Genomic DNA, 57671 nt, shown 5'->3' on the forward strand with positions numbered 1-57671 from the left:
GCGCTCTTTGCGCTGGTGGTGTTCCTGTTCCTGATCATGGGCGTGCTGGATTGGGCGCGCGGGCGGATGATGGCGCGGCTGGGCGCGCGGCTCCAGAGCCGCCTTGAGGCGCGCGTCTTCGAGGCGGCGCTGACGCGCAACGGCCAGGCGCCGGGCGACCCGGCTGCGGCGGCGGCGCTGCGCGATCTGGAAGCGGTGCAGAAATTCATGGGTGCGCCGGTGGCCACCGCGCTGTTCGATCTGCCCTGGGCGCCGTTCTTCCTGCTGGCGGTCTTCATCTTTCACCCCTGGCTGGGCTGGGTGGCCACGGCCGGGGGGGCGGTCCTGCTGGCAACGACCTTTCTCAACCAGGCGCTGACGCGCGCCCCGCTGCACAAGGCGACGGCGGCGTCGCTGGCGGCCGAGCGCATGTCCGACAGCCTGCGCGACGAATCCGAGCTGATCGCGGCGCTGGGTATGCGCGGGGCCAGCCTTGCGCGCTGGCGCAAGGTGCGCGGCCAGGCGTTGCGCGCGGCGATCGCGGCCACCGATGTCGGCGGCGGGCTGACCGTCTTCACCCGCAGCTTCCGGCTGTTCCTGCAATCGGCCATCCTGGCGATGGGCGCGCTTCTGGTGCTGCGCGGCGAGGTGACGGCGGGCGCGATGATCGCCTCGTCGATCCTGATGGGGCGCGCGCTGGCTCCGGTCGAGCAGACCATCGCCGGCTGGCCGCTGGTGCAGCGGGCCCAGGAAGGCTGGGCGCGGCTGGCGGTGCTGCTGTCGGCGGTGCCCGCGCCCCAGCCGCGCACCGCGCTGCCACGCCCGCGCGCGCTGATCGAGGCGGCCCAGCTTTCGGTGGTGCCGCCGGGGCAGGGCACGGCAACGCTGCGCATGGTGGGCTTTCGCGTCGACCCCGGTCAGGCGATGGGGGTCATCGGGCCCTCGGGGTCGGGCAAGTCGACGCTGGCGCGCGCCATCTGCGGCGTCTGGCGCCCGGCGGGCGGCTGGATCCGGCTCGATGGCGCCGCGCTCGATCAATACGACCCCGACGTGCTGGGCGGGCTGATCGGCTATCTTCCGCAGAACGTCACCCTCTTCGACGGCACCATCGCCGAGAACATCGCCCGGCTGGCCACGCCCGATCCGCAAAAGGTGGTCGAGGCCGCGCAGAAGGCCGCCGCGCATCGCATGATCCTGGATCTTCCGCAGGGCTATGACACGCCGGTGATGCAGGCGGGCGGGCGCCTGTCGGGCGGGCAGATCCAGCGCATCGGGCTGGCGCGCGCGCTTTATGGCGACCCGGTGATGGTGGTGCTCGACGAGCCCAACGCCAATCTCGACAACGAGGGCAGCCAGGCGCTGAACCTGGCGATCCGGTCGCTCAAGGCGGCGGGGCGGTCGGTGGTGATCATGGCGCACCGTCCCGCCGCGATCGCCGAATGCGATACGCTGATGGTGCTGGAAGGCGGTCTGCGCCGCGCCTTCGGCCCGCGCGACGAGGTGCTGAAATCCATGGTCCAGAACGCCGCAGAGATCTCGCGCTCGGGCGGTGCGGGCGGAGGTGTGACATGAGCCAGACAGGAAACGGCCCCGACGGCGGCGCGCGCAGGGAAAGCGGCGTGCCGGGGCGGCCCGAAAGCGCCCCGCCCGAAAGCGCCCCGCCCGAAAACGCCCCGCCCGACGGCGCCCGCGCCGAAAGAACCCCGCCCGCAGGCGCTGCGCTGGGCCGGATCACGCCGGCGCAGGCCTCGCCCGCCGAGACGGCGCCGTCCCCCGCAGCAGCCGCCGCCCCCGCGGAAGGCGCGGCGCAGGACTGGCCGATGGGCGCCCCCTTGCGCGTGGGGATCGTGGCGCTGGCCGTTCTGGTGCTGGGCTTTGGCGGCTGGGCGGCGGGCACCTCGATCGCGGGGGCGGTGATCGCGCCCGGCGTGGTGCAGGTCGAACAGAGCCGTCAGGTCGTCCAGCACCCCGACGGCGGTGTCGTGGCCCAGATCATGGTCAAGGACGGCGACACGGTTGCCGCGGGCACGCCGCTGATCCGGCTGGACGGCGAACTGCTGCGCTCCGAACTGGCCATCGTCGAGGGGCAGTATTTCGACTTTCTGGCCCGCACTGCGCGGCTCGAGGCCGAGCGCGACGGCCGCGCCGCCCCGGTCTTTCCCGCCGAGCTTCTGTCCGAGGCCCAGGCCCGCCCGGCGCTGGCGCAGGTGATCGCGGGGCAGCGCTCGCTGTTCGTGGCGCGCGCCGAGACGCTGTCGAAGACCCTCGAGCAGCTGGAGCGCCGCCGCGACCAGTCGCTGGCGCAGATCGACGGGATCGAGGCGCAGCTGGCGGCGCTGGCCACCCAGAGCGCGCTGATCGAGAAGGAGCTGACCGACCAGCGGGCGCTTCTGGACAAGGGGCTGGCGCAGGCCAGCCGGGTGCTGTCGCTCGAACGCGAGGCCGCGCGCCTTCAGGGCGAGATCGGCGAGCTGGTCGCCAGCCGCGCCCAGACCCAGGGCCGCATCACCGAGATCGAGCTGGAGGCGCTGCGCCAGAGCAGCTCGCGCCGCGAGGAGGCCGAGACCCAGCTGCGCGACATCGGCTTCCGGCTGCTGGAATTGGCCGAGCGCCGCGCGGCGCTGAAAGGCAAGCTGGACCGGCTGGAGATCCGCGCACCCGTCGCCGGGGTCGTCCTGTCGATGCAGGTGACCACGCCGCGCGCCGTGATCCGCCCCGCCGAGCCCGTGCTCTATATCGTGCCGCAGGACCGGCCGCTGGTGATCGAGGCGCGGGTCTCGACCTTGCATGTCGACGAGATCCGGCCCGGCCAGACCGTGCGCCTGCGCTTTTCGGCGTTTTCCAGCCGCACCACGCCCGAACTGGCCGGCACGCTGACGCGGATCTCGCCCGATGCGCTGACCGAGGAGGCCTCGGGGATGCGCTATTACGCCGCCGAGGTGTCGATCGCGCCCGAGGAGGTCGAGCGTCTGGGCGGGCTGCAACTGGTGCCGGGGATGCCGGTCGAGGTCTATGCCCGCACCGCGTCGCGCAGCCCGCTGGCCTATCTGGTCAAGCCGCTGACCGATTACTTCAACCGCGCCTTCCGCGAAAGCTGAGCGGGGCGCGCCCCCACCGCGCCATGCGTGTCAGAGCCGCGACAGCAGCGCCGCCGTGGGCCAGGCATCGGCCGGCAGGCCCTGCCGCTTCTGTTCGGCCTGAACGGCGGCGCGGGTCCGGGCGCCCAGGATGCCGTCGATCGCGCCCACGTCATGGCCGCGCTGGACAAGCCGCTGCTGGAGCCGCTTGATCCCGGCACCGTCAAGGCCCGTCGCCGGCCGGCCCGGATCATAGATCGGCGCGCCTTCCAGACGGGTGGCGAAATAGGCCGCCGTGGTCACGTAGACCAGCGACTGGTTCCATTCCAGCAGCACGTTGAAGTTGGGATAGGCCATGAAGGCCGGGCCATTGCGCCCCATCGGCAGGAGGATCGCGCCGTTCAGCCCGCGCGCCAGCGCCCCGCTGCGCCCGCGCACGCCGCGGCGCTCCCAATCGGCTACCGCGCGCGGCCGCTCCATCCCGGTCAGCGACCAATCCAGCGTATCGGGCACGACGATTTCCTGAAGCCAGGGCTGGTTCGGCCGCCAGCCGCGTGCGCGCAGCATCGCCGCGCCGCTGTAGAGCGCATCGGGCGCCGAGGTCTTGAGCCGCACATGCCCGTCGCCGTCGCCGTCGCGGCCGTTTCTCAGGATGTCCTCGGGCAGCATCTGCACCTGGCCGATCTCGCCGGCCCAGGCGCCGGTGGTGTCGGGCGTGAAATCGCCCCGCGCCATCAGCGCCATGGCCGAGAACACCTGCGGGCGGAACAGATGCGGCCGGCGGCAATCATGCGCCAGCGTCAGCAGCGCGTCGCGGGTGCGGAAATCGCCCTGCACCGCGCCGTAATCGGTCTCGAGCGCCCAGAACGCCAGCAGCACGCCCCGCGGCACGCCCATCTCGCCTTCGATCCGGTCGAAGGTGGCGCTGTAGCGGCGCGCATTGGCCGCGCCGTTCGTCATCCGGTTCTTGCTGATGATGCGGCGCGAGAAGTCGATGAAATTCATCTGGAACACGCCCTGGGCGCGGTCGGCGCGCAGCACGCGGCTGTCCTGGCGCGCGCCGGCCAGAAAGGCATCGACCGTGGCCGCGGGCAGCCCGCGCGACAGCGCCTCGGCGCGGATGCCCGACAGGAATTGCGCGAAGCTGCCGCCACAGCCGCCGGCCGCCAGGGCAGGGGGGGCGGCAAGGCACAGCAGGGTCGCGGCGGTGGCAAGATGGCGGGGAAATGCGGGCATCGGCTGGGGCTCCGGCTGGGGATCGGGCTGGGGATCGGGCCGGGCGTGGCCCCGGCGGTCAGGCCCGAGCCTACCGCATTTCCGCCCCCGGACAATATCGTGCTGCAAACGCAAAGAAAATTCTGCAACTGCATGGCGTTGCGCGGCTGTCACGGCGCGCGCTGCACCGCCGAAAAGTCGCGGGCTTCACTTGAATTTTACGTTCCCGGCGCCATTGTCGGAGAAGAAGAAGGATCTGCACCATGGAACATATCGCCACTTCCGTCCTGACCGGCATGGATGAAGCGCGGCGCGCCGAATCGCGCCGCCCCAAGAGCCTGCGCGTGGTGGCCGGCAAGCAGACCTATCCCGTCCTGCGCCGCTGGCGCGGGGGCTTTGCGCTTGACGCCGCCGAGGTGACGCAGCTGCGCGGTCTGGTCGATCTCTACGAAGGGCCGCGGCATGTGGCGCAATGCCTGATCACCGCCTCGGAAATCGACGGGGTCGAGCTGATCTGCACCCTCAAGCGCGAAACCGCCGTGGCCCAGGAAGCCGCGCGCGACTTCGCCGAAGGGGATGACCTGGCCGCGGAAATCGACAGCGACGCGCCGCTGATGCTGCGCACCATCTGAAGCCGCCGCCCACGCCCCCGCACGATCCGCGCATCCCGAGGGCCGCGCATCTTGGGGCCGTGCGCCGTCGACCGGCCCTGCCCGCGGGGCGGCCTCTCGCCCCCCTACCACAAGACGCAAAAAGCCCGGCCCGGACATGTCCGGGGCCGGGAAGTCGGGCGGCCCGTCACCACCCGCGGCGGATTGCGGGCAGGTGGCCGTGGACCGCCACGGCACAGCCGTGCGCCGGCACGCCCGCGGAGGGGCGCGCCGCGCGTCAGCCTTGATGGGGATCAGTTGGTGCGCATCTCGGCGCGGATCTGCTGGCGCAGCACGTCGATGGGGACGAATTTCCCGTCGCGGCGGAAATGCCAATAGGTCCAGCCGTTGCACGAGGGCGCGCCTTCGAGATGGGCGCCGACCTGGTGGATCGAGCCCTTCACGTCATTGCCGATCAGCGTGCCATCGGCGCGCACCTTGGCCTTGTAGCGGTTGCCCAGCGAATAGAGCTCCTCGCCGGGGCGCAGCATGCCGCGTTCGACCAGATGGCCGAAGGGCACGCGCGGCTCGGCGCGCTTGGAGCCGGTGACCTCGAGCGCGGAACGGTCGAAGGCGCGCACCCGCGACAGCCGGCGTTCGGCAACCTCGCGGTAGGCGGCTTCGCGCTCGATGCCGATATAGGACCGGCCCAGCATCTTGGCCGCCGCCCCCGTGGTGCCGGTGCCGAAGAACGGGTCCAGCACGACATCGCCGGGATTGGTGGTGCCGACCAGAACGCGATGCAGCAGGCTGAGCGGCTTTTGCGTCGGATGCGCCTTGTCGCCGGCGGCGTCCTTCTCGCGCTCGTGCCCCGAGCAGATCGGCAGCACCCAGTCCGAGCGCATCTGCACGCCCTCGTTGAGCGATTTCAGCGCCTCGTAGTTGAAGGTGTATTTCGATTTCTCGGATTTCGCGGCCCAGATCAGGGTCTCGTGAGCGTTGGTCAGCCGCTTGCCGCGGAAATTCGGCATCGGGTTCGACTTGCGCCAGACCACGTCGTTCAGGATCCAGTAGCCGGCATCCTGAAGCGTGGCGCCGACGCGGAAGATGTTGTGATACGAGCCGATCACCCAGATCGCCCCGTCGGGTTTCAGCAGACGCCGGGCCGCGGCCAGCCAGTCGCGCGTGAACCGGTCATAGGCTTCGAAGCTTGCGAACTGGTCCCAGTGATCGTCCACCGCATCGACGCGCGAATTGTCCGGGCGATGCAGGTCGCCGCGCAATTGCAGGTTGTAGGGCGGATCGGCAAAGATCAGGTCCACGCTGGCCTCGGGAAGGGCCAGCATCTGCTCGATGCAGTCGCCTGCAAGGATCGTGTCAAGCGGAAGCGCCGCGGCGTGGCCGCGCTGGATCGGTTGGTTCATGTCTGCCTCTGTGCCTGCGGCCGATTTTTTGGTGGCCGTCTCGATGTGCACAGGATGAGTCAGACCCGATTCGCCGTCAATTTCTTTTTTGAATCAAGGGGTTGAGATTTCATCTTGATACAAGATGTTGTGCACCGGCTTGAACGAACGCCTATGCGCGGGGGTGACGCCAAGATCTAGCAGCGCCGCCAGATGCGTTTTCGTCGGGTAGCCTGCGTTTTTCTCCCAGCCATAGCCGGGATATTGTTGCGCCAAATCCACCATGATGCGATCGCGCGCCACCTTGGCCAGGATCGAGGCCGCCGCGATCGACAGCACGCGCGCATCGCCCTTGACCACCGCTTCGGCCGAAAGGCCCAGCTCGCGCGGCAGCCGGTTGCCGTCGATCAGGACGTGATCGGGGGGCGTGGCCAGCCCCGCCAGCGCGCGGCGCATGGCCAGGAAGGTGGCCTGGAGGATGTTCAGCCGGTCGATCTCGGCGGGGCTGGCATGGGCCACGCAGCACTCCGCACAGGCGGCAATCTCGGCGGCCAGGGCGTCGCGGCGGGCCGGGCTCAGGGTCTTGGAATCGGCCAGGCCCGCGGGGATGCGCGCGGGGTCGAGGATCACCGCCGCGGCGGTCACCGGGCCGGCCAGCGGGCCGCGGCCCACCTCGTCGACGCCGGCCACGCGGAAAAGGCCGCGGGCATGCGCCGCGGCCTCGAGGGTGTAATCGGGGGTCATGCGGGTGCTCATGCCCGAAGCCTTGCGCCAGCCCGGCGGCGGGCGCAAGCCGCGCGTTCGGCTCAGCGCCGCGCGGTGCGATAGCCGTAATCGCGCAGGCAGTCGGGGCGGTAGACGGTGCTGCGGATACCGTGCCCGTGGCCGCGGCGCACCTCGACCGCGCAGGCGGCGGGCATGTTGCGCACCCCCGAGCGGTAGAGGCAATCGGCCGAGAACACCTGGCTGCGGCCGTGGCGTCCGTCCATCGGGATCAGGCAGGCGCTGGGCAGGCGCTGGCTGTGGCGGCGGTCCCAGCGGTCGTTGCGCCGATCATGGCGGCCGATGTCGCGGCGCGGCGCCGGGGCGGGGGCGACATGGCGGCGGTTGTCGTTGTCGGCGGCGATGGCGGCCAGCGCGGCCGCGCCCAGCACGAAGGTCAGCACGTTGCGGTCATGCTTGCTCATCTCGGCGCTGGCGGTGGCGGGGGTCAGGCTGGCCAGGGCGATGGTGGCGGCGGCAAGGGCGGCGGTCAGGCGGCGGGAAATGGTCAGGGTCATCGTCGTGTCTCCGGTTGGGGCCGTGCGGTCCGGGGGTGTGGGGCAAGCGCGGCGTTCTCGATGCCCTGACCCTGGCCGCCGGGGCCCCTGACGGGCAATATCAGCCCCCCGCTATCCGATAACATGCCCCCCAAACCCCTGTTGCTATTGAATATCGGCGCCACTGCGCGCAGCATGGGCCCATGCGACACCATCCCCCTTCCCATCCCCGGTCCGCCCGCCTGACCCCCGTCCTTGCGCTGGGTCTTGCGGTGGCCATGACCGCGCTGGCCGCGCCCGCGGCGCAGGCCGAATGCTATGCCGATTACAAGGCCAAGGAGGCGGGCTCGGGCGCGCTCAAGCTGCATTACGGTGTGGCGCGCGTGCCCGACAGCGCCTGTTCCCCGCAGGCGGCCGCGGCCCAGCTCGGCCCGCGTCTGGCGCGCGGGGGCTGGGTGCTTCTGAACGTGGTGTCGGTCTTCGGCCCCGAGGGACTTGCACAGAGGAAGGCCAGTGCCGGACCCTATTTCCTCCGCTTCTGAGATCTCGCGCGCCAGCGAGGCATTGCGCACCGGCTCGCGGGCGGTGATCTTTGGCGTGCTGGGCATCGTGCTGGCGCTGGGCGCGGCGGGGGCGGGGCTGTTCCTGTCGCTGCCCGATGCCAATGCCTTCAACGCCCGGATCGAACGCCTCTTCATCGAGAACGACGCGCTGACCTCGGCCGGCGAGATCCGCCTGCTCGAGATCCTGGCGCAATCGGGCACGGTCTTTTCCGAGGTGCTGACCTCGTATCGGATGATCATCTTCATCCTGCTGGTCTTTGCCACGGCGCTTCTGGTCGCGGCGCTGGTGCTTTTGGTGATGATCGTCACCCTCAACCGCCGCATGGGCGAGATCCGCCGCGCCGGGATCGAGGTGCGCGCGCTCAAGGTGCTGCGCGCCGAGAACGCGGTGATGCTCAACGACATGAGCTTCACCCTGACGCCGGCAGCCATCGAGACGCTGGCCGCGCTGGCCGAGGCGCGGCTGGATGACGAATTCCTGACCGGGGCCGAGCTTGAGGCGGTGATCTCGGGCAAATCCGCCGCCGATTGCGACGAGGCGGCGGGGGCGACGCGAATCAAGCGGTTGCGCGACGGGCTGGGAAATCAGCTGATTGCCGAACTGCTTGTCAGAAATGTTGCACGAAAGGGCTATACGCTCGCCGTCGCCCGGGATGCGATCCGCGTTCTCTGAGTTTTCCTTGCGAAGCAGGGGGGGCACGCCTATACGGCGGGCCTTGTTCCATTCACGCCGCAGACCCGGAGGGGCGCCATGCTCGAGACACCCTTCTACCTGATCGACCTGGCCGCGCTGACCCGCAACATGGAGCGCGTGGCCGAGTTGCGCGCCGCCTCGGGGGCGCGGGCGCTTCTGGCGCTCAAGTGCTTTGCCACCTGGTCGGCCTTTGACACGATGCGTCCCTATATGGACGGCACGACGTCGTCGTCGCTGTTCGAGCTGCGACTGGGGCGCGAGAAATTCGGCGGCGAGACCCATGCCTATTCGGTGGCCTGGGCCGAGCACGAGATCGACGAGGCCGTGGGCTACGCCGACAAGATCATCTTCAACTCGCTGGGTCAGCTTGACCGCTTCGGCGACCGCGCCAGGGGCATCGCCCGCGGGCTGCGGCTGAACCCGCGTTTCTCGACCAGCGGCTTCGACCTGGCCGACCCCGCGCGGCCCTTCTCGCGGCTGGGCGAATGGGACGTGAGCCGGATCGAACCCATGCTGGGCGCCATCTCCGGCGTGATGATCCATTACAATTGCGAGAATGACGACTTTGACCTGTTCGACCGGCAACTGACCCGGATCGAGGAGGAATTCGCCCCGATCCTGTCGCGGCTGGATTGGGTCAGCCTGGGCGGCGGCATCCATTTCGCGGCCCCTGGCTATCCGCTGATGCGCCTGGCCGCGCGGCTCAAGGCGTTTGCGCAGAAATTCGGCGTTCAGGTCTATCTCGAACCGGGCGAGGCCTCGGTGACGCAGTCGACCACGCTCGAGGTCAGCGTGCTCGACGTGATGGAGAACGGGCGCCAGCTGGCCATCGTCGATGCCTCGATCGAGGCGCATATGCTCGACCTGCTGATCTACCGCGAAAGCGCCAAGCTGCCGCAGGACGGGGCGCATGAATTCATGATCTGCGGCAAGTCCTGCCTGGCCGGCGACATCTTCGGCACCGGCCGCTTTGCCGCGCCGCTGAAGGTGGGCGACCGCCTCTCGATCGCCGATGCGGGCGGCTACACGATGGTCAAGAAGAACTGGTTCAACGGCGTGGCCATGCCCGCCATCGCGCTGCGCGGCCCCGACGGCACCATCCGCCCGGTTCGCGTGTTCGGCTACGAGGATTACGCCTCGAGCCTGTCCTGAGGGCGAAAGCCCCTTCCCTGTCTGGCAAGCAAAGGAGACAGCCGAAGTGAAACGGAACGTGCTGATCATCGGTGCGGGCGGCGTGGCCCAGGTGGTTGCGCATAAATGTGCGCAGAACAATGACATCCTGGGTGACCTGCATATTGCCTCGCGGACGATCTCCAAATGCGAGGCCATCATCGATTCGGTGCGCGCGAAGAACGCGATGAAGGTGCCGGGGCTGTTCGAGGCCCATGCCGTGGACGCGATGGAACCCAGCGCCGTTGCCGCGCTGATCCGCCAGACCGGGGCGCAGATCGTCATCAACGTGGGCTCGGCCTTCGTCAACATGTCGGTGCTTTCGGCCTGTATCGAGACCGGCGCGGCCTACATGGACACCGCCATTCACGAAGACCCGACCAAGATCTGTGAAGCCCCGCCGTGGTATGGCAACTACGAATGGAAGCGCCGCGAGGAATGCCGCTCGGCCGGCGTCACGGCGATCCTGGGCGTGGGCTTCGATCCGGGCGTGGTCAATGCCTATGCGCGGCTGGCCGAGGATGAATTCCTCGACACGATCGACAGCATCGACATCGTGGACATCAACGCCGGCTCGCACGGGCGCTGGTTTGCCACCAACTTCGACCCCGAGATCAACTTCCGCGAATTCACCGGCACGGTCTGGTCCTGGCAGCAGGGCGCCTGGCAGTCGAACAAGATGTTCGAGGTGGGCCGCGAATGGGATCTGCCCGTGGTCGGCACGCAGAAGGCCTATATGACCGGCCACGACGAGGTGCATTCGCTTTCGGCGCGCTATCCGCAGGCCGATGTGCGCTTCTGGATGGGCTTTGGCGATCATTACATCAACGTCTTCACCGTGCTGAAGAACCTTGGCCTGCTGTCCGAGCAGCCCGTGACCACCGCCGAAGGGCTCGAGGTCGTGCCGCTCAAGGTGGTCAAGGCGGTGCTGCCCGACCCCTCGAGCCTGGCGCCCGATTACACCGGCAAGACCTGCATCGGCGATCTGGTCAAGGGCACCAAGAACGGCAAGCCGGCCGAGGTGTTCCTCTACAACGTCGCCGACCACAAGGACGCCTACAACGAGGTGGGCAGCCAGGGCATTTCCTACACTGCCGGCGTGCCGCCGGTGGCCGCCGCGATCCTGATCGCGCGCGGGGATTGGGACATCGGTCACATGGTCAATGTCGAGGAACTGCCCGTGCGCGGCTTCCTTGAACTGCTGGGCGAGATGGGCCTGCCCTCGCGCGTGCGCGACGCCGAGGGCGATCGCCCGATCTGAGCGCGGGCGCAACGCCCGACCCTTTCGACGGGCGCCTTGCGGGGCGCCCGTTTTCCGTTTCACCGCGCCCCCCATTTGCCGCGGCAAAGGCTTGACCGGGCGGCCGGTCTGCCCTAACTGTCTGCCCGCGCGCGGGTATGGTGTAGTGGTAGCGCCTCAGCCTTCCAAGCTGATGGGGCGGGTTCGATTCCCGCTACCCGCTCCAGTCTCCTCCCGACATGTTCCGCGGTCCGGCGCGGTCCGCTTCACCAGCAAGGGGGGGCACATGTCCGGGGCCTGGGAATTCTGGATCGACCGCGGCGGCACCTTCACCGATATCGTGGCGCGCACGCCAGGGGGCGATCTGCGCACCGCCAAGCTTCTGTCCGACGCGCCCGAGCAATACGCCGATGCCGCCGTCGAGGGGATCCGCCGCCTGCTGGGGCTGGCGCCCCACGATCCGCTGCCGCGCGACGCGATCGCCTCGGTCAAGATGGGCACGACGGTCGCCACCAACGCGCTGCTGGAGCGGCGCGGCGCGCGGGTGCTGCTGCTGAGCACCGAAGGCTTTGGCGACCTGCTCGAGATCGGCTATCAGGACCGCCCGCAGCTCTTCGATCTCGAGATCCGGCGCCCCGGCGTTCTTTACGAACGCGTGGCCGAGATCCCAGGCCGGCTGGCCGCGGATGGCACCGAGATCGCGCCGCTGGACGAAGACGCGCTGCGTGCCGCGCTGGAGGCGGCGCGTGCGGCGGGGATCGAGGCCGTCGCCATCGGCTTCATGCATGCCTGGATCAACCCCGCGCACGAGCGCCGCGCCGCAGATCTGGCGCGCGCGGCGGGGTTTGCGCAGGTCTCGGCCAGCCACGAGGCCAGCCGCCTGATCCGGCTGGTGGCGCGGGCGGGAACGGCGGTGGCCGATGCGTGCCTGTCGCCGGTGCTGGGGGCGCATGTGGCGCGGGTGGCACGCGCGCTCGATCTGGGGCCGGGGCAGCTTCTCTTCATGCAATCGACCGGCGGGCTGACGGAAGCGGCGCGCTTTTCGGGGCGCGACGCGATCCTGTCGGGCCCGGCGGGGGGCATCGTCGGCATGGCGCGCACGGCGCGCGCATCGGGGTTCGAGCGCGTGATCGGCTTTGACATGGGCGGCACCTCGACCGATGTCAGCCATTTCGCCGGCCAGTACGAACGCCTGTTCGAGACCGAGATCGCCGGCATCCGCCTGCGCCGGCCGATGCTCGACATTCACACCGTGGCGGCGGGGGGCGGGTCGCTCCTGACCTTCCGCGACGGCCGTCTTCAGGTGGGCCCCGAAAGCGCGGGCGCCAATCCGGGGCCGGTGGCCTATCGCCGCGGCGGGCGGCTGGCGGTCACCGATGCCAATGTGCTTCTGGGCCGGCTTCTGCCCGATCATTTCCCGGCCGTCTTCGGCCCCGCGGGCGATCAGCCGCTTGACCGCGATGCGGTGCGCGCGGCCTTTGCCGATCTGGCGGCCGAAGTGGGCGCCGCCACCGGCCGGCCGCTTTCCCCCGAGGCCCTGGCCGAAGGGTTCCTCGAGATCGCGGTGAGCAACATGGCCCATGCGATCCGCCGCATCTCGGTCGAGCGGGGCCACGACCTGACCGGCTATGCGCTGCAATGTTTCGGCGGCGCGGGCGGGCAGCATGCCTGCGCCGTGGCCGAGGCGCTGGGCATGACCCGCGTGATCCTGCATCCCTTTGCGGGCGTCTTGTCGGCCTATGGCATGGGGCTGGCCGATCTGTCCGAAACCCGCGAAATCCAGGCCGATTGCGCGCCCGAAGACCCCGATCTGCCCGCCCGGATCGACGCGCTTCTGGCCGAGGCGCGCGCGGCCCTGATCGCCCAGCATGTCCCCGCTGCCGCGATCCGCCTGCGCGCCGAGGCCCATCTGCGCTACGAGGGCGCGCATCAGGCGCTGCCGGTGCCCTTCGGCCCCCCCGCGGCGATGCGGGCAGAGTTCGAGACCGCCCATCGCGCGCGCTTCGGCTATCTTGACCCCGACCGCGCGATCCGCGTCGAGATGCTGGGCGTCGAGGCTGCGGGCGGCGCGGCCGATCTGCCGCCCCCGGCCCCCGAGACGCCCTATGCCCCCGCGCCGCTGGGCCGGACGCAGGTGCATTTCGGCGGCTGGATCGCGGCGCAGGTCTTTGCCCGCGCCGATCTTCTGCCCGGCGCGCGTCTTGCCGGGCCGGCCGTCATCACCGAAGCCACCGGCACGACGCTGGTCCTGCCGGGCTGGCGCGCGCGGGTCGACGGGCAGGGGATGCTGATCCTCGAACGCGACGGATTGGCCGGGCAGGGGGCGGACGCGAACGCGCCCGGCCTGCCGCGGCGCCCCGATCCCGATCCGGTCACGCTCGAGGTGATGGCGCGCCTCTTCATGGCCGTGGCCGAGGAAATGGGCGCGGCACTGGCCAACACGGCCTGGTCGGTCAACATCAAGGAACGGCTGGATTTTTCCTGCGCGATCTTCGATGGCGCGGGTAATCTGGTCGCCAATGCGCCGCATGTGCCGGTGCATCTGGGCTCGATGTCGGCGGCCATCGGCGCGGTGATCGCGGCGCATGGGGCCACCGCCCAGCCGGGCGACGCCTATGTGATGAACTCGCCCTATCAGGGCGGAACGCATCTGCCCGATGTCACCGTGGTCAGCCCGGTGTTCCTGGACGGGCGCCTGGCCTTCTGGCTGGGCGCGCGCGGCCATCACGCCGATATCGGCGGGCGCACGCCGGGCTCCTGTCCGCCCGACAGCCGCGACATTGCCGAGGAAGGCGTGTTGATCCCGATCACGCCGCTGATGCGCGCGGGCCGCTTCGACGAGGCGGGGATGTCGGCGCGCCTGCGGGCGGGGCCTTGGCCCGCGCGGGCCGTGGCGCAGAACATCGCCGATCTGAAGGCGCAGGTCGCCGCGACCGAGGCCGGGCGGCGCGCGCTGGAACGGGCCGCGGCCGAATGGGGGGTGGGGCGCCTGATCGCCTATGCCGGCCATGTGCAGGACAATGCCGAAGCCCTGGTCCGTGACCGTCTGCGCCAGGTCGCGGATGCGCGCTTCACCCTGCCGCTCGATGCCGGGCGCCGGATCGCGGTGGCGATCACCGTCGACCGCAACACCGGCACGGCCTGCATCGACTTTTCCGGCACCAGCCCGCAATCCGACACCAATTTCAACGCCCCCGAGGCGATCACGCGCGCGGTCGTGCTCTATGTGCTGCGCCTTCTGGTGGGCAAGCCGATCCCGCTCAACGACGGCTGCCTGCGCCCGGTGCGCCTGATCGTGCCCGAAGGCTCGATCCTGGCGCCGCGCCCGCCCGCCGCCGTCATCGCCGGCAACACCGAGGTCTCGCAGGCGCTGGCCAATGCGCTTCTGGGGGCGCTGGGGGCGATGGCGGCCTCGCAGGGGACGATGAACAATTTCACCTGGGGCAATGCCGCCTTCCAGAACTATGAGACCATCGGCGGCGGCACCGGCGCGGGCCCCGGTTTCGCGGGCTGCGCGGGCGTGCAGAGCCACATGACCAACACCCGCATGACCGACCCCGAGGTTCTTGAGGCCCGCTTTCCCGTCCGTCTGGAACGGCTGGCCTTCCGGCGCGGCTCGGGCGGGGCGGGGCGCTGGCCGGGGGGCGACGGTCTCTGCCGCCGGTTGCGCTTTCTCGAACCCGTCACGGTCACGCTTCTGACCGGCGCGCGCGAGGTGGCGCCCTTCGGCGGGGACGGCGGCGGGCCCGGCGCGGTGGGGATCAACCGCATCCTGTGGCCCGATGGCCGCGTCGAGGTGCTGGCCGGTCACGCCATGGCCGAGCTGCCCGCCGGCGCCGCGGTCGAGATCGAAACGCCCGGCGGCGGCGGCTGGGGCGCGCCCTGAGGGGGGCGCGCACAAAGCCGCGCGCGGGCCGAACATTCACAGAACATGGGCTTTCCCTCCGCCCCTGCCTTGGGTAATCTGACGCCATGACCGATCCCCGCGATCCCGATTTCCCCGCACCGCCGCCGCCCGCTCCGGGCGGGGGGCTGGCTGCCCGCGCCATGGCCGCGCGCCCGATGCCGTATCTTGACGGGCTGAACCCCGCGCAGCGCGCCGCGGTCGAGGCGCTGGACGGACCCGTCTTGATGCTGGCCGGCGCCGGCACTGGCAAGACGCGCGCCCTGACCGCGCGGATCGCGCATCTTCTGGTGATGGGCAAGGCCTACCCCAGCCAGATCCTGGCCGTGACCTTCACCAACAAGGCCGCGCGCGAGATGAAGCACCGCATCGGCGGGCTTCTGGGCGAAACCGTCGAGGGCATGCGCTGGCTGGGCACCTTTCACGCCATCTGTGTCAAGATGCTGCGCCGGCATGCCGAACTGGTGGGGCTCAAGTCGAATTTCACCATCCTCGACACTGACGACCAGATCCGCCTGCTCAAACAGGTGATCCTGGCCGCGGGCATGGATGAAAAACGCTGGCCTGCCCGCCAGTTGGCAGGCCTCATCGACGGCTGGAAGAACCGCGCGCTGGCGCCGGCGCAGGTGCGCGGGGCCGATGCCGCGGCCTTCGGCAACCGCGGATCGGAGCTTTACGCCGCCTATCAGGAACGGCTGCTGACGCTGAACGCGGTGGATTTCGGGGATCTGCTGCTGCACATGGTCACCATTCTGCGCGATCACCCCGACGTCCTGGCCGAATACCACCGCAAGCTGCGCTATATTCTGGTGGACGAGTATCAAGATACCAACGTCGCGCAATATCTCTGGCTGCGGCTGCTGGCGCAGGGGCATCGCAATGTCTGCTGCGTGGGCGACGACGACCAGTCCATCTATGGTTGGCGCGGCGCCGAGGTGGGCAACATCTTGCGGTTCGAGAAGGACTTTCCCGGCGCGCAGGTCATCCGCCTGGAACAGAACTACCGCTCGGGGCCGCATATCCTGGCCGCGGCCTCGGGGCTGATCTCGGCCAATTCCGGGCGGCTGGGCAAGACGCTCTGGACCGCCGAGACCGAGGGCGAGAAGGTCCGCCTGATCGGCCATTGGGACGGCGACGAGGAAGCCCGCTGGATCGGCGACGAGATCGAGGCCCTGGCCCGCGGCGACCGCGCGCCGGGTCGTGTGGGGCTGGACGGCCAGGCGATCCTGGTGCGCGCCAGCCACCAGATGCGCGCCTTCGAGGACCGCTTCCTGACCATCGGCCTGCCCTATCGCGTCATCGGCGGCCCGCGCTTTTACGAACGCCTCGAGATCCGCGACGCGATGGCCTATTTCCGGCTGGCGGTCTCGCCCGCCGATGATCTGGCCTTCGATCGCATCTACAACACGCCCAAGCGCGGCCTGGGCGAGAAGGCCCGGCAGACGATCCAGCACATCGCCCGCGACGCCGGGGTCAGCCTGCTGGACGGGGCGGCGCTGGCGGTGCAATCGGGTGCGATCAAGGGCAAGGGGGCGGCGGCGCTGCGCCTTCTGGTCGAGCAGCTGGCGCGCTGGCATGCGGCGGTCCTGTCCGGGGTCTCGCATATCGAGATCGCCGAGGCGATCCTGGACGAATCCAGCTATACCGCCATGTGGCAGGCCGATCCCGCCCCCGAGGCGGCGGGCCGGCTCGAGAACCTCAAGGAACTGATCAAGGCGCTGGAAGGTTTCGACAATCTTCAGGGGTTTCTCGAACATGTCGCGCTGATCATGGACAACGAGACCGAGACCGACGAGGCAAAGGTCTCGATCATGACGCTGCATGCGGCCAAGGGGCTGGAGTTTCCGGTCGTGTTCCTGCCCGGCTGGGAGGACGGTCTCTTCCCCAGTCAGCGCGCGATGGACGAAAGCGGGCTGCGCGGCCTCGAGGAGGAGCGCCGCCTGGCCTATGTGGGCATCACCCGCGCCGAGCGGCTGTGCACCATCACCTTTGCCGGGAACCGCCGGCTTTACGGCCAATGGCAATCCGCGCTGCCCTCGCGCTTCATCGACGAATTGCCCGAGGATCACGTCGAGGTGCTGACCCCGCCCGGTCTCTATGGCGGGGGCTATGGGGCCGCCGGCATGGCCTTCGGGCGCGCGCTGGGCAACGCGGGCGACAGCACGCTGGAAACCCGCGCCGCGCGGGCCGATGCCTATAATTCCCCCGGCTGGCAGCGGATGGCCGGCGCCGCCGCCAAGGCCACGACGCGCCCGCTCTCCACCCCGCGCGAGGCCCGCGGCCTTGTCATCGACGCCCAGGCCGCGGCGGCCTTCGACACCGGCGCGCGGGTCTTTCACCAGAAATTCGGCTATGGCACCGTGACCGGCGCCGAGGGCGACAAGCTGTCCATCCACTTTGACAAGGCCGGCGACAAGCATGTCGTCGCGCGGTTTCTGGTGGCGGCCGAGGATGCGGGCGACGTGTCCTTCTGAGGGCGCCGCCGACCTTGCCCGTCGACCTTTCCCGCCGGGGTCCGCCGCGGCCCTCAGCTTGCGGCGGAGTCCTTCTTGACCTCGGCCTCGGGCGTCAGCGACCCTGACAGCGTCACCTCGCTCACCCTGTCATCCTTGTGCTGGGTGCCCTTGCGCTGCCCGCCGGGGCGAACCGCGCTCAGCGCAGTTTCCAGCTCGCGGTTCAGCGCATGGGCCAGCGCCATGTATTCGGGGTTGTCCTCGATCTTGACGCCGGGCTTCCAGACGCGGGCCAGGTCGCGCATCGCGCTCTGATCCACCTTGTCGAACAGCCGTTCGGCCTCGGCGGCCTCATAATCGCTCAGCCCGCAATGCTCGATCACATGGCGCGCGGCGCGCAGGCTGGAATCGAAGACCTCGCGCACGATGTCGTCGGCGCCCGCGCGATACAGCTCGAACACATGCACCCGGTCGCGCGCGCGGGCCACGATGTAAAGATCGGGGCGGATGCGCCGGGCATAGGCGACAAGCTTGGTTGCCGCCTCCGCATCGCCCAGGCAGACGACCAGCACGCGCGCCGTCTCGATCCCGGCCGAGGCCAGAAGCTCGGGGCGCGTGGGGTCGCCGAAATAGGCCTTGAAACCGAAACGGCGCATCTGCTGCACGGCCTTCAGATCATGGTCCAGAACCGTGGTGCGAAAGCCCGAGACCGTGACCATCCGGTTCACCGCCTGCCCGAAACGGCCCATGCCGGCAATGATGACGGGGTGCTGTTCGTCGATCTCGTCCTCGTCGGGCTGGGCGGTGCCGGCACGTTTCATCCGCCGCGCCAGCAGCTCGTGGGCGATGAAGAGCGCGGGCGTGATCAGCATCGACAGCGCCACGACCAGGTTGGCCATCTGCGCGATCGAGCTGGGCAGGATGCGCTGGCCCGCGGCAAAGGCGATCAGCACGAAGGCAAACTCGCCCGCCTGTGCCAGGCCCAGCGTGAACAGCCAGCGGTCCTCGGCCTTCAGGCCGAAGGCGCGCGCCAGGATATAGAGGATCACGACCTTGATCCCGACAAGGCCCAGCACATAGACCGGCAACAGGACCGGCGCCGCGAAGAAACCCGAGAAATCCATCCCCGCGCCGACGGTGATGAAGAAGAGGCCCAGCAGCAGGCCCTTGAAGGGCTCGATCGAGGCCTCGAGTTCGTGCTTGAATTCGCTGTCGGCCAGCATCACGCCGGCAAGGAATGTCCCCAGCGCGGGCGACAGCCCCACCATCAGCATCAGCGATGCGATCCCCACCACGATGACCAGCGCCATCGCGGTGTTGACCTCGCGCAGGCGGGCCATCTGGGCAAAGCGGAAGAGCGGCCGCACCAGGAAATGCCCGGCCAGAACCGCGCCCGCCACGGCCCCCAGCGTGACCAGCGTCACCCCCCAGGCCGGCAGGCCCTCGATCAGGTGGCCGCCGTGTTCGGCCCCGGCGACCGCGCGCGCGCCCGGCAGCGCGAGGAAGGGCAGCAGCGCCAGCATCGGGATGACGGCGATGTCCTGGGCCAGAAGCACCGAGAAGGCCGCGCGCCCGCCCGGTGTGCTCATCAGTTTCTTTTCGCTCAGCGTTTGCAGGACGATGGCGGTCGAGGACAGCGAGAAGATCATCCCCATGGCCAGCGCCGCGCGCCAGTCGGGGTTGAAGACCATGGCCGACACGAAGACCGCCGCCAGCGTGATCAGCACCTGCAACCCGCCCAGCCCGATCAGCTTGTCGCGCATGGCCCAGAGCGCGCGGGGCTCCAGCTCCAGCCCGATCAGGAACAGCATCATCACCACGCCGAATTCCGCGACATGACGCAATTCGTTCATCTCGGTGCCGACAAGGCCGAAGACCGGCCCGATCAGCAGGCCCACCACCAGATAGCCCAGCACCGAGCCCAGGCCCAACCTTTGCGCGATCGGCACCGCGACGACGATCGCCATGAGGTAGAGCGTGGCCTGGTAGAGAAAGCTGTCCATCCGTCGGGGTCCGTTCGCATGACTGGGCGACAGACAAATGCTCCGGCGCGCAGGGCAGGCCGGGAAGGGCACGGCTGTCGGGGTGCGGCGCCACCCTAGCGATCAGGCCCCGCCCCGCAAGTCGTAAACCGACGGCGATGAACCGGACGTGAACAACCGACGCGAAATCCGGCACTTGTCGGTGCCGTCGCCTGCCTTCACGCCGTCTGCGGAATGGTTCAGCCGCCCTCGAGAAGGCGCAGAACCACGGTGCGCCGGCCCTTCTGATAGCTCAGCTTGCCGTCGCCGATGGCCACGACCTTGCCGCCGTCCAGACTGTCGCCGACCTTGACCTTCACGAAGCGGCCGTTGGGCATGCGCACCAGCGCGCGCCGGTTCTGCGACGAGCCATAAAGCCCGATCAGGTTGATCTCGCCCAGGTCGATGCCGTTGCGCACCGTCGCTTGCCGCGCAACCGACGCCGAGGTCGGCACCTGCGGCGCCGCGCGCGTGGGTTCGGGTTCGTCGACATCCGCGCCGGCCGCAGCCGCCGGGGCCGCGGTGGCGAGCTGGGCGCGCTGACGGGCCACGGCGCTGGCAAAGCCCTGGGGCTTGTCGGGCGGCGCGGGCGAGCGTGCGACCGCCAGATCCGAGGTCGCCAGATCCGAGGCTGACCGGGCTTCGGCGCGGGCCGCTTCGGCGGCGCTGGCGGCTTCGGCGGTGGCCCGTGCGATGGCAGCGGCTGCGGCCTCGGCGGCGGCAGCTTCGCGGGCCGCGGCGGCGCGGCGTTCGATGTCGTCGGGACGTTCCCGCGGGCGCAGCATGCCCTGGGGCGGCGCCTGGATGTCTGCGGCGGGGGCGGTTTGCTCAGCGGCCCCCGCTTGGTCGGCCGCTTCGGTCTGCCCGACCGCTTCCGTCGGCGCGGCCGCTTCGCTCGGCGCTGCGGGCGTGTCGTCCGCCGCGGCGGCTGCGGCGGCGGCGATCTCTGCCGGTTTCGCCGGCGGGCGGAAGGACACCAGTTCCGGGTTCGGCGCCGCGGCATTGACCGCCTCGTTGACGATTATGGCCGGACGCGCGGGCGGGGTCAGCGGCGGACGCCCGGCAACCAGCCGGAAGGGCCCCGACGACGACAGCACCACGACCCCGTCGGCGGTGGGGGTCACCGTGCCGGGCGCGGGATAGGGGCGGGCGGTGGGCGCGTCGGCAGGGGCTTCGGTGGGCGCGGTTTCGGCCGGGCTTTCCGCCGGTGTCGCGGGGGCCGTGGCCGTTTCCGGCACGACCGGATCGGTCAGGGGCGGATCGGTCAGGGGCGGCAGCGTCGGCAGACCCGCCACGATCACCGGCGCGGCACTGTCGTCGGCGGCCGGAACATCGGGCGCGGGCGCCGCGGGGGCTGTTTCGGCGATGGGGGCGGGGCCTTCCCCAAGAGTGGGGGCCCCAGGCGCGGGGGGCCCAAGGGCGGGGGCGATGCCGGCAGGGTCATTCGGGGCGTCGGCGGCCATCTCCCGCGGCGTGTCGCCGGTGGCCGCGGGCGGGCTGTCGGCTTCGGGCGCGGGCAGGGTCGCGGCAACGGGATCGGAGCCGGGCGCGTCCTGCGGCGTGTCGATGACGGTCGACCACACCAGCACGATGGCGAAGAAGGCCAGAAGCCCGCCCGACAGCTTGAGCGCCAGAAGCGGATTGCGGGTCTTCTCGGCGCCGCTGGGCTGGCGTCGCCAGCCGAAGGGGCCGGTCGCAGGTTGGGTCGCGGCGGTCTTCGGCGGGCGCCGTCTGTCGGCGCCATCGCGCGGCGGGGCCGAGGCGGGCGGGGCGGCGCCCTTCCCGCGGCGCTCCGAGATCCGGCGCAGCTGAGCCTTTGCGCGCGCGCCGCCCTTGCGCCCCAGATCAAGGGCGATCTGCGCGCCCATGCCGGTGCCGCGCAGGAGGGTGAAGCGGGCCTGATCGGCGATCTTGCGCGCCGTCTCGCGCGCGGCGTCCAGCGCCGAGGGCTGCGGCGGCAGCGGCGCGCCAAAGCCCTGCGGGCTGCGCGGCTTGAGCGGCGGTAGCCGGCGCGGTTCGCTGCCCGCGCCATGACGTTGCAGCCGCGGAATGCCGTCCTGTGTGGCGGGCGCTGCGGGCGCGGAAGCGGCGCCTGGCTGCGGGGCGCCGGGCGGGGCATCGGCCTTTTCGGCGCCGGGCGGCAGCGGCTGTGCCTTGCCACCGGGGGCCGCCGGTGTGTCGGCAGCGGGCGCTGTCGGGGGCAGGTCCGTGGGCGGGGGCAGGTCCGTGGGCGGGGGCAGGTCCGTGGGCGAGGTCAGATCTGCGGGCGGGATCGTGCGTTCGGTCTCGGGCGCACGGCGCAGCCGGGGTTCGCTGCGCTCGGGGACTTGGCCTGCGGGCACCTTGAGCCGCGCTGCGGTTGGCCCCGCCCCGCGGTGCGGCGGGGCAGCTTCGGGCGCGCGCGCCTCGGGGGGCCGGGACAGGCGGCCGCTCTCCGAACCCGAGGGCCCGCGCGACAAGGGGGCTTTGGCGGCCGCCTGCGGGGCGTTCGTGTCCAGTTCGGGGGGCAGCGCGACAAAGCTGTCGGTGCCCTTGACCAGATCGCCGGTCTCGGGCCAGGGCGCCGGATCGGCCGGTGCCTCGGGCGATGGCGCGGGGGGCGGCAGCGGGGCGGCTTTCTCGGGCGCGGCCTCGGGGCTGTCCTCGACCGGCGCCGGGGGCTGTGCCCGCTGCTCGGCCTCCGGATCGGGATCAAGGCGGGTGTCGACTTGGGCGTCTTCGGCGACAACCGGCGGCGCGGTGTCGGATGGGCTGTCCGCCGCGGGCGGGGTGTCGAGCATTGCCTCGGGGGGCGCATCGGTGACGGCGATGTCTTCCGCGCGATCCTCGGGCGCTGGCGGCGGGGCAGGCTGCGCCGCTTCCGCAGCGGGCGGTTCGGCAGCGGTCGGTTCGACGGGGGCCGGGTCCAGCGGGGCAGGCGTGCGCGGCGGGGGCGCCTGCTCTGTGACGGCGGGCGCGTCCTGCGGGGCAGCTTCGTCCTGCGGGGCCGGCGGGTCTTGCGGGGCGGCGGTGGGCGCGGCGTCCTTGGGCGGGGCGATGTCTCCCGCCGGGTCCGTGATCGGCGCATCAGCGGGCGCGGGCGCGTCGGAGGCGATCTCCGTATCCCCGGCCTCCGTATCCGCGGTCTCCGTGTGTGCGGTCTCTTCGGAGAGAGGGCCCTGGGAAAGTGTCTCCTCGGGCGCCGTCTCCTCGGGCGCGATCTGCGTGGGCGCGATCTCCTCGGGTGCCATCTCCTCGGACGTGGCGTCTTCCGTCTGCGCGGCCTCTGCGGGCGCCGCACTCACCGGGGGCAGGCGCACGGGATCCTGGTCGCGTTCGTGGCGCGCGCCTTCGGGCAGATGCCGCGCGGCGCTGCGGGCCAGGCCGAAATAGGGCTCGGCGCCGAAACCGCCCGGATCGGGGATGGCGACGAAGGACACCGGGTTGAAGCCGAATTGCTCGGCGAATTCCTCGGCCTCGGCCAGTGTCTCGCGCGCGACCACCGCCACCTGCACCGTCTCGCCCGTGCCCGACCAGTCGAACACCAGATCCGATACGGCATAGGGCGTGCGCCCGTCCAGCGCCTCGGCGATCTGGCGGCGGCGCTGGGCGATGGTGGGGCCGGGGGCCTCGACCTTGGTATAGAGGATCTGGGAATTCGGGATGATGACCTTGGAGGTCATCGCCTTGGGCGACGCCGACTGGGCGGCGCGGCGCAGATCGGCGATCTTGTCGGCGAACTGCGGATCTTCCAGAGAGACCGTGCCGAGATCGTCCCACACCCCGCCCGGACGGCGGTGCAGGAGGCCGATCCCGTCATGCGAGAGATTGAGCGCGAAGGGCGGTTTCATGGGCGTCGGTCGGCTCTGTCAAGCGGGGCGGAGGGCGCGCGAACACGATCCCCCGCCGGCCCCACGGAAAATCGTGAAACCTTCGTAAATCAGAACGCCGTCGATGGAAAGAGAGCGTGACATTTGCCGCAGACGTGCCCGCGCCGTCCCGCCGATGGGCGCGGCGCCCGAAGGCCCGCCCCCGAGAGGGGCGGGGCCGGGCGCGCGGGCGCCGCTCAGGCCGAAGCCGCGGTCAGCGCCTGATCGAGATCGGCGATCAGATCGCCGGCATCCTCGAGCCCGATCGACAGGCGCAGCACCTCGGGGCCGGCGCCGGCGGCCGCCTGCTGTTCGGGGGTCAGTTGCCGGTGCGTGGTCGAGGCCGAATGGATCACCAGCGACCGCGTATCCCCCAGATTGGCCACATGGCTGAAGACCTTGAGGTTTTCCACCACCTTGACGCAGGCCTCATACCCGCCCTTGAGCGCCACGGTGAAGAGCGCGCCCGCCCCCTTGGGGCAGATCCGCGCGACCCGGTCGTGCCAGGGCGAGGCGGGCAGACCCGCCCAGGACACCGAGGCCACGCGCGGATCGGCGTCCAGCCATTCGGCCACGGCGCGGGCGTTCTCGACATGGCGGGCCATGCGCAGGCTCAGCGTCTCGATGCCCATCAGCGTGTAATGCGCCCCTTGCGGGTTCATCGTCATGCCCAGATCGCGCAGCCCCACGGCGATGGAATGGAAGGTGAAGGCCATCGGCCCCAGCGCCTTGTGGAAGCAAAGGCCGTGATAGGCGGGCTCGGGTTCGGACAGGCTGGGGAACTTGCCCGAGGCCGACCAGTCGAACTTGCCGCTGTCGGCAATCACCCCGCCCGTCACGGTGCCGTTGCCGGTCAGGTATTTGGTGGCCGAATGCACCACCAGCGTGGCGCCATGTTCGATCGGGCGGCAGAGATAGGGCGAGGCCAGCGTGTTGTCGACGATCAGCGGCAGACCCACCTTCTGCGCCACGGCCGCGACGGCCGGCAGGTCGGTGATCGACCCGCCCGGATTGGCGATCGATTCGCAGAAGATCGCGCGGGTGTTGTCGTCCACCGCCGCTTCCAGCGCGGCCAGATCATCGAAATCGACGAAGGTGCACGACCAGCCGAAGCGCTTGATGGTCTGGCTGAACTGGGTGATCGTGCCGCCATAGAGCCGGGTCGAGGCGACGATGTTCAGTCCCGGCCCCATCAGCGGGAACAGCGCCATGATCTGCGCGGCATGGCCCGACGAACAGCAGACCGCGCCCGCGCCCCCCTCGAGGGCGGCGATCCGCGCGGCCAGCGCCTGCACGGTGGGGTTGGTCAGCCGCGAATAGATGAAGCCCACCTCCTCGAGGTTGAAGAGCCGCGCGGCGTGATCGGCGTCTTTGAACACATAGGAGGTGGTCTGGTAGATCGGCACCTGACGCGCGCCGGTGGCCGGATCGGGCGCGGTGCCGGCGTGGATCTGAAGGGTGTCGAAACCGTGCTCGGTGCTCATGCTGCCTCCGCGGATTGATGGTGCGGAACCCTAGCGCGACCGGCATGGGGGGCGCAACATGGGCGCGGTGGCGCCCTGTTCGCCCTGGCCCCGGCCTGCGCGACCGGCGTTTCGCCCCCCGCGCGGGCGGGCAAACGGAATTCGCGCAAGGGGCGCGTGCCGGGGTATTTGTCCCGATCTGGTGCCGGATCGTCGCAGGCGGGCCATGTCTGGGGGGCCATGTCTGGGGCGGCGTGTCTGGGGGGGGGCTCAGCGCAGCCACAGCCCCATGCGGCGGATGGTGTTGCGGATGACATGTTCGCGCGCGGGCAGCCGGTCGCGGTCGAAGGCTGCGCGGATCTTCTGCCCCTTGCCCTGATAGACCAGCTTGCGCATCGCCTCGCTCTCGCGCAGGAAGCGCTTGCGCCGGTTGGGGGCGGCCACGGCCTCGAGCACGGCGACCGCGCGGTCGCTCTCGCGCGCATAGAGCAGCGGCAGCGTGCGGTAATGGCAGGTCAGATCGCCGTCGAGCCCGTCAAGCTCGGGCCCCGGCCGCCCGCCGCCAAGGGCATGGATCACCAGCGGCAGCGCGATCTGGTCAAGCCAGGGGTCAAGGCTCTGGCAGGCCAGTTCGTCGGGGGTCTCGTCGCGGATCACTCGGGCATATTCGGCAAAGCGCGCGCCAAACGCCCGCGGGTCGCGGCCAAAGAACCAGCCGGCGTTGAAATAGAGATAGCGCGCCCAGAATTCGTCGGGCTGCGAAAGGTCGAGCGTGGTCTCGAAACCTTCCAGCCCGAAACGGTCATAGAGCGCCTTCCAGATTTCAGTATAGCCGGGGCCATAGAGCGGCGGCTCGGGCCAGCTGCCTTCGCGCCGCATCGAGGCCGCGGGGCGGTCGAAGTCGAAGCGCGCCTGCGCCAGCGGGCCCAGGAACAGCGTATCGGTGTCGAAGAAGACGAAGGGCGCGTCGGGCAGCGCGGCCAGCATCTCGATCTTGTTGCCGTGCGGATAGCTTTCCCCGAAGAGATGGTTCTCGAAGGGCACGATCTGCGCGCCCTCGGCCTCGAGCCAGTCGCGGATATCGCCGGGAAGACGCGGGTCGGTCGACCAGCGGGGGCCGGGCTGGGGTTCGGCGATCAGCACCTGGCCGGGGAAATCGGGGTTCGTCTCGCGGAAGGAGGCCACGAACAGGATCGACTCGAGCGCCAGCCGCCCCGCCTGCGCCACGCAGACGACATTATAGGCGGCGCCGCCCCCGTGCCGGGGCGCCGGGGCCCCATCGGGGGCGGGGGGCGCCGCCTTGGCGGGCGTTTTCTTTCCGGTTTTCGCGGGCTTGGCCCCTGCGGCCTTGTCGTCTGTGCTGTCACCGCCTGTCGCGGTGTCGGGCGCTTTCGGCATCGGTTCGTCTCTGCTTTCCCGCCGCGGTTGCGGCCCTGTCCCCACCGGGGCGACTATAGGCAGGAACGCAAGAGGGGTGAAGACGCCGGTTTCCGGATGCGCGGAGGGGGCAGGAACCAAGCCCGCCCTTGTGCGCGAGCGTTGCAACGGTTTTCGCGGATGCGCGGGGGGGGGGGCGCCGCGTCAGGCGGAATGCGCCCCGGCCGCCAGTGCGGCGATCTGGGTCAGGATCTCGGGCACGGGGCGGCCCTCGCCCACCAGCTTGACGATGGCCGACCCCACCACGCAGCCGTCGGCAACCGACGCGATGGTGCGCGCGGCGTCCGGTGTGGTGATGCCGAAGCCCACGATCACCGGCAGATCGGTTGCGGCCTTGATGCGGGCGACCTCGGGGCCGACCTCGCCGGCCTGCGCCGCCTGCCCGCCGGTGATCCCGGTCACCGAGACGTAATAGACAAAGCCCGACGTGTTCTGGAGCACGCGCGGCAGGCGCTTGTCATCGGTGGTGGGGGTGGCCAGGCGGATGAAGTTCAGCCCCGCCGCCCGCGCCGGAATGCACAATTCGGCGTCTTCCTCGGGGGGCAGGTCCACCACGATCAGCCCGTCGATCCCGGCTTCGCGCGCGTCCTGAAGAAAGCGGTCCACGCCGCGGTTGTAGATCGGGTTGTAATAGCCCATCAGCACGATCGGCGTGGTGGTGTCGGTCTCGCGGAAGGCCCGCGCCATGTCGAGCGTCTTCTGAAGCGTCTGCCCGCCATCGAGCGCGCGTTGTCCGGCCGCCTGGATCGTCGGGCCATCGGCCATCGGGTCGGTGAAGGGCAGGCCCAGTTCGATCACGTCGACGCCCGCACCCGGCATCCCCTTCATCAGCTCGAGCGAGGTCTCGAGATCTGGGTCGCCCGCCATGATATAGGCCACGAAAGCCTTCTTCCCTTCGGCTTTCAGGGCAGCGAATTTGGCGTCGATGCGAGTCATGGCGTCCCCTTCGGATACTCGTTCCGGGTTTGCTTGATGGGGCGGGGAAAATCAATGGGGGCTTTGCCCCCGCCCGCCGTCCACGCGCCCGCCTTCCCCTGATTGCGCCCCGATTGCCCCGCCCCCGCAGCCCCAGCTTGCGGAATGGCGCATTGCTGCCTATGAGGGGCGCGGAAACGAAGGAGCGTGTCATGGGCTTTCGCATGGGCATCGTCGGTCTGCCGAACGTGGGCAAGTCGACGCTTTTCAACGCGCTGACGCGCACCGCCGCGGCGCAGGCGGCGAATTTCCCCTTCTGCACCATCGAGCCCAACGTGGGCGAGGTGGCCGTGCCCGATCCGCGGCTGGACAAGCTGGCCGAGATCGCGGGCAGCAAGCAGATCATCCCCACGCGCATGACCTTCGTCGATATCGCCGGTCTGGTGAAGGGCGCCTCGAAGGGCGAGGGGCTGGGCAACCAGTTCCTGGCCAATATCCGCGAGGTGGACGCCATCGCTCATGTGCTGCGCTGCTTCGAGGATGGCGACATCACCCATGTCGAGGGCCGCATCGACCCGCTGGCCGATGCCGAGACCATCGAGACCGAGCTGATGATCGCGGATCTGGAATCGATCGAGCGGCGTCTGGCCAACCTGGTGCGCAAGGTGCGCGGCGGCGACAAGGAGGCGGTCGAGCAGGAGCGCCTGCTCAAGGCCGCGCAGGCCGCGCTTGAGGACGGGCGCCCCGCGCGCACCGTCCCCGTCTCCGAGGACGACCGCAAGGCCTGGAACATGCTCCAGCTTCTGACCGCCAAGCCGGTGCTCTATGTCTGCAACGTCGAGGAAGCGGCCGCGGCGACCGGCAATGCCCAATCCGCCCGCGTGGCCGAGATGGCCGAAGCGCAAGGCGCGGGGATCGTGGTGATCTCGGCCCGGATCGAGGAAGAGATCAGCCAGCTCGACCCCGAGGAAGCCGAGATGTTCCTGGGCGAGATGGGCCTCGAGGAAGCGGGTCTCGACCGTCTGATCCGCGCCGGCCACGACCTGCTGGGCCTTCAGACCTATTTCACCGTGGGGCCCAAGGAAGCCCGCGCCTGGACCATCCGCAAGGGCACGGCCGCGCCTCAGGCCGCCGGCGTGATCCACGGCGATTTCGAACGCGGCTTCATCCGCGCCGAGACCATCGCCTATGCCGATTACGTGGCCGGCGGCGGCGAGGCCGGCGCGCGCGAGGCCGGCAAGCTGCGCGTCGAGGGCAAGTCCTACATCGTGCAGGACGGCGACGTTCTGCATTTCCTGTTCAACGCCTGACCCCGCGCGGGCCTGCACCATCCGGCCGGCGCGGCAAGGTGTCCGTCGCCGGCACGCAACCTGCGCGCGATCTTGATGCCTGCTGCACGCCCCGGCAGGATGCGGGGCATGTCGATCTTTGCCACCGAATTTCGTCTGGACCCCGTCTGCGACCCCGTCCTTTTCGTCGAGGAGGTGCTGATCTGGCTGCGCGGCGTGCGCGGTAGCCGCATTCTGGATGGCGCCGAGATCGTGCCGGGCGCCGATGCCGCGCTTGCGCATCCCTCGGGCGAGAGCTTGCAACTGCGGGGCCTGGGTGCGGGCGCCGATTGGGAAGCCGTCGGTTTTCGCCATGACATTCCCGATGTCAGGGCCCCGGGCCGCGCCTGGCGCACCGAGGGTGTTCTCTGTCGCACGCCCACGGGGCCGCTCTTGCGCATCCGCTGCCAGAGCCTGGCCACCGAGGGTCTTGTCGCGCTGGAGCGGCCGCTCCGGACGCATCTGGTGCGCTCGCTGATCGAGAACGGACGTGTGCTGGCCGACGGGCTGCTGGAGGTGCGTCAGGGGGCGCATGCGCTGCGCCACGACGCCGAGGGGCTGGACCTGGCCGAGATGATCTTTCGTGGCGAGGCCACCGAGACCCTGCCCGTTCTCTACGTGTCCTGCGAAGCCGATACCCGCCATGCGATCCCGCCCGCGCATGCCGAGCAGCTGGCGAAGGATCTGGCTGGGGTGGCCCATGTGGTGCTCGAACCCGCGCGCGGGTTCTCCTTTGATCTCCGCGACCGGGTCGGGGGGCGCAATGCCTATGGTGGCGTGTTGGGGCTGGTCATTCCGGGGCGCAGGGGCTGCGCCGACGTATCTTTCCGGGCTGGGCGCTGCCCACCTGGGGGGCGCTGGCCGAGGCCGCCTTCGAGGCCCGCAGCGAGATGGCGGCGCAAGGCTGGAGCTGGCTCGAACTGCAGGAGGCCTGCCTTCAGGCCGAACGGCGCCGTCTGGGACAGGCCGAGACCGCCGCGCTCTATGAAGAGGAGCTGGCGGCCAAGGACGAGAAGATCGCCGAGATCGCACTTGAACGCGACGAGGCCCGCGAGGCCTTGTCTGAAATGCGCGAGGCCGCCGCGCACCGCCCCGAGGGGATCCTCGACGCCGCCTTCCTGGAACGTCTCGGCCCCGAGATGTGGCCCGGCGAGATGACCGACCGGCTGCGCGCGGCGATTGCCTATTGGCTGGAGCATGCCGAGGATGAGGGCTGGGACAGCCGCTCCCGCGCGGTTCTGCGGCAGATGCACGAGAAGTCCCAGGTTTCGTCTGGCCTGCGCGAGTTGCGCGCAGACCTGTCAGCGGCGGTGCGCGATCGCAACCGCCTGTCGCAGACCGTCCAGCGCCTGCTCGAACGCCACGGCTTCGCGGCGGGCCAGACCGGCAAGCACCCCAAGCTGAGCCCGCGCGCGGGCTTCGCGGGGCTGGTGCCCATCACGGTGATGAGCACCCCCGGCGATCGGCGCGGCCAGGATAACCTGCGCCACCAGATCGAGAACGCGCTGGGGTTGAAACGGCTGGATGACTGAGCTTCACGGTTGATCCCCCTCCCCTGGGCCGCGGGCGGCCTTGACCGGCGCGCATTGCTGGCCTTTCGGATTTCCCTAGCTGCGGCAACCGTTTGTCTTGCCGCCGCTGTCGGGGCTGTGGCAGGCTCGCGTCATCTTTCGCCGTCACACGAGGCACATTTCTCATGATTCCTGCTGGTCATCGCCGTCTGATCCTGACGCGTCACGCCAAGTCGTCCTGGGACGACCCGCTGATGGAGGACCGCGACCGGCCGCTGAACGCGCGCGGCCGCCGCGCCGCGCATGAGCTGGGCGACTGGATCGCCTCGCGCGGGCATGACCCCGAGGAGGTGATCTGCTCGAGCGCGACGCGCACCCGCGAGACCTGGGAAGGCGTGGCCTCGGCCGTGCTCGAGGTGCGCCCCCAGGTGCGCTTCGAGGCGGCGCTCTATCAGGCGGGGCCGGATGTGATGATGCAGGTGCTCAAGGGCGCCACCGGGGCCTCGGTCATGATGATCGGCCACAACCCCGGCATTGCCGAATTCGCCGCCATGCTGCCCGCGCGCGCGCCCGCCGATCCCGATTTCGCGCGCTATCCCACCTGCGCCACGCTGGTCGTCGATTTCCAGATCGACAGCTGGGCCGATCTGACGCCGGGGCAGGGCAGCGTGATGGATTTCTTCCGCCCCGACGGGCGGCGCTGAGGCATTCCACCGACAGGAGAGGGGACAATGGGCTATCTCAAATCGACGCCCGATGCGAACGGCTTTTTCGGCGAATATGGCGGGGCCGAGCTGCCGCCGCCGCTGGTGCCGCATTTCCGCGAGATCCACGAGGCCTATCTGCGCATCTCGCATTCGGCCGAATTCATTCGTGACCTGCGCTACATCCGCAAGCATTACCAGGGCCGGCCGACCCCGGTCAGCTATCTCAAGAACCTGTCCGACGATTGCGGCGGGGCGCAGATCTATGCCAAGCGCGAGGATCTGAACCACACCGGCGCGCACAAGCTCAACCATTGCATGGCCGAGGCGCTTTTGGCGAAATTCATGGGCAAGACCAAGCTCATGGCCGAGACCGGCGCGGGGCAGCACGGCGTGGCGCTGGCCACGGCGGCGGCCTATTTCGACATGGAATGCGAAATCCACATGGGCGAGATCGACATCGCCAAGGAGGCCCCGAACGTCACCCGGATGAAGCTTCTGGGGGCGAATGTGGTGCCGGTGTCCTTTGGCGGGCGCTCGCTCAAGGAGGCGGTGGACAGCTGCTTCCAGAGCTATGTCGCCCAGGCCGAGACCGCGCTTTTCGCCATCGGCTCGGTGGTGGGGCCGCATCCGTTCCCGATGATGGTGCGCGACTTCCAGCATGTCGTGGGGGTCGAGGCGCGCGAGCAATTCCTCGAGATGACCGGCCAGCTGCCCGACATGGTGGCCGCCTGCGTCGGCGGGGGCTCGAACGCGATGGGGATCTTCTCGGGCTTCATCGAGGATGACGTGGCCCTTTACGGGGTCGAGCCGCTGGGCACCTCGTCGAACCTGGGCGATCACGCCGCCTCGATCACCTATGGCGAGGATGGCGATATCCACGGTTTCCGCACGCTGGTGCTGAAGGATGCCGAGGGCAATCCCGCGCCGGTGCATACCGTGGCCTCGGGGCTGGATTATCCGGGCGTCGGTCCCGAACATGCGCATCTGCACAAGACCGGCCGCGTTACCTACACCACCGCCGACGACAAGGAAGCGCTCGATGCCTTCTATCGGCTGTCGCGGCGCGAGGGGATCATCCCGGCGCTGGAAAGCGCGCATGCGGTGGCTTTCGCGCTGCGCGAGGCGCGCGCCAATCCCGGCAAGTCGATCCTGATCAACCTGTCGGGGCGGGGCGACAAGGACATCGACTTCGTGACCGAGACCTACGGCTTCGGCACCGACTGACGACTGACATCATAGCCCGCCGCCCTGCGGGGCGCGCGGGGGTGCCGTGAGAATGAAAATCGGGGCCGGCGCGGGATGCGCCGGCCCCCTTGCCTTGCCCGAGACGCCGCTTACGCGCCGCCCGGTTCGCCGGTGAAGGAAACGGTCACATCCTCGTCGCGGGCAATGAACTGGCAGGCCAGACGATGCTTGGGCGGCATGTCGCGCACCTCGGCATCCTCGATTTCCTGCGCGGTCAGCTTGCCCAGCTCCTTCAGCCTGGACTTTTCCTTCTCGGTCAGGTGGATCCCGTTCTTTTCAGTGGGATCGGCATAGGTCACTTCGATCAGGCACGAACCGCAATTGCCATCCTTGCATTCGAAGGGGATCGGGATCTTGTGTTCCTCGGCCAGCGCCAGGATCGTCTTGGTGTCGCCGGCAACGGCGTAGACGGTCTTTTCCCCATGCAGCAGGGGCGAGGAAAACGTCACTTTTGCCATGTCAGTAGTCCCTTTTCGTCCGCCCCTTTCTTCAGGTCCGGGCAGCGGGGCGGAGATACCCGGCAGGAAACGCCCCGGACCGGAACGTTCCACCCCCCGGCCAAGCAAGAACCATGCCACGGAACCGCCCGCGCGCGCCCGTCGCGGCAAGGGGGCCGGGCCGCCGTTCGGGGCGCTGAAGGGGGCGGGAACAGGGGCCTGTCGGGCCTGTGGGGCCCGCGCGCCGTGGACGGGCGGGGGCGTCGCATGTCGGAAACCCGACAGGATGTGACGGGTGGACAGGGCCGCAGGGCGGCGCGCCCATGGGAAAGGGCGCGGCGATCGCCCGCCGCGCCCCGTCATGCCGTTTTCCGCGAAAGGGGCACGCGGCCCCCGGCGCTCAATGTCCCAGGATCTGGCTCAGGAACAGCTTGGTGCGCTCGGATTGCGGGTTGTTGAAGAAGTCATGCGGGTTGTTCTGCTCGACGATCTGGCCCTGGTCCATGAAGATCACCCGGTTCGCCACGGCCTGGGCAAAGCCCATTTCGTGGGTCACGCAGAGCATGGTCATGCCTTCCTCGGCCAGCTCGATCATCGTGTCGAGCACCTCCTTGATCATCTCGGGATCAAGCGCCGAGGTGGGCTCGTCGAAAAGCATGATCCGGGGTTTCATGCACAAGCTGCGCGCGATCGCCACGCGCTGCTGCTGGCCGCCCGAAAGCTGGCCGGGATACTTCAGGGCCTGCTCGGGGATCTTGACCTTCTCGAGGAAATGCATCGCGGTTTCCTCGGCTTCCTTCCTGGGCACCTTGCGCACCCAGATCGGCGCCAGGGTGCAATTCTCGAGGATGGTCAGATGCGGAAAGAGGTTGAAGTGCTGGAACACCATCCCGACCTCGGAGCGCACCTTGTCGATGTTCTTGAGATCCGAGGTCAGCTCGACGCCATCCACGATGATCTGGCCGGCCTGATGTTCCTCGAGCCGGTTGATGCAGCGGATCATCGTCGATTTCCCCGACCCCGAAGGCCCGGCGATGACGATGCGTTCGCCCCGGTTCACGGTCAGGTTGATGTCACGCAGGACGTGGAACTGACCATACCACTTGTTCATGTTGCTGATCTGGATGGCGATCTCGTCGGCCACCTGCATGTGGCTGCGGTCGATGGCGCGGTCGAATTGGGGTTGGGACATGACAGGCTCCCTAGCGGTGATCGCGCTTGAGCTTTTGCTCAAGATACATGGCGTAGCGCGACATCGAGAAGTTGAAGAGGAAGAAGATGCAGCCCACGAAGATGTAGGGCTCCCAGTAGATGCCCTTCCAGGCGAAGTCGGCGCGGACGAAATCCGAGATCCCCTTCAGCGGGTCGAACAGACCCACGAAGACGACCAGCGTCGTGTCCTTGAACATGCCGATGAAGGTCGAGACGATGCCCGGGATCGAGATCTTGAGCGCCTGGGGCAGGATGATGAGACGCTGCGCCTTCCAGTAGTCGAGGCCCAGCGCATCGGCGGCCTCGTATTGCCCGCGGGGCAGGGCCGAGAGCGCGCCGCGCACGACCTCGGCGATATAGGCCGCGGCGAAGAAGGTCACCAGGATCTCGACCCGCAGGATGATGTCGAAATTGGTGCCCGGCGGCAGGAAATAGTTCAGCAGCAGCGACGCCACGAACAGCAGCGTGATCAGCGGCACGCCGCGGATGAACTCGATGAAGCCGATGCAGAGCGCGCGGATCAGGAACATGTCCGACCGCCGCCCCAGCGCCAGCAGCACCCCCATCGGCAGCGACAGCGCAATGGCGCCCACGCCGACGGTGACGGCCAGCAGGAAGCCCCCGAACTGGTCCGAGCTGACCTCGGGCAGGCCGATCGGCAGCATCGCCGCCAGCGCATGTTCGAGCGGCGCGGCCGGGACGACCCAGAACAGCGCCGCCGCCAGCGTGCCCAGCGAGATCGCGCCCAGGCTGCCGAAGCGGGCGCCCAGCATGAAGCCCAGCGCGCCGATGCCGAAGCCCGCCGCGATCATCACCTCGGGCCAGATCGTGCCGCCCCACAGCAGCCACAGCGCCAGCAGCGGATAGGCCAGCGTGAACCACAGAAGTTTGCGCGGCACCGACGAGAAGAGCACCGGCGCGATGGCCACGAACAAAAGCGCAAAGACCGTGATCGGGCGCCAGATGTGCTCCCAGGGGTAGAAGCCGAACAGATATTGGTGCCAGCGGTCGCGGATCACCGCCCAGCAGGCGCCGGTGGCGTCGGGGCCCCAGCGCTCGGCGATGATCGCGCGGCATTCGCCCAGCGAGTCGGCCGCCCAGACCGAATGCATGAGCCAGGGGGCGGAATGCGACACCAGCCAGTAGACGATGAAGACCCCGGCAAACGTCAGAACCACGTTCAGCGGGCTCGAGAACAGGTTGGCGCGCAGCCAGTGCAGGACGCCCGCCTCGCTGGCCGGCGCGGGTTCGGCCGGCAGCATCTCGTGGCGGACAAAGGGCGCAATCTCGGCCATCTCAGCGCTCCTTCAGCTTCACGGCATTGTTGTAGACGTTCATCACCCCCGAGATCCCCAGGCTGATCGCCAGATAGAGGCCCATCATCAGCAAGATGGCCTCCAGCTCGCGGCCGGTCTGGTTCAGCGTGATGCCGCCCAGCGTGCCGCGCAGGTCCATGTAGCCCACGGCGATGGCCAGCGACGAGTTCTTGGTCAGGTTCAGGAATTGCGAGATCAGCGGCGGGATGATGACCCGCAGCGCCTGCGGCAGGATCACGAGGCTCATGATCCGGCCCGGCCGCAGCCCCAGCGCCGCGGCGGCCTCGGTCTGGCCCTTCGAGATGGCCATGATGCCCGCGCGCACGATCTCGGCGACAAAGGCGCCGGTATAGAGCGACAGCGCCAGCCACAGCACGACCAGCGCGTTCGTCACCTTGATCCCGCCCTGGAAGTTGAAGCGGTTGAAGGCCGGCACGTCCAGATGGAAGCCCTGCGCCCAGAGCACCGCCATCCACGGCAGCGTCAGCAACAGAAGCGTTGCCCACCAGGTGCTGGGCCGCGTGCCCGTGGCCTCCTGGATGCGGGTGGCGCGCGCCTTCAGCCGGGAATTGAGGAACAGCCCCCCCGCCAGCGCCACGAGGGCCGACCAGAGCGGCCCCGCAAGGCCCAGAATACCGGGCAGCGGGTTCGAGAACAGCACGCCCGGAATGGCGGTGTAGCGGTTGGTCAGCGCCACCGTGTCGAAGAACAGCATCGAGGCGGCGGCCTCGCCCGTGGCCGGATTGACCCGGAAGGCGTTGGGAACCGGCATCACCTCGGTGAAGATCGCATAGATGACCAGGATCCACAGCAGCAGCGGCACGTTGCGGAAGACCTCGACGTAAAGGGTCATCAGCCGCGCCACCAGCCAGTTCGAGGACAGCCGCAGCACGCCCACGAAGATGCCGATCACCGTGGCCGCGACGCAGCCCAGGAACGACACCAGCAGCGTGTTCAGCAGCCCCACCAGCATCGCGCGGAAATGCGTGCTGTCGTTGGTGTAGGGGATCAGGGTCTGGCCGATGTCATAGCCGGCCCGGTTCCACAGGAACCCGAAGTTGAAATCCTTGCCCAGAACCTTGAGGTTCTGGATCGTGTTATCCACCAGCCAGGCGGCGCCGGCCATGAACAACATGAAGACCACGACCTGAATGGTCAGGGATCGATAGCGCGTATCATAAATGAGCTGGCTCAGCCGAAACGTCTGTTTCGGCGGCATGTCGACATCGGTCATGCCGGTTTCCCCTGAAGTCGGACACTGGCGGTTATGTCCGCCTTTTCGGGGTCTTTTGCGCCCCTCTCGTCCGGATTATCGGTATGGTTGAACGGCAAGGGGCGCGCCGTGATGCGCGCCCCCGCCCGTGGTCGATCTTACCGGAAGGGCGGCGCGTAGAGCAGGCCGCCCTGGGTCCATTGCGCGTTCAGGCCGCGCGCCAGGCCGATCGGGGTCTGTTCGCCGATGTTGGCGGCGAAGATCTCGCCGTAGTTGCCGCCCGCCGCGATGGCGCGCTTGGCCCATTCCTTGTCGAGGCCGATCATCGCGCCCAGATCGCCTTCGGTGCCCAGCAGGCGGTTGACCTCGGGGTTCTGGGTGCCTTTCGACAGTTCCTCGATATTGGCCGAGGTCACGCCGTATTCCTCGGCCGCGACCAGCGCGTTGAGGGTCCAGCGCACGATGTCGCCCCATTCGTTGTCGCCATGGCGCACGACCGGGCCCAGCGGCTCCTTCGAGATGATTTCCGGAAGGATGATGTGGTTTTCCGGGTCGGCGAAGGCGGCACGGGTGGCGGCCAGGCCCGAGGCGTCGGTGGTGTAGGCGTCACAGGCGCCGGCCAGGTATTGCTGTTCGCCTTCCGCGTTGGTGTCGATCGCGATCGGCTGATAGCTCATGTTGTTGGCTTTGAAGAAGTCGGCCAGGTTCAGCTCGGTGGTGGTGCCGGTCTGGATGCAGACGGTGGCGCCGTCCAGTTCCTTGGCCGAGCTCACGCCCAGATCCCTGCGGACCATGAAGCCCTGGCCGTCGTAATAGTTCACGCCGGCGAAATCGAGCTTGAGGTCGGTGTCGCGGGTGAAGGTCCAGGTCGAGTTGCGGACCAGAAGGTCGATCTCGCCCGAGGCCAGCGCGGTGAAGCGGGTCTGGCCGGTGGTGGGGACGTATTTCACCTTGGAGGAATCGCCCAGAACGGCCGCGGCAACGGCCTTGCAGATGGCGACGTCGAAGCCCGCCCAGTTGCCGTTGGCATCGGGGGCGGCAAAGCCCACCAGGCCGGTGTTGACGCCGCAGTTCAGTTCACCGCGCGCCTTCACGTCGTCGAGCGTGGCGGCCGCAGCGGCGCCCGCGACGAAACTCGCAACCGTCAGCGCGCCAAGAAAAACGGATTTCTTCATGCTTACCTCTTCCTGAGTTGCCGCCCTGATCGGAGCGGTTCTGCGTGATTTCCTCGACCCGTCCGGAGCCGAATGATCCCGTGGAGTTGATCTCCAACGGGGCGGAGTGTGGGCCAATTACAAGAAGTCCGTCAAGGGACCAATCGGGCCATTCACCCTATCGTTGCGCAGCGTTTGTGCGTTTGCACAAACTTTGCGCGCCCGCTTGCGGGGCGGTCCGGGCCTTGGCCCAATGCGGCGGGATGTGTTGGGGACGGCGCGCTCAGCCCCGGTTCAGCAGCTGCCAGAATCGTTCCGCATCAAGAAGCGCGGCGCGGCGGATCCGGGCGGTCTCGCGGGCTTCCTCGTCCTCGCCCCATTGCGCGATCTGCCATTCCTCGTCGATTCGGGACAGATCCCAGGCGGCAGCGGCATCGAGACGGCCGCGGGTGACCGCAAGCCCCAGCACCAGCGACCCGGTGATCCCCACAAGATCATGCAGCGCGGCCAGGCCGAAATCCGTAAACCCCGCGACCCTGCCGGCCAGCGCCGCCAGCGCCGGCTCGGGCTGGTCGTGGTGCATCACCCCCGCGGTGGCCTGAAGCGGCGCGTCAAGCTCCACCGCCGCCCAGTCGAGCAGCGGATCCCAGGCCTCGGCCTGGCGCACGACCAGCTCGTCGGGGGTCTTGGCGCGATAACACAGAAGGTCGGTCGCGCCATATTCGGCGATCAGGGCCGCGACCTCGGCGCGCTGGGTGGCCACCTTGTCCAGCGCGGAATTGGCGCTGCGGGTGACGGGCATGGTGTGGGGGCGGATCTCGTCGTCCTGGGCCTGCCATTCGTCGCAGATGGCCTCGGCCAGCGCGCGGCTGGGCACGATCAGCGCGGTCTTGGCCGGGGTCTTCACCGGGCGGCCGTCCAGATGCACGGTAAAGCCCTTGGGCGCCGCAACGACGCTTGCCTCCGTCCAGAACCGTTTCGCCTTCCAGCCGCTCATCTCTCGTCGTCTCCTGCGTCCTGCATCATGCCCTGCGCCATGTCCCGCGCCATCTCGGCCAGCGCCGCCTCGAGCGCGGCAAAGTCGTTCACGATCTGGTCGGGCCCGGCCGCTTCCAGCGCCGCAACCGGGTGATAGCCCCAGCTCACGGCGATGGTGCGCATGCCGGCGGCGCGCCCCATCTCGATGTCGAAGGTGGTGTCGCCGATCATCACGCCGTTCTCGGGTGCGACCCCCGCCGCCGCCAGTGCCGCCAGCGCCATTGCCGGATGCGGCTTCGAGGGGTGGTCGTCGGCCACCTGTCGGGTCACGAAAAAGCGTTCCAGATCATGGTATTCCAGAAGGTGGTCCAGACCGCGGCGCGATTTGCCGGTGGCCACGCCCAAAAGCCACGCGCCCCCCGCATCGAGCCGTGCCAGCGTCTGGGCCGCGCCCGCGAACAGGGGCGCCGGCGCCGATTGGCGCTGGGTGAAATAGGCCTGGCGGTAGGCGTCGAAGATGGTCTGCTGCACTTCGGGGCCGGCCTCGGGCGCCAGCCGCGCGATGGCCACGGGCAGCGACAGCCCGACGATGCGCCGGATCGCCTCGGCCTCGGGGGCGGGCAGGCCGGCGGCGGCAAAGGCGCCGGTCATTGCGGCGCAGATATGCTCCTGACTGTCCGAGAGCGTGCCGTCCACATCAAAGAGGGCCAGCCGCAGGGGCGCATCTTTCATCGGTCTTTCCTTCGTCCTGGCCGGGCCGCCTCTCAGGCATCCTCGAAGGGGTCTTCGGGGGCGTCTTCCGCGCGCCAGCCCAGCGTCTTCCAGGTCCGCTCCATATGCGCGGGAAGCGGCGCGACAAAGGTCATCGTCGCGCGGGTGATCGGGTGGGTGATGCGGATCGAGCGGGCGTGCAGGTGCAGCTTGCGGCTGATCTCGCCGCCCAGTTGCGCGCCCCAGCCGTCGCCCAGGTTCTCCTGCCCCGAGCCGCCGTATTTGCCGTCGCCCACGATCGGGTGGCCGATCTCGGCCATATGGGCGCGCAGCTGGTGCGTGCGCCCGGTGATCGGCACCAGCGCCACCCAGGCGGCGCGCGTGCCCAGCGCCTCGATCACCGCATAATCCGAGGTGGCGCGCTTGGCGCCTTCGGTCTCGGGCACGCGGGCGGGGGGGATGCACAGCATCTTCTCGCCCTCGCCGCCGCGCCCGCGGCCGGGCGCCTTGACCAGCCCGAAGCGGATCGTGCCCATGCGCGGACTGGGCACGCCGGCGCAGGCCGCCCAATAGATCTTGCGGGTCGTGCGTTCACGGAAGGCCTCGGTCAGGGCCCGTGCCACGCGGTCGGTGCGCGCCAGCAGCAGCACCCCCGAGGTGTCCTTGTCCAGCCGGTGCACCAGCTTGGGGCGGTCCTTGTAGCCGAACTTGAGCGCCTCGGTCAGCCCGTCGACATGCCGGTCGCCCTGGCCCGAGCCGCCCTGGCTGGGCAGCCCCGGCGGCTTGTTCAACACGATGATGTGCTGATCCTTCCACAGGACCGCTTCCTGGATCATGCGCGCATCGGCCTGCGAGGGCGCCGAGGTGGCGCGGCCCCGCGGCGCGCCCGCATCGGGCGCCGGTGCCGGCAGCGGCGGCAGGCGCAGCGTCGCCCCGGCCGTCAGGCGCTGGGCGGGCTTGACCCGGCCGCCATCCAGCCGGATCTGGCCGGTGCGGCACAGCTTCTCGATCTGGATCTGGCTCAGATGCGGGATTTCCTTGCGCAGCCAGCGGTCCAGCCGCATGTCGGCGGCCTCGGCCGGGATCTCGATCTGGCGGACCTCGCTCTTTTGCGGGGGGCGCTCTTGCGGGGGGGTGTTCCGGGGATCAAGGGTCATCTTCGCCTCAGCCAAGGGTCGCACGCATCAGCGACATGCCGCCGAACAGCGCCGCCAGCGACAGGCCCACGGACAGCACGACATAGACGCCCGCCTGCATCGCCGCGCCGCGTTCGTAAAGCGTGATCGCATCGAGCGAGAAGGCCGAGAAGGTGGTGAAGCCGCCCAGGACGCCGGTCATCAGGAAGGGGGCGAAACGCATGCCCCCCTTGTGCGCCAGAAGGACGACCAGCGCCCCCATCAGCGCCGAGCCCAGCACGTTCACGATCATCGTGGCCAGGGGAAAGCCCGGCCCCACGAGACGCATCGTGGCAACCGAGACAAGATAGCGGCCGCTGGCACCCAGCGCACCGCCTGCGGCAACGAAAAGCAGGTCGGGTTTCATGCCCTTTCCCTGAGCCTGCGGCCCGCGGATGTCAATCTCGCTTTGATCGGGCGCGCCGTGAGTCGGGGGTGCCGTGATCGGGCGCGCCGCGATCGGGGGCGGGGCCGTGAGCGGGGCTCAGTCGCCCGCGGGGGGCTTGGTGCCCGAAAGCCGGGCGCGGGCGCGCGCGAACCAGTCCACGCGCTTTTGCAGCTCGCGTTCGAAGCCGCGCGCGACCGGCTGATAGAAGACCGGGCGCTTCATGCCGTCGGGGAAATAGTTCTGCCCCGAGAAGCCGTCCTCGGTGTCGTGGTCGTATTGATAGCCCGCGCCATAGCCCTGATCCTCCATCAGCGCGGTGGGGGCGTTCAGGATATGCTTGGGCGGCGGTTTCGAGCCCGACCGGCGCGCGGCCTCGCGCGCGGCCTTCCAGCCGACATAGCCCGCGTTCGTCTTTGGCGCGAGCGCCAGATAGATGACGGCCTGTGCCAGCGCCAGATCGCCCTCGGGGCTGCCCAGGCGTTCATAGGTCTCCCAGGCGTGCAGGCAGATGCTCTGCGCCTGCGGATCGGCCAGCGCGATATCCTCGACCGCCATGCGCAACATGCGCCGGGCGATATAGCGCGGATCCTCGCCGCCCTCGATCATCCGCGCCAGCCAATAGAGCGCGGCATCGGGGTCCGAGCCGCGCACCGATTTGTGCAGCGCCGATATGAGGTTGTAATGGCCGTCGCCGGATTTGTCGTAATTGGCCGCGCGCCGCATCAGCCGGGTGGACAGGCCGCGCGTGTCAAGCGGGCGCGTCAGCCGCCAGCCGTCCACCTGCTCGACCAGGTTGAGAAGCGCGCGCCCGTCGCCATCGGCCATCTCGAGAAGCGCCTCGCGGGCGGGGCCATCAAGCGGCAGCGCGCGCCCCAGCGCCTGTTCGGCGCGCTGGGCCAGCCGCTCCAGATCGGCCAGCGACAGCCGTTCCAGAACGATCACCTGCGCCCGCGACAGAAGCGCTGCGTTCAGCTCGAAGCTGGGGTTTTCCGTGGTGGCGCCGACCAGGACAATGGTGCCGTCTTCCATATGCGGCAGGAAACTGTCCTGCTGGGCGCGGTTGAAGCGGTGGATCTCGTCGACGAACAGAAGCGTGCCGCGCCCCTGTCCGTGGCGCAGCCGGGCGGCCTCGAAGACCTTGCGCAGGTCCGCGACACCGGTGAAGATCGCCGAGATCTGCACGAAGGCGCGGTCCGAGGCATCGGCCAGAAGCCGCGCGATCGTGGTCTTGCCCACCCCCGGCGGCCCCCACAGCACCAGCGACGACAGCGTGCCGGCCGCCAGCATCGCCCCGAGCGGGCCATCGGGGCCCAGAACCTGCTCCTGACCCACCACTTCGGCCAGCGCGCGCGGCCGGATGCGGTCGGCCAGCGGCCGCGGCGCTTCGGGGGGCGCCTCGGGCGTGGCCGCGGAGGCACCGGAGCCGGGGTCGGGAGGGGTGTCGAACAGATCCGCCATGCGCGCCAGAATAGGGCCGCGCGGCGGGGCGGAAAAGGGGGGGGCGCGACAGCGGCGGCCCGAGAGGCACCCCAGGATGCGGCCCCGTGGCGCCCCAGTGGTGGCCCCGGTGGCGACCCCGTGGCGGGAAAGGGCCCCCCGCAAGGGGCCCCTTCGAATGCGGGATGTCGTGCCGGAGGCCCCGCCCGATGGCGTGGACCGTCCCGCGCAATCGCCCGAAGGCGCGCTTGCGCGGCGGGCTCTCGGGGGCGCGCTCTGGCGGCCCCCTCCGGCCGGCAGGGCGCGGGTCAATGCAGGTTCTGGCTGAAATCCATGGCCACGACCTGATTGTTGACGCCCTCGATCTCCATGACGGGACCCATCGCCTTCATGGAGACGCCCACGCGCCCGGCCCAGCGCGGCCAATTGGCGTTCAGCAGCGTCAGGCAGGTGGTCGCGCCCAGCTGCCGAGCCGCGGCGCCCAGCTCGTGGACCAGCCGCGCATGCACCTTGCGCCGTTCGGCCATGGGCACGTCATGGGCGACGAACAGCCGCGAGCTTTCCCAGACCGTCTCGGCCACGGGCGCCTCGTCATAAAGAAGGGTCGAGGGGATCGTGTCCAGAAGCCCGCGCTGGGCGTCGCGGATCATGTAGGAATAGATCCCGCAGCGGGTCGTGGTCGGGGTCAAGCGGTTGCCCGCCAGCACCCGCCCGGTGCCATCATGCACGACAACCCAGCGGCTGGCGGGGGTGTCATACTGGTCGTATTCCATGCCCATGGCCTCGGGCAGGTTCCACTTGTTATGGACGATGAACAATTCACGCCGGGCGCGCAACATGTTGGCGAACAACTCGCCGTGGTTGTGAAGGTTGGCGAAGGAAAGGGTCGTGGTCTGCATGACAGCCTCCTGCAGGTTGGTGGTGAAACGGAACCGTGCGGGAGGGGGATCTTCGGTCAGGCCGGGGTCAGATCAGACGGGCGTCCTTTGCCCGCTGGATGGCCTCGGCCGTCGTGCGTGCCATCAGACGCCGCCGCGCCGAAGTCAGCCGCGCCTTGAGAGCGCTTTCGGAAATGCCGAGCTTGGCCGCGGCGGCGGCATGGCGGTCGCCTCCCGCGATGCAACGAAGCGCCTCGATCTGGGCGCGTGTCAACTCGCCCGGAGGCTCGGTCATCTCGTGCAGGCGCCGGATGATCTTCTCGGCCTTCTCGATCTCCTCGTCGAGGAATTCGCGGTCGTCGCGCGCCAGCGACGCGATCGTGCGCGAATGGATATGTCCGCAGGCGATGGTGACGCCATAGGTCAGCCCGAATCGCGCCGCTTCCTCGAAGATGCCGAAGGGGTCGGGCAGGGCCTCGTCGCTCCAGCGGATCCAGCCGGTGGTGGAAAACCCCCAGGCCGTCGCGGGGTCGCGCAGCACATAGGCGTTTTCGGAATAATGGTCGGTCCAGGCCTGATCATAGGTCTGGAAGAAGAACAGGGGCGACGTGAAACGGATATGGAGACCGACGAAATAGCCTTTCTGGGCATATCGCGTCAGCTTGCGCAGCTCGAGGTCTATCGCAGCGGGCGTGGTCATGCCTTTTTAGACAAGTTGTCGCGCCTTTGGTCAAGCGCGCCGTTGGCCGCGCGAAAAGGGCCGCCCAAGCGATGCAAGGCGGCAACGCTTGGGCGGGGCTTGTGTCCGGGCGCCGATGCGGCGCGCGCGGGGGGTCAGAGATCGCGGGCGGCGGCCAGAACCTCCTCGGCGTGGCCCTTGACCTTCACCTTGCGCCAGATCTGCGCAATGCGCCCGTCGGCGCCGATCAGGAAGGTCGTGCGTTCGATCCCCATCGAGCTGCGGCCATACATCTTCTTTTCCACCCAGACGCCGTAGCGTTCGCAGGTGTCGCCTTCGGCATCCGACAGCAGGGGAATGCCAAGACCATGCTTGGCGCAGAATTTCTCGTGCTTGTCCAGCGTATCGCGCGAAATCCCCAGCACGGTGGTGCCGGCGGCGTCGAATTCGGCGGCCAGGCGGGTGAAATCCAGCGCCTCGGTGGTGCAGCCGGGGGTGTCGTCGCGGGGGTAGAAATACAGCACGACCTTGCGGCCGGACAGCGACGCAAGCGAAAGGGTGTCGTCCCCGCCAGTGACGGGCAAGGTGAAGTCGGGCGCGGTTTCGCCGATCTCGGGCATCCGGGTCTCCTTGGCGCAGTGTCAGGCTTTACGTTTTAGGGCAGAGCGCGCAAAGTCAATGCAGCCTCCGAATGGACCCGCCCGGATGCGATCCGGCGGCAGAAGGGCCCGAGGCAAGATGAATGGGCAAGACCAGGGGGCAATGCAGGGGCGGTGTGCCGGCCTTGCGTGGCGCCCCCCCAAGGCGGTGATCGGCGCGCGCGGTGTCTCTTGCGCAGCGCGGCGTCTCAGGCGGGAACAGGCAGGCCGGTCATGAACGGCAGGGCAGACGACAGCGATCCTTCGCGGCCGCCTCTCGGGGAACGACCGGCGCCCTCTTCCGGTGTGCCGTCTGCCGATGTGCCGCCCGCCCTGTCGTCTTCCGGGGCGCCGCCCACTCCCGAGGCCGCGCCCGTCCCCGATGGTGTCCCCGATGGCGCACCCCCGCGCGATGCCCCGCTTCTTCTGGATCATCCGCTGCCCCCCGATGCGCTCCCACCCGATGGTCCCCCCTCCGATGGCCCCCCCGGCGCCCCCCGGCCGCGGACCCGTGCGCGGGGGCGGGGGCGGACGGCGCGCTTCGGCTTCTGGCTGATCCTGTCGCTTCCGATCTTCCTGGCGGCCACGCTCCTGTCGTTTCTGGCGCTGACCCGCATGCCGGTGGCGGTGCCCGATCTGGCGCTGGCCACGCTGGAGACGCGGGTGAATGCGGCGCTGGGCGGCGCGGTGCGCATCCGCGTGGCCGGCGGCGCCGATATCGCCGTCGAGCGCGGCCTGGTTCCGCAGCTGCGCCTGCGCGGGGTCGAGATCGACCGGCCCTCGGGTCTGCCGATTGCGGTCTTGCCGGAATTGCGCGGCTCGGTCTGGCCCGGCGCGCTTCTGGCGGGCGAGGTCCGCTTGCGCCGGCTGCGTATCTCGGGGGCGGGGGTGGCGCTGCGGCGCAATGCCGACGGGGCGCTGGACCTGCGGCTGGGGGGCGCGCTGGCGCTGTCGGGGGCGCGGCCGGAAAGCGCGGCCGAGGCGGTGGCGGCCTTTCGCAACCTGTTTGCGCTGCCGGTGCTGTCGGGGCTGGAAAGCCTGAAGGCCGAGGGGCTGGAACTGCGCATGGACGACGCGCGGCTGGGCCGGCAATGGCGCGTCAGCGACGGCCGGCTGAGCCTGACGCAGGACGACCGCGCCATCGCGCTGCGGCTGGGCTTTGACGTGGGCGAACGGGACCGGCTGCCGTCGTCGGTGGCGATGATGCTCGAGACGCGCAAGGACAGCGCCGAGACGCGCCTGACCTCGACCGTCACCGCCGTCTCGGCGCCCGATCTGGCGCTGTTTTCCCCCGCGCTCAGCTGGGGGCGGCTGATCGAGGCGCCGATCACCGGCTCGATCCGGTCGGGCATCGACGCGGCGGGCAATCTGGCGCGGTTCGACGCCCGTCTCGAGATCGGCGCGGGGCGGCTGGCGCCCCCCGGCCAGGCGCGCCCCATCGCCTTTGCCGGCGGGCTGGTCGATCTGTCCTATGACCCGGCCAGCGCGCGGATGACGCTGAACGAGCTGTCGCTCGACAGCCGCGCGTTGCGCCTGCGGGCGGCGGGCCAGGCGCTCTTGCGCGACGGCGCGGGTCCGGCGCGGCCCGGTGTCCTGCCCACGGGCTTTCTGGGCCAGATCGACGTGCGCGATCTTCAGGTCGACCCCGAGGGGCTGTTCGAACACCCGGTCGCCTTCTCGCGCGGGGCGGCCGATATCCGGGTGGGGTTCGACCCGTTCACGGTCGAGCTGGGCCAGAGCCAGCTTGTGGCGGACGGCCACCGCCTGTCGAGCCGGGGCACCATTGCCGCCGCGCCCGAGGGCTGGCGGATCGCGCTCGATTTCGGCGCCGACCGGATTGCGCGCGACCGGCTGATCCGGCTCTGGCCGGTCAATGTGGTGGCGCGGACCCGCGAATGGCTGGATCAGAACGTGGCCACGGGGGAATTGTCGGATGTGACCGCCGCGCTGCGCCTGCGCCCCGATGCGGCGCCGCGGCTGGCGCTGGGCTACAGCTTCGCGGGGGCCGAGGTGCGTTTCCTGCGGTCGCTGCCGCCGGCGCAGGACGGCGTGGGCTATGCCACGATCGAGGGATTCCAGCACGCGCTGGTGGTCGAGGCGGGCCATGTCATCGCGCCCTCGGGCGGGCGGATCGACGTGACCGGCACGCAGATGATCGTGCCCGATATCCGCATCAAGCCCGCCCCGGCGGTGGTGCGGCTGCGCACGCGTTCGGACATTCCCGCGGCGCTGTCGCTTCTGGACGAGCCCCCCTTCCGCTTTCTGACCAAGGCGGGCATGCCCACCGATCTGGCCCGCGGACAGGCGCAGGTGGCGGGCGATCTGCGGCTGACGCTGGCGCGCAAGCTGGATACCGACGCGGTGGATTACGACCTGACCGCGCAGCTGCGTCAGGTGGTGTCGGATCAGGCGGTGCCGGGGCGGCGGCTCGAGGCCGAGGCGCTGGATCTGGCCGCCACGCGGGCGGGGGTGCGGATCTCGGGGCGCGCGCGCCTTGACGGGGTGGGTTTCGAGGGCAGCTGGCGCCAGGCCTTCGGCCCCGAGAACCGCGGGCGCTCGCAGGTCGAGGGGCGGGTCGAGGTGTCGCCGCAGACGCTGGCGCGCTTCGGGATCGGGCTGCCGAAGGGCATGCTGTCGGGGGCGGGGACGGGGCGGATCGCGCTCGATCTGGTCAAGGATCAGCCCACGCGCTACCGCTTCTCGTCGGATCTGGCGGGGATCGGGCTGTCGATCCCGCAGATCGGCTGGTCGCTGGGGGCGGCGCGCACGGGCAAGCTGGAACTGGCGGGTCAGCTGGGCGCGCGCCCCACCGTCGAGAGCCTGAGCCTCGAGGCGCCGGGATTGACGGCCGACGGGTCCGTGACGCTGGGCGAAGGGGGGGCGCTCGAGCAGGCTCGGTTCGAGCGGCTGCGGATCGGCGGCTGGTTCGACGGCGGCGCCACGCTGGAAGGGCGGGGTGCGGGGCGCGCGCCGCGCCTGCGCATCGAGGGCGGCCGGCTGGTCCTGGCGCGGATGCCCGCGGGCGGGACGGGCGGCGGCGGGACGGGCGGCGGCAGCGACGACGCGCCCATCGAGGTGGCGCTCGACCGGGTCGAGGTTTCGGACCAGGTGGCGCTGACCGGCTTTTCGGGGCGGTTCGCGCGCGGCGGCCGCGCCGGCAGCTTCGGCGCCTGGGTCAACGGCAAGGCCCCCATCCGCGGCACGATGATGCCCGCGACCGGCGGGCGCGCGCGCATCGCCATCGAGGCCGCCGATGCCGGCGCGGTGCTGTCCTCGGCCAAGGTCTTCGGCCGCGCCGAGGGCGGACGGATGGTGCTGCGGCTCGACCCGGCGGGCGCCGAGGCCTGGGACGGCACGCTTGACATTTCCGGGCTGCGCGTGACCCGCGCGCCGCGGCTGGCGGCAATGCTGTCGGCGGCCTCGGTCGTGGGGCTTCTCGAACAGCTCAACGGCGAGGGGCTTCTCTTCAACAAGGTCGACGGCCGCTTCCGGCTGGACCGCACCGGTCTGCGCATCCTTGAAGGCGTGGCCGAGGGCGCCTCGATGGGGGTCACGATGACCGGCACGCATGATTTCGCCAGCAACCGGCTGGACATGGAGGGCGTGGTCTCGCCGCTCTATCTGATCAACGGGATCGGCCAGATCATCAGCCGGCGGGGCGAGGGGATCTTCGGCTTCACCTATGAGTTGAGCGGGTCCGCCGACGCGCCGCGGGTCACCGTCAACCCGCTGTCGATCTTCACGCCGGGTTTCTTCCGCGAGATCTTCCGCCGCCAGAACCGGCCCTGAGTGCCGTCCTTCCAAAGGGCCGACAGGGTGGCGGGGAAGGGGGTGCAATGCCCCCGCCAAGCGGCTAGAAGGGCGCGGCGTTGCCAGCGAGGCCCGGATGAAGCTTGAGGATTTCGATTTCGACCTGCCCGAGGGGCTGATCGCCACCCGCCCGGTGCGCCCGCGCCCGGCGGCGCGTCTGCTGGTGGCGCAGGGCCCCGAGGGATGGTCCGATGCCCATGTGCGCGACCTGCCCGGCCTGCTGCGTCCGGGCGATCTTCTGGTGCTCAATGACACGCGGGTGATCCCGGCGCGGCTGAGCGGGCTGCGCGCGCGCCAGACCCCGCAGGGCGAGGTCCACGCCCGCATCGAGGTCACGCTGATGGAGCCCGGCACCGACGGCGAATGGCAGGCGCTGGTCAAGCCGCTGCGCAAGCTGCGTCCGGGCGAGGAGATCGTCTTCGCCCCCGGTTTCTCGGCCGAGGTCCGCGAGATCGCCGAGGGGCGCGCGCGGCTGGCCTTCTCGGTCGGCGGGGCGGCCTTCGAGACCGCGCTGGCCGAGGTGGGGGCGATGCCGCTGCCGCCCTATATCGCGGCGTTGCGCGCCCCCGATGCCGCCGACCACGAGGATTACCAGTCGGTCTTTGCCCGTCGCCCCGGTGCGGTGGCCGCGCCCACGGCGTCGCTGCATTTCGACGACGCGCTGATGGCGGAGCTGTCCGCGCGCGGCGTGGGCTTTGCGCGGGTGACGCTGCATGTGGGGGCGGGCACCTTCCTGCCGGTCAAGGTCGAGGACGTGACCACCCACCGGATGCATGCCGAATGGGGTGAGATCACCCCCGAGGCCGCCGCCGCCATCAACGCCACCCGCGCCGCGGGCGGGCGGGTGATCGCGGTGGGCACGACGGCGCTGCGTCTGGTCGAGAGCGCCGCCACCCCCGAAGGCGAGGTCCGCCCCTTTGCCGGCACGACCGAGATCTTCATCTATCCCGGCTACCGGTTCCGCGCCATCGACGGGCTGATGACCAATTTCCACCTGCCGCGGTCAACGCTGCTGATGCTGGTCTCGGCGCTGATGGGGCGTGAACGCATCCATGCGCTCTATCAGCACGCGATCGGGCAGGGGTATCGGTTCTTTTCCTACGGGGATGCCTCGCTGCTGATCCCCTGATCGGGCGGCCATTTGCGGCATGCCGTCATGCGTATGCCGCAAACGGCCCTTGCATGTCGGTTTGTGGCTGCCCTTTGTCGGCGCGCAGGGATATGCGGACCCCAAGGCTTGCCGGACCCGCGTGTCTCTGGCAGCCTGATCCCATCCCCCCGACCCGAGGTATGTCGATGCTTTCCGTTCTGCGCAGCGCCTGGCCGCTTCTTCTTGGCGTCATGCTCCTGATGGTGGGCAACGGGATGCAGGGCACCCTTCTGGGGATTCGCGGCACCGCCGAGGGGGTCGACACGACGCGCATGTCGATCGTCATGTCGGCCTATTTCGCGGGCTTCCTGCTGGGCTCGCAGCTGACGCCGCGCATGATCCGCCGGGTGGGCCATGTGCGCGTCTTCGCGGCGCTGGGCTCGCTGATCTCGGCGGTGCTCATCCTCTATGCCGCGGTGCCCCACTGGGTGGCCTGGGCGCTGATGCGGGTGCTGATCGGCTTTTCCTTCTCGGGGGTCTACATCACCGCGGAAAGCTGGCTCAACGCCGCCTCGACCAACGAGAACCGCGGCCAGGCGCTGTCGGCCTACATGATCGTGCAGATGCTGGGCATCGTGGCCGGTCAGGCGCTGATGGTGACGGGCGATCCCTCGGGCTATCTGCTGTTCGTCATCCCCTCGGTGCTGGTGTCCATCTCCTTCACGCCGATCCTGCTGTCGGTGACACCCGCCCCCCCGTTCGAGCAGATCAAGCCGCTGAGCTTCCTCAAGCTCTTCCGTGCCTCGCCTTTGGGCTGCGTGGGCATGTTCATGATGGGCGGCATCTTCTCGGCGCTGTTCGGGATGGCGGCGGTCTGGGGCACGGGCCGCGGCCTGACGGTGGGCGAGGTGTCGGCCTTCGTGGCGGCGATCTATGTTGGCGGGCTTGTGTTCCAGTATCCCATCGGCTGGCTGTCGGACCGCATGGACCGGCGCCTGCTGATCCTGGTTCTGTCGGCGGTGGGCACGCTGGCCATGCTGGTGGCGACGCTGACCGGGCCGGTCTTCGTGGTGCTGCTGGGGCTGGCGATGCTGGCCGGTGGGGTGGCCAACCCGCTCTATTCGCTGCTGGTGGCGCATAGCAACGACTTCCTGGACAATTCCGACATGGCCTCGGCCTCGGCGGGGCTGATGTTCATCAACGGCCTGGGCGCCGTGATCGGCCCGATCCTGACCGGCTGGCTGATGGAGCGCGTGGGCTCCGACGGCTTCTTCCTGTATCTGTCGGGGGTGTTCGGGCTGCTGGCGCTCTATGCCGCCTGGCGGACCACGCGGCGCCCGGCGCCCGCGGTCGCGGATACCGGCGCCTTTGCCGTGCTGTCGCCGACGGCCTCGCCGCTGGCGGTCGAGGCCGCGCTCGAGGCCGCGCAGGTTGCCGCCGACGAGGTGGCCGAGGAACAGGCCGCCGAGGAACGGGCGGCGGAAGAACGGGCCGCCGAAGAACGGATCGCTGACGATCCGGACGCAAGGGCGCCCGCGGATCCGGATCGCGCCCCCCGTTCGGACGGGGCGTGATCTGCGACAGATTGAACCAGTTCCGAAAATGGTTTAATGCCAAACTGAATTTTCGGAAGGGGAATGGCCATGGCGCGGGACTTTGACGTTGCAGTGATCGGGGCCGGTCCCGGCGGCTATGTCGCGGCGATCCGCGCGGCGCAGCTGGGGCTGAAGGTGGCCGTGATCGAACGCGCCGAGCTGGGCGGGATCTGTCTCAACTGGGGCTGTATCCCGACCAAGGCGCTGTTGCGTTCGGCCGAGGTGCTGCACCTGATGCACGAGGCGCAGAGCTTCGGGCTGTCGGCCGAGGGCATCGGCTTCGATCTGGACGCCATCGTCAAGCGCTCGCGCGGGGTGTCCAGGCAGCTGTCCTCGGGGGTGGCGCATCTCTTGCGCAAGAACGGCGTCGAGGTGATCCGCGGCCGCGCGCGGCTGAGCGGGCCGACCACGGTCGAGGTCGAGGCCGAGACCCCGCGCAGCATCGAGGCCGGGGCGGTGATCCTGGCGACGGGCGCGCGGGCGCGGGTGCTGCCGGGGCTCGAGCCCGACGGCCAGCGGATCTGGAGCTATCGCCACGCGCTGGTGCCGCCCTTCCTGCCGCGGCGGCTGGCGGTGCTGGGATCGGGCGCGATCGGCATCGAATTCGCCAGCTTCTATCGCGCGCTGGGCGTCGAGGTGACGGTGATCGAGCTGGCGCCGCGGATCCTGCCGGTCGAGGATGCCGAGATCGCCGCACTGGCCACGCGGTCCTTCGAGAAGCAGGGGATGCGCATCCTGGCCGGGGCCTCGATCGAGACCGCGACGCGGGGCGAGGACGGGCTGTCGCTGACCATCCGCCAGGGCGAGACCCGGATCGAGATGGCGGCGGATGCGCTGATCTCGGCGGTGGGGATCGTCGGCAATGTCGAGGATCTGGGGCTCGAGGATCTGGGCGTCACCATCGAGCGCAGCCATGTCGTGACCGACGCGCGGTGCCGGACCGGGGTGCCGGGTCTCTATGCCATCGGCGATGTGGCCGGGGCGCCCTGGCTGGCGCACAAGGCCAGCCACGAGGGGGTGATGGTGGCCGAGCATCTGGCCGGGCTGACGGTGCATCCGATCCGCGCCGACCGGATTGCGGGCTGCACCTATTGCCGGCCGCAGATCGCCTCGGTCGGGCTGACCGAGGAGAAGGCGCGCGCGGCGGGCCACGAGATCCGGGTGGGGCGCTTCCCCTTCATCGGCAACGGCAAGGCGATTGCACTGGGCGAGGCCGAGGGGCTGATCAAGACGATCTTCGATGCCAAGACGGGCGAGCTTCTGGGCGCGCATATGGTGGGCGCCGAGGTCACCGAGTTGATCCAGGGGTTCGTGGTGGCGATGGGGCTCGAGACGACGGAGGCCGAGCTGATGGAGACGGTCTTCCCGCATCCCACGCTGTCCGAGATGATGCACGAATCGACCCTGGCCGCCTGGGAGCGCGCGCTGCATATCTGAGCGGCGCGGCGGGACCGAAGGGGTGGGAGCCGGGAGGAGCCGCCGCGGGGGGCATCGAGCCCCCCTTGGCGGCGCTGCCGCGCGCCCCTGATCGGCCGGGGCGCCTGGGCGGGGGGCGCCTGGGCGGGGATCAGCGCAGGATCTGGCCGCCGCCGGCCATCCAGTCGGACAGACCGCCAAGATTGAACACCTGCGCATGTCCCATGCGGGTCAGCATCGAGCCCGCCATGCCGCTGCGCGCGCCGGTTGCGCAATAGAGGATGATCGGCTTGCCGTTCTTGAGTTCGGGCAGGCATTCGGGGCTGGCGGGATCGCAGCGCATGGCAAAGGCCGCCATCGGCACATGGATCGCGCCCTGTGCGCGGCCGGTCGCGCGCAGCTCCATCGGCTCGCGGATGTCGAGGAGGACGGCCTCCTTGGCCTTGACCTTGGCAACGGCCTCGGCGGGGGCGATCCGCGGCGTGCCGCCGCGCAGAAATCCGAACATGGCGGTCCCTTTCACATTCCGGTTTTTATATGTGACAGATCTGGAAGCGGTGCAAGTCCCCGCCGATGCTGCGCTGCGGAATTTCTGCGCGCTTGGTTTCTGTTCCCCCAATGTTCGCACATTTCGGTTGGCGATCGCCCCCAGCTCGCCTATCTAGTGGGCGGTCGCGGAGCGGCGCGGGCAGGGGATACAGATGGCCGAGCAGAAATTCATCGAGGTGCGCGGCGCGCGCGAGCATAACCTCAAGGGCGTGGATCTGGACATCCCGCGCGACCAGTTCGTGGTCATCACCGGGCTGTCGGGGTCGGGGAAATCCTCGCTGGCCTTCGACACGATCTATGCCGAGGGGCAGCGGCGCTATGTCGAGAGCCTGTCGGCCTATGCGCGCCAGTTTCTCGACATGATGGGCAAGCCCGACGTGGACCATATCTCGGGGCTGTCGCCGGCGATCTCGATCGAGCAGAAGACGACCTCGAAGAACCCGCGCTCGACGGTGGGCACGGTGACCGAGATCTATGACTATCTGCGGCTTCTGTTTGCGCGCGCGGGCACGCCCTACAGCCCCGCGACCGGCCTGCCGATCCAGGCGATGCAGGTCCAGGACATGGTCGACCGCGTGATGGCCATGGACGAGGGCGCGCGCGGCTATCTGCTGGCGCCGGTGGTGCGCGACCGCAAGGGCGAATACCGCAAGGAATTCGCCGAATGGCGCAAGGCCGGGTTCCAGCGGGTCAAGGTCAACGGCGCCTTCCACGATCTGGAGGAGCCGCCCGTTCTGGACAAGAAATTCCGCCACAACATCGACGTGGTGGTCGACCGGATCGTGGTGCGCGCGGGTCTCGAGACGCGGCTGGCCGACAGTTTCCGCACCGCGCTGGATCTGGCCGACGGGATCGCGCTGTGGGAAGAGGCGCTGTCGAATGACGACATCGAGGCCGGCCGCACGCCCGAGCGGATCACGTTTTCGGAGAAATTCGCCTGCCCTGTCAGTGGTTTCACCATTCCCGAGATCGAGCCGCGGCTGTTTTCCTTCAACGCCCCCTTCGGCGCCTGCCCGGTCTGCGACGGGCTGGGGGTGGAACTCTTCTTTGACGAACGGCTGGTGGTGCCCGACAGCGGGCTGACGCTGCTGCAAGGGGCGCTGGCGCCCTGGGCCAAGTCGAAATCGGCCTATTTCACCCAGACGATCGAGGCGCTGGCCCGCCATTACGGCTTTGACAAGCGCAAGAAATGGAAGGATCTGCCCGAGAATGTCCAGCAGATGTTCCTCTATGGCTCGGGCAAGGAGGAGATCCGCTTCCGCTTTGACGAGGGCGGCCGCGTCTACGAGGTCAGCCGCACCTTCGAAGGCGTCATCCCCAACATGGAACGCCGCTACCGCGAGACCGACAGCGCCTGGGTGCGCGAGGAATTCGAGCGTTATCAGAACAACCGCCCCTGCGGCGCCTGCGGCGGCCATCGTCTCAAGCCCGAGGCGCTGGCGGTCAAGATCGGGGGGCTTCATATCGGCCAGGTCGTCGATCTGTCAATCCGCGAGGCGCATGAGCTGATCGCGGCGATGCCCGCGCAGCTGAGCGCCCAGAAGAACGAGATCGCCCGCCCGATCCTGAAGGAGATCCGCGAGCGGCTGGGGTTCCTGGTCAATGTGGGGCTGGATTATCTGACGCTCAGCCGCGCGGCCGGCACGCTGTCGGGCGGCGAGAGCCAGCGTATCCGGTTGGCCAGCCAGATCGGCTCGGGGCTGACGGGGGTGCTCTATGTCCTTGACGAGCCCTCGATCGGGCTGCACCAGCGCGACAACGACCGCCTTCTTCTGACCCTCAAGAACCTGCGCGATCAGGGCAATTCCGTGCTGGTGGTCGAACATGACGAGGACGCCATCCGCCACGCCGATTACGTCTTTGACATCGGCCCCGGCGCGGGCGTGCATGGCGGGCGCGTGGTGGCCCGCGGCACCCCCGAGGAGATCGCCGCCGATCCCGCCAGCCTGACCGGGCAATACCTCTCGGGCACGCGCCGGATCGAGGTGCCCGCCACGCGCCGGCCCGGCAACGGCAAGGCGGTGCGGATCGAGGGCGCCACCGGCAACAACCTCAAGAACGTGTCGGTCGATTTCCCGCTGGGCCGCTTCGTCTGCGTCACCGGCGTTTCGGGCGGGGGCAAGTCCACGCTGACCATCGAGACGCTGTTCAAGACCGCCTCGATGCGGCTCAACGGTGCGCGCCAGACGCCTGCGCCCTGCGAGACGATCAAGGGCCTTGAGCATCTGGACAAGGTGATCGACATCGACCAGCGCCCGATCGGACGCACGCCGCGGTCGAACCCCGCCACCTATACCGGCGCCTTCACCCCAATTCGGGACTGGTTCGCGGGCCTGCCCGAGGCCCAGGCGCGCGGCTACAAGCCGGGGCGGTTTTCCTTCAACGTCAAGGGCGGGCGCTGCGAGGCCTGCCAGGGCGACGGCGTCATCAAGATCGAGATGCACTTCCTGCCCGACGTCTATGTGGAATGCGAGACCTGCAAGGGCGCGCGCTACAACCGCGAGACGCTGGAGATCCTGTTCAAGGGCAAGTCCATCGCCGATGTGCTGGACATGACGGTCGAGGATGCGCAGGCCTTCTTCAAGGCCGTCCCTTCGATCCGCGAGAAGATGGATGCGCTGGTCGAGGTGGGGCTGGGCTATATCAAGGTGGGTCAGCAGGCGACCACGCTTTCGGGCGGCGAGGCGCAGCGGGTCAAGCTGTCCAAGGAATTGGCGCGGCGTTCGACGGGGCGGACGCTCTATATCCTCGACGAGCCGACCACGGGGCTGCATTTCGAGGATGTGAAGAAGCTGCTCGACGTGCTGCATTCGCTGGTCGATCAGGGCAATACGGTCGTGGTGATCGAGCATAATCTCGATGTCATCAAGACCGCCGACTGGATCATCGACATCGGCCCCGAGGGCGGCGACGGCGGCGGGCAGATCGTGGCCTGTGGCACCCCCGAGGAGGTGGCCGCGGTCGAAGGCAGCCACACCGGCCGCTATCTGGCGCCGATGCTGGCCCCGCATCGCCGCGCGGGCTGAGCGGGGGCGCGTGGGCCGTGCAAGGGCCGGGGCGCGCGCTCAGACGATGCCCTGTTGCACCGCGACATAGACCGACAGGCCAAAGGCCACCAGCATCACGAAGGCCAGCGTGGCGGTCAGATGCATCAGCCGGCGCCGGAACCGGCCCCAGGCGCCCAGCGGCTTGAGATAGCGCAGGCAACTGTCATAGGCCTGCGCCACGCGCGCGTCGTCGATCTGTCCGCCCCAGCGCGGATTGGCGCCATGCGCCGCGGCCGAAGCCAGATATTCCGCCTGCCGCCGCACCCGGCGCGGCAATTGCCGGCGCGCGGCGCGCACGCGGGTGCGCAGATCCGGCCCATGCACCCCCAGCCGGGCGCTCAGCAATTCGCCGATCCGGTCGGCCATCTGCTGCACGTTCGTCGGGCTCATCGGCAGCCCCCTTCCCGAATTCCGTCATCCCCGCAGCAAGATTAACGACAGCGCCCCCGAGTCGCCAACTGTCGCGTGTCGCCAACTGTCGCGTGTCGCCAACCGTCGCGTGTCGCAACTGGGCCGAAGACGCTGGCGGGAGACACTGACGGGGGCTGGAACTGGCGCGGGGGGCGGGCTAGATCGGGGGCATGCTGAACCTGACCCTTCATGGCACGCCGACCGGCGCGCCGCCGCTTGTCATCGCGCATGGCCTCTTTGGCTCGGGGCGCAATTGGGGCGTGATCGCGCGCCGGCTCTCGGCCGACCGGCTGGTCGTGGCCGTGGACATGCGCAACCATGCCGACAGCTTCTGGTCCGACCGCCACGGCTATGCCGAGATGGCGCAGGATCTGGCCGAGGTGATCGCCGCCCAGGGCGGGCAGGCCGATGTTCTGGGCCATTCGATGGGCGGCAAGGCGGCCATGGTGCTGGCACTGACCGACCCGGCCCGCGTCCGCCGCCTGGTCGTGGCCGATATCGCCCCGGTCGCTTATGAACACAGCCAGAACCACCTGATCGCGGCGATGCGGCGGCTGGATCTGACCGGGCTGAGCAGCCGGACCGAGGCCGACCGCCGGCTGTCGGGCGACATCACGGATGCGGGCGTGCGCGCCTTCCTGCTGCAATCGCTCGAGCTGCGCGACGGGCCGGTTCGCTGGCGGCTCAATCTCGATGTGCTCGAGGCCCAGATGGACGGGATCACCGGCTGGCCGGGCACGCCGGGGCGGTTCGACGGACCGGCGCTGTTCGTGACGGGGGCCAACTCGCGCTATGTGCGCGCCCGGGACCACGACGCGATCCGCGCGCAGTTTCCCGCCGCGCAGTTTCACCAGATCGCCGGGGCGGGGCACTGGCTGCACGCCGAGAAGCCGCGCGACTTCGAGCAGGCCGTGGCCGAGTTCCTGGCCTGAGCCGCGCCCAACGAAAAGCGCCGCGACCGAAGGGCCGCGGCGCAATCTTGTTCAGCACAGGATGGGCGGGCTCATTCGGCCTTCATCATGCGCAGGATCAGGTGGTTCTTCAGCACCACCTGGTTGTAGATCGCGCCCGCGATATGCAGCACGATCAGCAGCATCAGCACCAGTTTGCCGACCTGGTGCATGGCGCCCGCGGCGTCGAGACCGCCGAACCACGCCAGCGAGCCCGAGATCGGCACCGCGATCATGAACACATAGAGCAGGCCTTGCGTGACCTTGGCCACCAGCGCCGCGCGCGGGTTTTCCGATTCCGGCGGCGGCGGGGCGCCATGGGTAAAGCGCAGCACGATCCGCCAGACGGCGAAGATCAGGATCAACCCGCCGATCAGCACATGGGCCAGGACGGTGGCGTCGAAGTCGGGCTGACCGCCTTCCTGGATCGTGTGATAGGCATGCCCGATCCCGCCGGCCAGGACATATTGCACGGCGATCAGGACAAAGGCGATCCAGTGAAGGGCGATCTGACGACCGGAATAACCGGTGGAAGTTTTCATGGGACTCCTCGCTGGACAGGCGA

At 69.5% G+C, this 57671-nt stretch carries 44 protein-coding genes and 1 tRNA gene (1 of these 45 only partly in view); 20 read left to right on the forward strand and 25 right to left on the reverse strand.

From position 1 onward, the window contains the following. Positions 1-1551: the 3' portion of a type I secretion system permease/ATPase gene (locus tag BW949_RS06965; RefSeq protein ID WP_076364385.1), read on the forward strand. Its footprint begins 186 nt before the window's first position; 1551 of the gene's 1737 nt are visible here — the last part of the coding sequence; its start codon lies off the left edge, out of view; its stop codon occupies positions 1549-1551. 248 nt (positions 1552-1799) lie between these two features. Continuing rightward, positions 1800-3077: an HlyD family type I secretion periplasmic adaptor subunit gene (locus BW949_RS06970; protein ID WP_076364897.1), complete on the forward strand. Its 1278-nt coding sequence runs from the start codon at positions 1800-1802 to the stop codon at positions 3075-3077. Positions 3078-3107: 30 nt separating this feature from the next. On the opposite strand, the gene BW949_RS06975 is transcribed toward BW949_RS06970, so the two are convergent. Then, positions 3108-4292 carry a lytic murein transglycosylase gene (locus BW949_RS06975; RefSeq protein ID WP_076364388.1) on the reverse strand — a complete coding sequence of 395 codons (1185 nt, stop codon included), beginning with the start codon at positions 4290-4292 and terminating at the stop codon, positions 3108-3110. Between the two features lie 242 nt (positions 4293-4534). Between BW949_RS06975 and BW949_RS06980 the strand changes: the two genes are divergently transcribed. Beyond that, positions 4535-4903: a hypothetical protein gene (locus BW949_RS06980; protein WP_076364389.1), complete on the forward strand. Its 369-nt coding sequence runs from the start codon at positions 4535-4537 to the stop codon at positions 4901-4903. A gap of 272 nt (positions 4904-5175) precedes the next feature. Here BW949_RS06980 and BW949_RS06985 read toward each other — a convergent pair whose 3' ends face one another. The 3 genes from BW949_RS06985 to BW949_RS06995 form a co-directional block, all read right to left on the reverse strand. Next, on the reverse strand, positions 5176-6285 hold the full coding sequence (locus BW949_RS06985; protein ID WP_076364899.1) for a site-specific DNA-methyltransferase: 1110 nt from the start codon (positions 6283-6285) through the stop codon (positions 5176-5178). Positions 6286-6378: 93 nt separating this feature from the next. Beyond that, on the reverse strand, positions 6379-7020 hold the full coding sequence (gene rnhB, locus BW949_RS06990) for a ribonuclease HII (RefSeq protein WP_235816225.1): 642 nt from the start codon (positions 7018-7020) through the stop codon (positions 6379-6381). A 50-nt stretch (positions 7021-7070) separates the two neighbouring features. Next, positions 7071-7544 carry a hypothetical protein gene (locus BW949_RS06995; protein ID WP_076364391.1) on the reverse strand — a complete coding sequence of 158 codons (474 nt, stop codon included), beginning with the start codon at positions 7542-7544 and terminating at the stop codon, positions 7071-7073. Positions 7545-7726: 182 nt separating this feature from the next. Between BW949_RS06995 and BW949_RS07000 the strand changes: the two genes are divergently transcribed. From BW949_RS07000 to BW949_RS07030, 7 genes are all read left to right on the forward strand, one after another. Further along, a complete protein-coding gene (locus BW949_RS07000; RefSeq protein ID WP_235816226.1) occupies positions 7727-8065 on the forward strand; it encodes a hypothetical protein in 339 nt (112 codons plus the stop codon). Further along, positions 8037-8759 (forward strand): winged helix-turn-helix domain-containing protein, encoded by a 723-nt coding sequence (locus BW949_RS07005; RefSeq protein WP_235816227.1) that lies wholly within the window; start codon positions 8037-8039, stop codon positions 8757-8759. The genes BW949_RS07000 and BW949_RS07005 overlap by 29 nt, the downstream gene beginning before the upstream one ends. Positions 8760-8837: 78 nt before the next feature. Then, positions 8838-9932: a carboxynorspermidine decarboxylase gene (locus BW949_RS07010; protein ID WP_076364393.1), complete on the forward strand. Its 1095-nt coding sequence runs from the start codon at positions 8838-8840 to the stop codon at positions 9930-9932. A 46-nt stretch (positions 9933-9978) separates the two neighbouring features. Further along, positions 9979-11211: a saccharopine dehydrogenase family protein gene (locus tag BW949_RS07015; RefSeq protein ID WP_076364395.1), complete on the forward strand. Its 1233-nt coding sequence runs from the start codon at positions 9979-9981 to the stop codon at positions 11209-11211. Between the two features lie 131 nt (positions 11212-11342). Continuing rightward, a tRNA-Gly gene (locus tag BW949_RS07020) sits at positions 11343-11416 on the forward strand. A 60-nt stretch (positions 11417-11476) separates the two neighbouring features. Next, positions 11477-15076, forward strand: a complete 3600-nt coding sequence (locus BW949_RS07025) for a hydantoinase B/oxoprolinase family protein (RefSeq protein ID WP_076364397.1) — start codon at positions 11477-11479, stop codon at positions 15074-15076. A gap of 86 nt (positions 15077-15162) precedes the next feature. Then, complete coding sequence (locus BW949_RS07030; protein ID WP_076364399.1) at positions 15163-17568, forward strand: ATP-dependent helicase; 2406 nt, start codon at positions 15163-15165, stop codon at positions 17566-17568. Positions 17569-17621: 53 nt separating this feature from the next. Here the strand turns inward: BW949_RS07030 and BW949_RS07035 are convergent, their stop codons facing one another. The 5 genes from BW949_RS07035 to trpA form a co-directional block, all read right to left on the reverse strand. Continuing rightward, positions 17622-19550, reverse strand: a complete 1929-nt coding sequence (locus BW949_RS07035) for a cation:proton antiporter domain-containing protein (RefSeq protein WP_076364401.1) — start codon at positions 19548-19550, stop codon at positions 17622-17624. 218 nt (positions 19551-19768) lie between these two features. Continuing rightward, positions 19769-23398 carry a hypothetical protein gene (locus BW949_RS07040; protein WP_076364403.1) on the reverse strand — a complete coding sequence of 1210 codons (3630 nt, stop codon included), beginning with the start codon at positions 23396-23398 and terminating at the stop codon, positions 19769-19771. Positions 23399-23613: 215 nt separating this feature from the next. Next, the gene (locus BW949_RS07045) at positions 23614-24900 is read right to left on the reverse strand and encodes an O-acetylhomoserine aminocarboxypropyltransferase/cysteine synthase family protein (protein ID WP_076364405.1); all 1287 of its coding nucleotides are present in this window, start codon (positions 24898-24900) and stop codon (positions 23614-23616) included. A 249-nt stretch (positions 24901-25149) separates the two neighbouring features. After that, the gene (locus BW949_RS07050; protein WP_235816228.1) at positions 25150-26277 is read right to left on the reverse strand and encodes a hypothetical protein; all 1128 of its coding nucleotides are present in this window, start codon (positions 26275-26277) and stop codon (positions 25150-25152) included. 183 nt (positions 26278-26460) lie between these two features. Then, on the reverse strand, positions 26461-27252 hold the full coding sequence (gene trpA, locus BW949_RS07055; protein WP_076364407.1) for a tryptophan synthase subunit alpha: 792 nt from the start codon (positions 27250-27252) through the stop codon (positions 26461-26463). A 191-nt stretch (positions 27253-27443) separates the two neighbouring features. Between trpA and ychF the strand changes: the two genes are divergently transcribed. The 4 genes from ychF to trpB all read left to right on the forward strand — a co-directional run bounded on the left by ychF (position 27444) and on the right by trpB (position 32001). Then, on the forward strand, positions 27444-28541 hold the full coding sequence (gene ychF, locus BW949_RS07060) for a redox-regulated ATPase YchF (RefSeq protein WP_076364409.1): 1098 nt from the start codon (positions 27444-27446) through the stop codon (positions 28539-28541). Between the two features lie 908 nt (positions 28542-29449). Next, entirely contained in the window at positions 29450-30091 is a 642-nt protein-coding gene (locus tag BW949_RS07065) for a hypothetical protein (RefSeq protein WP_076364411.1), read from the forward strand. 164 nt (positions 30092-30255) lie between these two features. Then, the gene (locus tag BW949_RS07070; protein ID WP_076364413.1) at positions 30256-30774 is read left to right on the forward strand and encodes a SixA phosphatase family protein; all 519 of its coding nucleotides are present in this window, start codon (positions 30256-30258) and stop codon (positions 30772-30774) included. Between the two features lie 27 nt (positions 30775-30801). Further along, positions 30802-32001: a tryptophan synthase subunit beta gene (gene trpB / locus BW949_RS07075; RefSeq protein ID WP_076364415.1), complete on the forward strand. Its 1200-nt coding sequence runs from the start codon at positions 30802-30804 to the stop codon at positions 31999-32001. A 110-nt stretch (positions 32002-32111) separates the two neighbouring features. Here trpB and BW949_RS07080 read toward each other — a convergent pair whose 3' ends face one another. The 13 genes from BW949_RS07080 to BW949_RS07140 form a co-directional block, all read right to left on the reverse strand. After that, positions 32112-32480, reverse strand: coding sequence for a 2Fe-2S iron-sulfur cluster-binding protein (locus BW949_RS07080; RefSeq protein ID WP_076364417.1), 369 nt, complete (start codon positions 32478-32480; stop codon positions 32112-32114). 379 nt (positions 32481-32859) lie between these two features. Continuing rightward, positions 32860-33651: an amino acid ABC transporter ATP-binding protein gene (locus BW949_RS07085; RefSeq protein ID WP_076364419.1), complete on the reverse strand. Its 792-nt coding sequence runs from the start codon at positions 33649-33651 to the stop codon at positions 32860-32862. A 10-nt stretch (positions 33652-33661) separates the two neighbouring features. After that, a complete protein-coding gene (locus BW949_RS07090) occupies positions 33662-34966 on the reverse strand; it encodes an amino acid ABC transporter permease (RefSeq protein ID WP_076364421.1) in 1305 nt (434 codons plus the stop codon). A gap of 1 nt (position 34967) precedes the next feature. Beyond that, positions 34968-36221, reverse strand: coding sequence for an amino acid ABC transporter permease (locus BW949_RS07095; RefSeq protein WP_076364423.1), 1254 nt, complete (start codon positions 36219-36221; stop codon positions 34968-34970). A 137-nt stretch (positions 36222-36358) separates the two neighbouring features. Beyond that, positions 36359-37375, reverse strand: a complete 1017-nt coding sequence (locus BW949_RS07100; protein WP_076364425.1) for an amino acid ABC transporter substrate-binding protein — start codon at positions 37373-37375, stop codon at positions 36359-36361. 262 nt (positions 37376-37637) lie between these two features. Beyond that, a complete protein-coding gene (locus tag BW949_RS07105; protein ID WP_076364427.1) occupies positions 37638-38351 on the reverse strand; it encodes an ATP12 family chaperone protein in 714 nt (237 codons plus the stop codon). After that, positions 38348-39064 carry an HAD-IA family hydrolase gene (locus tag BW949_RS07110; protein WP_076364429.1) on the reverse strand — a complete coding sequence of 239 codons (717 nt, stop codon included), beginning with the start codon at positions 39062-39064 and terminating at the stop codon, positions 38348-38350. Before BW949_RS07110 ends, BW949_RS07105 begins: the two co-directional genes overlap by 4 nt. A 32-nt stretch (positions 39065-39096) precedes the next feature. Then, a complete protein-coding gene (locus BW949_RS07115; RefSeq protein ID WP_076364431.1) occupies positions 39097-40200 on the reverse strand; it encodes an RluA family pseudouridine synthase in 1104 nt (367 codons plus the stop codon). Between the two features lie 7 nt (positions 40201-40207). After that, a complete protein-coding gene (crcB, locus tag BW949_RS07120; RefSeq protein ID WP_076364433.1) occupies positions 40208-40585 on the reverse strand; it encodes a fluoride efflux transporter CrcB in 378 nt (125 codons plus the stop codon). 117 nt (positions 40586-40702) lie between these two features. Further along, positions 40703-42064, reverse strand: coding sequence for a replication-associated recombination protein A (locus BW949_RS07125; protein WP_076364435.1), 1362 nt, complete (start codon positions 42062-42064; stop codon positions 40703-40705). A 287-nt stretch (positions 42065-42351) separates the two neighbouring features. After that, the gene (locus tag BW949_RS07130; protein ID WP_076364437.1) at positions 42352-42942 is read right to left on the reverse strand and encodes an acyl-homoserine-lactone synthase; all 591 of its coding nucleotides are present in this window, start codon (positions 42940-42942) and stop codon (positions 42352-42354) included. Positions 42943-43009: 67 nt separating this feature from the next. Further along, positions 43010-43621, reverse strand: a complete 612-nt coding sequence (locus BW949_RS07135; protein ID WP_076364439.1) for an autoinducer binding domain-containing protein — start codon at positions 43619-43621, stop codon at positions 43010-43012. A 134-nt stretch (positions 43622-43755) separates the two neighbouring features. Continuing rightward, positions 43756-44220: a peroxiredoxin gene (locus BW949_RS07140; protein WP_076364441.1), complete on the reverse strand. Its 465-nt coding sequence runs from the start codon at positions 44218-44220 to the stop codon at positions 43756-43758. Between the two features lie 324 nt (positions 44221-44544). Between BW949_RS07140 and BW949_RS07145 the strand changes: the two genes are divergently transcribed. From BW949_RS07145 to lpdA, 4 genes are all read left to right on the forward strand, one after another. Continuing rightward, on the forward strand, positions 44545-48027 hold the full coding sequence (locus BW949_RS07145; protein ID WP_143524419.1) for an AsmA-like C-terminal region-containing protein: 3483 nt from the start codon (positions 44545-44547) through the stop codon (positions 48025-48027). A 97-nt stretch (positions 48028-48124) separates the two neighbouring features. Then, positions 48125-49177, forward strand: a complete 1053-nt coding sequence (gene queA / locus BW949_RS07150) for a tRNA preQ1(34) S-adenosylmethionine ribosyltransferase-isomerase QueA (RefSeq protein WP_076364443.1) — start codon at positions 48125-48127, stop codon at positions 49175-49177. A 167-nt stretch (positions 49178-49344) separates the two neighbouring features. Beyond that, positions 49345-50712, forward strand: a complete 1368-nt coding sequence (locus tag BW949_RS07155) for an MFS transporter (RefSeq protein ID WP_076364911.1) — start codon at positions 49345-49347, stop codon at positions 50710-50712. A 69-nt stretch (positions 50713-50781) separates the two neighbouring features. Then, positions 50782-52170, forward strand: coding sequence for a dihydrolipoyl dehydrogenase (gene lpdA, locus BW949_RS07160; RefSeq protein WP_076364445.1), 1389 nt, complete (start codon positions 50782-50784; stop codon positions 52168-52170). Positions 52171-52300: 130 nt separating this feature from the next. Here lpdA and BW949_RS07165 read toward each other — a convergent pair whose 3' ends face one another. Further along, on the reverse strand, positions 52301-52657 hold the full coding sequence (locus BW949_RS07165) for a rhodanese-like domain-containing protein (protein ID WP_076364447.1): 357 nt from the start codon (positions 52655-52657) through the stop codon (positions 52301-52303). Between the two features lie 193 nt (positions 52658-52850). Between BW949_RS07165 and uvrA the strand changes: the two genes are divergently transcribed. Beyond that, positions 52851-55724 (forward strand): excinuclease ABC subunit UvrA, encoded by a 2874-nt coding sequence (gene uvrA, locus BW949_RS07170; RefSeq protein ID WP_076364450.1) that lies wholly within the window; start codon positions 52851-52853, stop codon positions 55722-55724. 39 nt (positions 55725-55763) lie between these two features. Here uvrA and BW949_RS07175 read toward each other — a convergent pair whose 3' ends face one another. Then, entirely contained in the window at positions 55764-56135 is a 372-nt protein-coding gene (locus BW949_RS07175; protein ID WP_076364452.1) for a hypothetical protein, read from the reverse strand. 191 nt (positions 56136-56326) lie between these two features. Here BW949_RS07175 and BW949_RS07180 point away from each other — a divergent pair, with 191 nt between their 5' ends. Continuing rightward, the gene (locus tag BW949_RS07180) at positions 56327-57088 is read left to right on the forward strand and encodes an alpha/beta fold hydrolase (RefSeq protein ID WP_076364454.1); all 762 of its coding nucleotides are present in this window, start codon (positions 56327-56329) and stop codon (positions 57086-57088) included. A 71-nt stretch (positions 57089-57159) separates the two neighbouring features. Here BW949_RS07180 and BW949_RS07185 read toward each other — a convergent pair whose 3' ends face one another. Next, positions 57160-57648 carry a cytochrome b gene (locus BW949_RS07185; protein WP_076364456.1) on the reverse strand — a complete coding sequence of 163 codons (489 nt, stop codon included), beginning with the start codon at positions 57646-57648 and terminating at the stop codon, positions 57160-57162. Positions 57649-57671 lie beyond the last annotated feature (23 nt).

The organism is Phaeovulum vinaykumarii, assembly GCF_900156695.1.
GTDB classification, from domain to species: Bacteria; Pseudomonadota; Alphaproteobacteria; order Rhodobacterales; family Rhodobacteraceae; genus Bieblia_A; species Bieblia_A vinaykumarii.

Bases quoted from the DNA above. Each gene is read 5' to 3' on its own strand.
- BW949_RS06980 (WP_076364389.1), top strand. From the start codon at position 4,535: ATGGAACATATCGCCACTTCCGTCCTGACCGGCATGGATGAAGCGCGG.
- BW949_RS06970 (WP_076364897.1), top strand. From the start codon at position 1,800: ATGGGCGCCCCCTTGCGCGTGGGGATCGTGGCGCTGGCCGTTCTGGTG.
- BW949_RS07010 (WP_076364393.1), top strand. From the start codon at position 8,838: ATGCTCGAGACACCCTTCTACCTGATCGACCTGGCCGCGCTGACCCGC.
- ychF (WP_076364409.1), top strand. From the start codon at position 27,444: ATGGGCTTTCGCATGGGCATCGTCGGTCTGCCGAACGTGGGCAAGTCG.
- BW949_RS07135 (WP_076364439.1), bottom strand. From the start codon at position 43,621: ATGACCACGCCCGCTGCGATAGACCTCGAGCTGCGCAAGCTGACGCGA.
- BW949_RS07125 (WP_076364435.1), bottom strand. From the start codon at position 42,064: ATGGCGGATCTGTTCGACACCCCTCCCGACCCCGGCTCCGGTGCCTCC.
- BW949_RS07065 (WP_076364411.1), top strand. From the start codon at position 29,450: ATGGCGGCGCAAGGCTGGAGCTGGCTCGAACTGCAGGAGGCCTGCCTT.
- trpB (WP_076364415.1), top strand. From the start codon at position 30,802: ATGGGCTATCTCAAATCGACGCCCGATGCGAACGGCTTTTTCGGCGAA.
- BW949_RS07045 (WP_076364405.1), bottom strand. From the start codon at position 24,900: ATGAGCACCGAGCACGGTTTCGACACCCTTCAGATCCACGCCGGCACC.
- queA (WP_076364443.1), top strand. From the start codon at position 48,125: ATGAAGCTTGAGGATTTCGATTTCGACCTGCCCGAGGGGCTGATCGCC.
- BW949_RS07110 (WP_076364429.1), bottom strand. From the start codon at position 39,064: ATGAAAGATGCGCCCCTGCGGCTGGCCCTCTTTGATGTGGACGGCACG.
- BW949_RS07105 (WP_076364427.1), bottom strand. From the start codon at position 38,351: ATGAGCGGCTGGAAGGCGAAACGGTTCTGGACGGAGGCAAGCGTCGTT.
- BW949_RS07095 (WP_076364423.1), bottom strand. From the start codon at position 36,221: ATGACCGATGTCGACATGCCGCCGAAACAGACGTTTCGGCTGAGCCAG.
- BW949_RS07115 (WP_076364431.1), bottom strand. From the start codon at position 40,200: ATGACCCTTGATCCCCGGAACACCCCCCCGCAAGAGCGCCCCCCGCAA.
- BW949_RS07085 (WP_076364419.1), bottom strand. From the start codon at position 33,651: ATGTCCCAACCCCAATTCGACCGCGCCATCGACCGCAGCCACATGCAG.
- BW949_RS07050 (WP_235816228.1), bottom strand. From the start codon at position 26,277: ATGCCGAAAGCGCCCGACACCGCGACAGGCGGTGACAGCACAGACGAC.
- BW949_RS06995 (WP_076364391.1), bottom strand. From the start codon at position 7,544: ATGACCCTGACCATTTCCCGCCGCCTGACCGCCGCCCTTGCCGCCGCC.
- BW949_RS07100 (WP_076364425.1), bottom strand. From the start codon at position 37,375: ATGAAGAAATCCGTTTTTCTTGGCGCGCTGACGGTTGCGAGTTTCGTC.
- BW949_RS06975 (WP_076364388.1), bottom strand. From the start codon at position 4,292: ATGCCCGCATTTCCCCGCCATCTTGCCACCGCCGCGACCCTGCTGTGC.
- BW949_RS07000 (WP_235816226.1), top strand. From the start codon at position 7,727: ATGCGACACCATCCCCCTTCCCATCCCCGGTCCGCCCGCCTGACCCCC.
- lpdA (WP_076364445.1), top strand. From the start codon at position 50,782: ATGGCGCGGGACTTTGACGTTGCAGTGATCGGGGCCGGTCCCGGCGGC.
- BW949_RS07165 (WP_076364447.1), bottom strand. From the start codon at position 52,657: ATGTTCGGATTTCTGCGCGGCGGCACGCCGCGGATCGCCCCCGCCGAG.
- BW949_RS07155 (WP_076364911.1), top strand. From the start codon at position 49,345: ATGCTTTCCGTTCTGCGCAGCGCCTGGCCGCTTCTTCTTGGCGTCATG.
- BW949_RS06985 (WP_076364899.1), bottom strand. From the start codon at position 6,285: ATGAACCAACCGATCCAGCGCGGCCACGCCGCGGCGCTTCCGCTTGAC.
- BW949_RS07025 (WP_076364397.1), top strand. From the start codon at position 11,477: ATGTCCGGGGCCTGGGAATTCTGGATCGACCGCGGCGGCACCTTCACC.
- trpA (WP_076364407.1), bottom strand. From the start codon at position 27,252: ATGACTCGCATCGACGCCAAATTCGCTGCCCTGAAAGCCGAAGGGAAG.
- BW949_RS07140 (WP_076364441.1), bottom strand. From the start codon at position 44,220: ATGCCCGAGATCGGCGAAACCGCGCCCGACTTCACCTTGCCCGTCACT.
- uvrA (WP_076364450.1), top strand. From the start codon at position 52,851: ATGGCCGAGCAGAAATTCATCGAGGTGCGCGGCGCGCGCGAGCATAAC.
- BW949_RS07040 (WP_076364403.1), bottom strand. From the start codon at position 23,398: ATGAAACCGCCCTTCGCGCTCAATCTCTCGCATGACGGGATCGGCCTC.
- crcB (WP_076364433.1), bottom strand. From the start codon at position 40,585: ATGAAACCCGACCTGCTTTTCGTTGCCGCAGGCGGTGCGCTGGGTGCC.
- BW949_RS07070 (WP_076364413.1), top strand. From the start codon at position 30,256: ATGATTCCTGCTGGTCATCGCCGTCTGATCCTGACGCGTCACGCCAAG.
- BW949_RS07185 (WP_076364456.1), bottom strand. From the start codon at position 57,648: ATGAAAACTTCCACCGGTTATTCCGGTCGTCAGATCGCCCTTCACTGG.
- BW949_RS07180 (WP_076364454.1), top strand. From the start codon at position 56,327: ATGCTGAACCTGACCCTTCATGGCACGCCGACCGGCGCGCCGCCGCTT.
- BW949_RS07130 (WP_076364437.1), bottom strand. From the start codon at position 42,942: ATGCAGACCACGACCCTTTCCTTCGCCAACCTTCACAACCACGGCGAG.
- BW949_RS07080 (WP_076364417.1), bottom strand. From the start codon at position 32,480: ATGGCAAAAGTGACGTTTTCCTCGCCCCTGCTGCATGGGGAAAAGACC.
- BW949_RS07090 (WP_076364421.1), bottom strand. From the start codon at position 34,966: ATGGCCGAGATTGCGCCCTTTGTCCGCCACGAGATGCTGCCGGCCGAA.
- rnhB (WP_235816225.1), bottom strand. From the start codon at position 7,020: ATGAGCACCCGCATGACCCCCGATTACACCCTCGAGGCCGCGGCGCAT.
- BW949_RS07030 (WP_076364399.1), top strand. From the start codon at position 15,163: ATGACCGATCCCCGCGATCCCGATTTCCCCGCACCGCCGCCGCCCGCT.
- BW949_RS07035 (WP_076364401.1), bottom strand. From the start codon at position 19,550: ATGGACAGCTTTCTCTACCAGGCCACGCTCTACCTCATGGCGATCGTC.
- BW949_RS07175 (WP_076364452.1), bottom strand. From the start codon at position 56,135: ATGAGCCCGACGAACGTGCAGCAGATGGCCGACCGGATCGGCGAATTG.